Origin of the sequence: Rhodopseudomonas boonkerdii (genome assembly GCF_021184025.1) — a bacterium.
Classification (GTDB): Bacteria; Pseudomonadota; Alphaproteobacteria; order Rhizobiales; family Xanthobacteraceae; genus Tardiphaga; species Tardiphaga boonkerdii.
Window position 1 is genome coordinate 5,175,001 of record NZ_CP036537.1, and the last position, 57,671, is coordinate 5,232,671.

At 61.4% G+C, this 57,671-nt stretch carries 51 protein-coding genes, 1 rRNA gene and 1 riboswitch (1 of these 53 running past the window's edge); of the genes, 28 read left to right on the forward strand and 24 right to left on the reverse strand.

What is annotated here, in order from left to right; genetic code table 11:
• Positions 1–100: 100 nt before the first annotated feature.
• Positions 101–1,587, reverse strand: a 16S ribosomal RNA gene (locus E0H22_RS23805).
• Between the two features lie 908 nt (positions 1,588–2,495).
• Between E0H22_RS23805 and E0H22_RS23810 the strand changes: the two genes are divergently transcribed.
• Complete coding sequence (locus E0H22_RS23810; protein ID WP_233026523.1) at positions 2,496–4,526, forward strand: M23 family metallopeptidase; 2,031 nt, start codon at positions 2,496–2,498, stop codon at positions 4,524–4,526.
• A 76-nt stretch (positions 4,527–4,602) separates the two neighbouring features.
• Here E0H22_RS23810 and clpB read toward each other — a convergent pair whose 3' ends face one another.
• The 4 genes from clpB to metX all read right to left on the reverse strand — a co-directional run bounded on the left by clpB (position 4,603) and on the right by metX (position 10,735).
• A complete protein-coding gene (gene clpB / locus E0H22_RS23815; protein ID WP_233023405.1) occupies positions 4,603–7,239 on the reverse strand; it encodes an ATP-dependent chaperone ClpB in 2,637 nt (878 codons plus the stop codon).
• Positions 7,240–7,612: 373 nt separating this feature from the next.
• Positions 7,613–8,260, reverse strand: a complete 648-nt coding sequence (locus E0H22_RS23820) for a TIGR02594 family protein (protein ID WP_233023406.1) — start codon at positions 8,258–8,260, stop codon at positions 7,613–7,615.
• A gap of 601 nt (positions 8,261–8,861) precedes the next feature.
• Entirely contained in the window at positions 8,862–9,530 is a 669-nt protein-coding gene (gene metW, locus E0H22_RS23825; protein WP_233023407.1) for a methionine biosynthesis protein MetW, read from the reverse strand.
• A complete protein-coding gene (metX, locus tag E0H22_RS23830) occupies positions 9,527–10,735 on the reverse strand; it encodes a homoserine O-acetyltransferase MetX (RefSeq protein ID WP_233026524.1) in 1,209 nt (402 codons plus the stop codon). Before metX ends, metW begins: the two co-directional genes overlap by 4 nt.
• An 81-nt stretch (positions 10,736–10,816) precedes the next feature.
• Positions 10,817–10,896: riboswitch (SAM riboswitch) on the reverse strand.
• A gap of 201 nt (positions 10,897–11,097) precedes the next feature.
• Here metX and E0H22_RS23835 point away from each other — a divergent pair.
• The 3 genes from E0H22_RS23835 to E0H22_RS23845 are packed head-to-tail and all read left to right on the forward strand — an operon-like array spanning position 11,098 to position 14,004.
• On the forward strand, positions 11,098–11,949 hold the full coding sequence (locus E0H22_RS23835; protein ID WP_233023408.1) for a chorismate mutase: 852 nt from the start codon (positions 11,098–11,100) through the stop codon (positions 11,947–11,949).
• A gap of 26 nt (positions 11,950–11,975) precedes the next feature.
• Positions 11,976–13,076, forward strand: a complete 1,101-nt coding sequence (gene hisC / locus E0H22_RS23840; RefSeq protein ID WP_233023409.1) for a histidinol-phosphate transaminase — start codon at positions 11,976–11,978, stop codon at positions 13,074–13,076.
• The gene (locus tag E0H22_RS23845; protein WP_233023410.1) at positions 13,069–14,004 is read left to right on the forward strand and encodes a prephenate/arogenate dehydrogenase family protein; all 936 of its coding nucleotides are present in this window, start codon (positions 13,069–13,071) and stop codon (positions 14,002–14,004) included. The genes hisC and E0H22_RS23845 overlap by 8 nt, the downstream gene beginning before the upstream one ends.
• Before the next feature lie 86 nt (positions 14,005–14,090).
• Here E0H22_RS23845 and E0H22_RS23850 read toward each other — a convergent pair whose 3' ends face one another.
• Positions 14,091–15,281 carry a DUF2125 domain-containing protein gene (locus E0H22_RS23850; protein ID WP_233023411.1) on the reverse strand — a complete coding sequence of 397 codons (1,191 nt, stop codon included), beginning with the start codon at positions 15,279–15,281 and terminating at the stop codon, positions 14,091–14,093.
• Between the two features lie 227 nt (positions 15,282–15,508).
• Here E0H22_RS23850 and E0H22_RS23855 point away from each other — a divergent pair, with 227 nt between their 5' ends.
• On the forward strand, positions 15,509–16,066 hold the full coding sequence (locus E0H22_RS23855; RefSeq protein ID WP_233023412.1) for a gamma-glutamylcyclotransferase: 558 nt from the start codon (positions 15,509–15,511) through the stop codon (positions 16,064–16,066).
• Positions 16,067–16,115: 49 nt separating this feature from the next.
• Here E0H22_RS23855 and E0H22_RS23860 read toward each other — a convergent pair whose 3' ends face one another.
• The 4 genes from E0H22_RS23860 to ftsE all read right to left on the reverse strand — a co-directional run bounded on the left by E0H22_RS23860 (position 16,116) and on the right by ftsE (position 19,477).
• Positions 16,116–16,889, reverse strand: a complete 774-nt coding sequence (locus E0H22_RS23860; RefSeq protein ID WP_233026525.1) for a lysophospholipid acyltransferase family protein — start codon at positions 16,887–16,889, stop codon at positions 16,116–16,118.
• A gap of 30 nt (positions 16,890–16,919) precedes the next feature.
• Positions 16,920–17,648, reverse strand: a complete 729-nt coding sequence (locus tag E0H22_RS23865; RefSeq protein WP_233023413.1) for a YdcF family protein — start codon at positions 17,646–17,648, stop codon at positions 16,920–16,922.
• A 188-nt stretch (positions 17,649–17,836) separates the two neighbouring features.
• A complete protein-coding gene (locus E0H22_RS23870) occupies positions 17,837–18,808 on the reverse strand; it encodes a cell division protein FtsX (protein WP_233023414.1) in 972 nt (323 codons plus the stop codon).
• 9 nt (positions 18,809–18,817) lie between these two features.
• Positions 18,818–19,477: a cell division ATP-binding protein FtsE gene (gene ftsE, locus E0H22_RS23875; RefSeq protein ID WP_233023415.1), complete on the reverse strand. Its 660-nt coding sequence runs from the start codon at positions 19,475–19,477 to the stop codon at positions 18,818–18,820.
• A gap of 108 nt (positions 19,478–19,585) precedes the next feature.
• Here ftsE and E0H22_RS23880 point away from each other — a divergent pair, with 108 nt between their 5' ends.
• From E0H22_RS23880 to E0H22_RS23895, 4 genes are all read left to right on the forward strand, one after another.
• Positions 19,586–20,455 carry an MJ0042-type zinc finger domain-containing protein gene (locus E0H22_RS23880; protein WP_233023416.1) on the forward strand — a complete coding sequence of 290 codons (870 nt, stop codon included), beginning with the start codon at positions 19,586–19,588 and terminating at the stop codon, positions 20,453–20,455.
• 17 nt (positions 20,456–20,472) lie between these two features.
• Positions 20,473–20,850: a response regulator gene (locus E0H22_RS23885; RefSeq protein ID WP_233023417.1), complete on the forward strand. Its 378-nt coding sequence runs from the start codon at positions 20,473–20,475 to the stop codon at positions 20,848–20,850.
• A gap of 131 nt (positions 20,851–20,981) precedes the next feature.
• Positions 20,982–21,422, forward strand: a complete 441-nt coding sequence (locus E0H22_RS23890; RefSeq protein WP_233023418.1) for a PaaI family thioesterase — start codon at positions 20,982–20,984, stop codon at positions 21,420–21,422.
• Between the two features lie 270 nt (positions 21,423–21,692).
• A complete protein-coding gene (locus E0H22_RS23895) occupies positions 21,693–22,016 on the forward strand; it encodes a response regulator (protein WP_233026526.1) in 324 nt (107 codons plus the stop codon).
• 157 nt (positions 22,017–22,173) lie between these two features.
• Here E0H22_RS23895 and E0H22_RS23900 read toward each other — a convergent pair whose 3' ends face one another.
• From E0H22_RS23900 to E0H22_RS23920, 5 genes are all read right to left on the reverse strand, one after another.
• Positions 22,174–22,959, reverse strand: a complete 786-nt coding sequence (locus E0H22_RS23900; RefSeq protein WP_233023419.1) for an ABC transporter ATP-binding protein — start codon at positions 22,957–22,959, stop codon at positions 22,174–22,176.
• Entirely contained in the window at positions 22,956–23,729 is a 774-nt protein-coding gene (locus E0H22_RS23905; protein ID WP_233023420.1) for an ABC transporter permease, read from the reverse strand. The genes E0H22_RS23900 and E0H22_RS23905 overlap by 4 nt, the downstream gene beginning before the upstream one ends.
• Before the next feature lie 127 nt (positions 23,730–23,856).
• Positions 23,857–24,801, reverse strand: a complete 945-nt coding sequence (locus tag E0H22_RS23910) for an ABC transporter substrate-binding protein (RefSeq protein WP_233023421.1) — start codon at positions 24,799–24,801, stop codon at positions 23,857–23,859.
• Positions 24,802–24,905: 104 nt separating this feature from the next.
• Positions 24,906–25,658 carry a histidine utilization transcriptional repressor HutC gene (gene hutC / locus E0H22_RS23915; RefSeq protein WP_233023422.1) on the reverse strand — a complete coding sequence of 251 codons (753 nt, stop codon included), beginning with the start codon at positions 25,656–25,658 and terminating at the stop codon, positions 24,906–24,908.
• Positions 25,658–27,037: a formimidoylglutamate deiminase gene (locus E0H22_RS23920; protein ID WP_233023423.1), complete on the reverse strand. Its 1,380-nt coding sequence runs from the start codon at positions 27,035–27,037 to the stop codon at positions 25,658–25,660. Before E0H22_RS23920 ends, hutC begins: the two co-directional genes overlap by 1 nt.
• 95 nt (positions 27,038–27,132) lie before the next feature.
• On the opposite strand from E0H22_RS23920, the gene hutI reads away from it, so the two are divergent.
• The 6 genes from hutI (at position 27,133) to feoB (ending at position 34,514) form a co-directional block, all read left to right on the forward strand.
• Complete coding sequence (hutI, locus tag E0H22_RS23925) at positions 27,133–28,356, forward strand: imidazolonepropionase (RefSeq protein ID WP_233023424.1); 1,224 nt, start codon at positions 27,133–27,135, stop codon at positions 28,354–28,356.
• Positions 28,357–28,367: 11 nt separating this feature from the next.
• Positions 28,368–30,041 carry a urocanate hydratase gene (gene hutU, locus E0H22_RS23930; RefSeq protein WP_233023425.1) on the forward strand — a complete coding sequence of 558 codons (1,674 nt, stop codon included), beginning with the start codon at positions 28,368–28,370 and terminating at the stop codon, positions 30,039–30,041.
• 9 nt (positions 30,042–30,050) lie between these two features.
• Positions 30,051–30,617: a HutD/Ves family protein gene (locus E0H22_RS23935; RefSeq protein ID WP_233023426.1), complete on the forward strand. Its 567-nt coding sequence runs from the start codon at positions 30,051–30,053 to the stop codon at positions 30,615–30,617.
• A gap of 156 nt (positions 30,618–30,773) precedes the next feature.
• Entirely contained in the window at positions 30,774–31,652 is an 879-nt protein-coding gene (locus E0H22_RS23940; protein WP_233023427.1) for a LysR family transcriptional regulator, read from the forward strand.
• A 694-nt stretch (positions 31,653–32,346) separates the two neighbouring features.
• Positions 32,347–32,631: a FeoA family protein gene (locus E0H22_RS23945; protein ID WP_233023428.1), complete on the forward strand. Its 285-nt coding sequence runs from the start codon at positions 32,347–32,349 to the stop codon at positions 32,629–32,631.
• Positions 32,628–34,514, forward strand: coding sequence for a ferrous iron transport protein B (feoB, locus tag E0H22_RS23950; RefSeq protein WP_233023429.1), 1,887 nt, complete (start codon positions 32,628–32,630; stop codon positions 34,512–34,514). Before E0H22_RS23945 ends, feoB begins: the two co-directional genes overlap by 4 nt.
• Before the next feature lie 98 nt (positions 34,515–34,612).
• On the opposite strand, the gene E0H22_RS23955 is transcribed toward feoB, so the two are convergent.
• The 3 genes from E0H22_RS23955 to E0H22_RS23965 form a co-directional block, all read right to left on the reverse strand.
• Positions 34,613–36,205 carry a gamma-glutamyltransferase family protein gene (locus tag E0H22_RS23955; RefSeq protein WP_233026527.1) on the reverse strand — a complete coding sequence of 531 codons (1,593 nt, stop codon included), beginning with the start codon at positions 36,203–36,205 and terminating at the stop codon, positions 34,613–34,615.
• A gap of 127 nt (positions 36,206–36,332) precedes the next feature.
• A complete protein-coding gene (locus E0H22_RS23960) occupies positions 36,333–37,586 on the reverse strand; it encodes an acetyl-CoA C-acetyltransferase (RefSeq protein WP_233023430.1) in 1,254 nt (417 codons plus the stop codon).
• Positions 37,587–37,724: 138 nt separating this feature from the next.
• Positions 37,725–38,534 (reverse strand): NAD-dependent protein deacetylase, encoded by an 810-nt coding sequence (locus E0H22_RS23965; RefSeq protein WP_233023431.1) that lies wholly within the window; start codon positions 38,532–38,534, stop codon positions 37,725–37,727.
• A gap of 160 nt (positions 38,535–38,694) precedes the next feature.
• Here E0H22_RS23965 and E0H22_RS23970 point away from each other — a divergent pair, with 160 nt between their 5' ends.
• Together E0H22_RS23970 and E0H22_RS23975 are read left to right on the forward strand one after the other, a co-directional pair.
• Complete coding sequence (locus E0H22_RS23970; RefSeq protein WP_233023432.1) at positions 38,695–38,856, forward strand: hypothetical protein; 162 nt, start codon at positions 38,695–38,697, stop codon at positions 38,854–38,856.
• Positions 38,857–39,054: 198 nt separating this feature from the next.
• Positions 39,055–39,438 (forward strand): NUDIX hydrolase, encoded by a 384-nt coding sequence (locus E0H22_RS23975; RefSeq protein WP_233023433.1) that lies wholly within the window; start codon positions 39,055–39,057, stop codon positions 39,436–39,438.
• 126 nt (positions 39,439–39,564) lie between these two features.
• Here the strand turns inward: E0H22_RS23975 and E0H22_RS23980 are convergent, their stop codons facing one another.
• From E0H22_RS23980 to E0H22_RS23990, 3 genes are all read right to left on the reverse strand, one after another.
• On the reverse strand, positions 39,565–40,155 hold the full coding sequence (locus tag E0H22_RS23980; RefSeq protein WP_233023434.1) for an SCO family protein: 591 nt from the start codon (positions 40,153–40,155) through the stop codon (positions 39,565–39,567).
• Positions 40,156–40,211: 56 nt separating this feature from the next.
• A complete protein-coding gene (locus E0H22_RS23985) occupies positions 40,212–41,327 on the reverse strand; it encodes an MBL fold metallo-hydrolase (RefSeq protein WP_233023435.1) in 1,116 nt (371 codons plus the stop codon).
• Positions 41,328–41,490: 163 nt separating this feature from the next.
• Positions 41,491–41,718, reverse strand: coding sequence for an amidase family protein (locus E0H22_RS23990; RefSeq protein ID WP_233023436.1), 228 nt, complete (start codon positions 41,716–41,718; stop codon positions 41,491–41,493).
• A 480-nt stretch (positions 41,719–42,198) separates the two neighbouring features.
• Between E0H22_RS23990 and E0H22_RS23995 the strand changes: the two genes are divergently transcribed.
• The 5 genes from E0H22_RS23995 (at position 42,199) to E0H22_RS24015 (ending at position 48,610) form a co-directional block, all read left to right on the forward strand.
• Positions 42,199–43,167 carry a sulfonate ABC transporter substrate-binding protein gene (locus E0H22_RS23995; protein WP_430715183.1) on the forward strand — a complete coding sequence of 323 codons (969 nt, stop codon included), beginning with the start codon at positions 42,199–42,201 and terminating at the stop codon, positions 43,165–43,167.
• Positions 43,164–44,321, forward strand: a complete 1,158-nt coding sequence (gene ssuD, locus E0H22_RS24000) for an FMNH2-dependent alkanesulfonate monooxygenase (protein ID WP_233023437.1) — start codon at positions 43,164–43,166, stop codon at positions 44,319–44,321. Before E0H22_RS23995 ends, ssuD begins: the two co-directional genes overlap by 4 nt.
• A gap of 26 nt (positions 44,322–44,347) precedes the next feature.
• Entirely contained in the window at positions 44,348–45,739 is a 1,392-nt protein-coding gene (locus E0H22_RS24005; protein WP_233023438.1) for an LLM class flavin-dependent oxidoreductase, read from the forward strand.
• Positions 45,740–45,774: 35 nt separating this feature from the next.
• Entirely contained in the window at positions 45,775–47,112 is a 1,338-nt protein-coding gene (locus E0H22_RS24010) for an LLM class flavin-dependent oxidoreductase (protein ID WP_233023439.1), read from the forward strand.
• Between the two features lie 277 nt (positions 47,113–47,389).
• The gene (locus E0H22_RS24015; protein WP_233023440.1) at positions 47,390–48,610 is read left to right on the forward strand and encodes an acyl-CoA dehydrogenase family protein; all 1,221 of its coding nucleotides are present in this window, start codon (positions 47,390–47,392) and stop codon (positions 48,608–48,610) included.
• A gap of 71 nt (positions 48,611–48,681) precedes the next feature.
• Here E0H22_RS24015 and E0H22_RS24020 read toward each other — a convergent pair whose 3' ends face one another.
• Entirely contained in the window at positions 48,682–49,428 is a 747-nt protein-coding gene (locus tag E0H22_RS24020) for a MetQ/NlpA family ABC transporter substrate-binding protein (RefSeq protein ID WP_233026530.1), read from the reverse strand.
• 390 nt (positions 49,429–49,818) lie between these two features.
• Here E0H22_RS24020 and E0H22_RS24025 point away from each other — a divergent pair, with 390 nt between their 5' ends.
• The 3 genes from E0H22_RS24025 to E0H22_RS24035 are packed head-to-tail and all read left to right on the forward strand — an operon-like array spanning position 49,819 to position 52,472.
• Positions 49,819–50,847, forward strand: coding sequence for an ABC transporter substrate-binding protein (locus E0H22_RS24025; protein ID WP_233023441.1), 1,029 nt, complete (start codon positions 49,819–49,821; stop codon positions 50,845–50,847).
• A 1-nt stretch (position 50,848) separates the two neighbouring features.
• Entirely contained in the window at positions 50,849–51,667 is an 819-nt protein-coding gene (locus E0H22_RS24030) for an ABC transporter ATP-binding protein (protein ID WP_233023442.1), read from the forward strand.
• Positions 51,660–52,472, forward strand: coding sequence for an ABC transporter permease (locus tag E0H22_RS24035; protein WP_233023443.1), 813 nt, complete (start codon positions 51,660–51,662; stop codon positions 52,470–52,472). The genes E0H22_RS24030 and E0H22_RS24035 overlap by 8 nt, the downstream gene beginning before the upstream one ends.
• A 19-nt stretch (positions 52,473–52,491) precedes the next feature.
• Here the strand turns inward: E0H22_RS24035 and E0H22_RS24040 are convergent, their stop codons facing one another.
• Entirely contained in the window at positions 52,492–53,751 is a 1,260-nt protein-coding gene (locus E0H22_RS24040; RefSeq protein ID WP_233023444.1) for a YeeE/YedE family protein, read from the reverse strand.
• The gene (locus E0H22_RS24045) at positions 53,748–54,665 is read right to left on the reverse strand and encodes a sulfurtransferase (RefSeq protein ID WP_233026531.1); all 918 of its coding nucleotides are present in this window, start codon (positions 54,663–54,665) and stop codon (positions 53,748–53,750) included. The genes E0H22_RS24040 and E0H22_RS24045 overlap by 4 nt, the downstream gene beginning before the upstream one ends.
• 643 nt (positions 54,666–55,308) lie before the next feature.
• Here E0H22_RS24045 and E0H22_RS24050 point away from each other — a divergent pair.
• The 3 genes from E0H22_RS24050 to E0H22_RS24060 all read left to right on the forward strand — a co-directional run.
• The gene (locus E0H22_RS24050; RefSeq protein ID WP_233023445.1) at positions 55,309–55,515 is read left to right on the forward strand and encodes a hypothetical protein; all 207 of its coding nucleotides are present in this window, start codon (positions 55,309–55,311) and stop codon (positions 55,513–55,515) included.
• 85 nt (positions 55,516–55,600) lie between these two features.
• Positions 55,601–56,683, forward strand: coding sequence for an LLM class flavin-dependent oxidoreductase (locus E0H22_RS24055; protein WP_233023446.1), 1,083 nt, complete (start codon positions 55,601–55,603; stop codon positions 56,681–56,683).
• 133 nt (positions 56,684–56,816) lie between these two features.
• Positions 56,817–57,671, forward strand: the 5' portion of a protein-coding gene (locus E0H22_RS24060; RefSeq protein ID WP_233023447.1) for an LLM class flavin-dependent oxidoreductase. 519 nt of this gene lie beyond the right edge of the window; only the first 855 of its 1,374 coding nucleotides appear in the window; the start codon lies at positions 56,817–56,819; its stop codon lies beyond the right edge, outside the window.

Consider the following 57,671-nt stretch of genomic DNA (forward strand, 5'->3'; position numbering starts at 1 on the left):
CGGTGTCCCGCCAATGCAGCTCAATGATCGATCCAATCATTGGCCACTGATGTTTCTAAAACAGGTCGATAGCAACAAGTTGCTGAAGACCCATCCTTAGAAAGGAGGTGATCCAGCCGCAGGTTCCCCTACGGCTACCTTGTTACGACTTCACCCCAGTCGCTGACCCTACCGTGGTCAGCTGCCCCCTTGCGGTTAGCGCACTGCCTTCAGGTAGAACCAACTCCCATGGTGCGACGGGCGGTGTGTACAAGGCCCGGGAACGTATTCACCGTGGCATGCTGATCCACGATTACTAGCGATTCCAACTTCATGGGCTCGAGTTGCAGAGCCCAATCCGAACTGAGACGGCTTTTTGAGATTTGCGAGGGGTCGCCCCTTAGCATCCCATTGTCACCGCCATTGTAGCACGTGTGTAGCCCAGCCCGTAAGGGCCATGAGGACTTGACGTCATCCCCACCTTCCTCGCGGCTTATCACCGGCAGTCTCTTTAGAGTGCTCAACTAAATGGTAGCAACTAAAGACGGGGGTTGCGCTCGTTGCGGGACTTAACCCAACATCTCACGACACGAGCTGACGACAGCCATGCAGCACCTGTGCTCCAGGCTCCGAAGAGAAGGCTCCATCTCTGGTGCCGGTCCTGGACATGTCAAGGGCTGGTAAGGTTCTGCGCGTTGCGTCGAATTAAACCACATGCTCCACCGCTTGTGCGGGCCCCCGTCAATTCCTTTGAGTTTTAATCTTGCGACCGTACTCCCCAGGCGGAATGCTTAAAGCGTTAGCTGCGCCACTTGTGAGTAAACCCACGAACGGCTGGCATTCATCGTTTACGGCGTGGACTACCAGGGTATCTAATCCTGTTTGCTCCCCACGCTTTCGTGCCTCAGCGTCAGTTATGGGCCAGTGAGCCGCCTTCGCCACTGGTGTTCTTGCGAATATCTACGAATTTCACCTCTACACTCGCAGTTCCACTCACCTCTCCCATACTCAAGATCTTCAGTATCAAAGGCAGTTCTGGAGTTGAGCTCCAGGATTTCACCCCTGACTTAAAGACCCGCCTACGCACCCTTTACGCCCAGTGATTCCGAGCAACGCTAGCCCCCTTCGTATTACCGCGGCTGCTGGCACGAAGTTAGCCGGGGCTTATTCTTGCGGTACCGTCATTATCTTCCCGCACAAAAGAGCTTTACAACCCTAGGGCCTTCATCACTCACGCGGCATGGCTGGATCAGGGTTGCCCCCATTGTCCAATATTCCCCACTGCTGCCTCCCGTAGGAGTTTGGGCCGTGTCTCAGTCCCAATGTGGCTGATCATCCTCTCAGACCAGCTACTGATCGTCGCCTTGGTGGGCCATTACCCCACCAACTAGCTAATCAGACGCGGGCCGATCTTTCGGCGATAAATCTTTCCCCGTTAGGGCTTATCCGGTATTAGCTGAAGTTTCCCTCAGTTGTTCCGAACCAAAAGGTACGTTCCCACGTGTTACTCACCCGTCTGCCACTGACGTATTGCTACGCCCGTTCGACTTGCATGTGTTAAGCCTGCCGCCAGCGTTCGCTCTGAGCCAGGATCAAACTCTCAAGTTGGACTTGAAACTTTAAACCGGCTGATCACAACGTTTGACGAGGATCCCACCATTCTACGTCAGCAGATCCAGACCAAAGTCCGAAACCCGCCAACATGCCGTCCGCGCTTCACAGCGCAAAAACAGCGATGGTGTTTCCTTGTATCAAAACGTGTGCCGCCGAAGTCTTTCGTCCGGTCCCACAACAATAAAAACCAAAGTTCCTATCGCGCGAGACCCGCAAGGACTCCGCCGCCCACGTTTCTCTTTCTTCTTCTCAACTTGTCAAACAGCCCGGCACTTACGCGCCAAATCTCGCAACGTCCACCATTCGACAAGAATTCAGCGGCCGACACCTATCGGCCACCTCATCACCATCGCGATGTTGATTGCTGAAGCGCAGAACGTCCGCCGGACCCGTGGGTCGGCGCCGCCGCGCTCAGTGGCTGTCTTATAGGCGGGGGAACGCGGACCTGTCAACGCGTTTCGTCAGAAAATCGTCACGCATCGCCGGAGAATCTTTTCAGGCGAAAAAGCGTAGGTTTTTCAGGCATGACGCCGCATCAAAGCCACATTGCTCCGGCGTTCTGACGCGGCTTTGGGTGAAGATTCTTTGTCGGAACTGCGAAATTTCCCGGTTTCGGGCATCGAAAATCCATCCGTGGCGACTGCGACGATGACGACATGGCGACCGGTGGATGGATCGTCATACAGAGATCGCCGGACGCGCAGCCTGGACGATACGAGCAAGACGGTAACGGCCTCTCTCTGCAGCATTGACGATTGGACCTTGGGCCAGCATTTTGGCCCGCGCTGTTCGACCATCCATGTGCTTGAGCTGGGGAAGCTCTGCCGCCGGATGCCGGCACTTTGGGGGACTACGGTTTGAACCACGGACCACGCAGTGGCACCTATCATCGTGAAACCGGGATGATCGATCTCGGCCACGAGCCGCCACTTTCCGTCGATGGCTCCGAAGCTGCGGTGATCGATCGTCGTCGCGTGTCGGTGCAGTGGTTTTCAGGAACGATTCTCACGGGTCTGTGCGGCGCAGCCTTGATCGGCGGCGCCGTTTTCGCTTCGCTCGATGGCGAGATGACTTTCGCCAAGCTGCCCGAGCGCGTGGAAAGCGCGCTGCGCGGCGCCGTCAGCCCGAACGACAAGCAAGTCAGCCTGCATAAAGCCGATCGCCTGCCGCCGCCGAGCGAAGCGTCCGCCGCGCGCCAGGTGTTTCGTGTCTCCACCGTGACCCGCGTCGGCAATCGCGACGTGATGCGTGTGCGGCCTTATGTGAAGATCTCCGGCAATCTGGTGATGGCGACCAGCGATCTCTCCGCCAAGGTACCGCCATTCAATGCGCAGCGCCTGCTCACCGATGTCGGCGGCGCGCAGCCGACGGCGGAAGACGCGGCCAGCACCACCGAGACCGCCGAACCGGATGCCGAAGTCTCCTTCGTCACCCGCGATCTCGCGCAGGTGCTGCCGAAAGCGAAGCTCGCGACGGGCGCGTCGGTCTCCATCGACGAGGTCCTGCTGCGCGTGCGCGACGCCTCGAACTGGCGCGGTCAAAGCGGCGTGCGTTACGCCGCCATGGGCGGCACGCAGGATTACAGCGGCGCCGGCAGCGAAATGAAGATGGCCTATGCGGCCGAAGGCCAGGTGGCCGATCCCTATGCGGGCTTCGAAACCCGCATCGTGCCGGAAAACGTCACGCTGCTCGCCAAGACCAAGGAGCAGGTCACCGGCGGCAATCCCACCGGGGAGCGCATCCATATCGTCAAGAAAGGCGAGACCGCCGCCAGCATCATGCGCGAACAGGGCGCCTCCTATGAGGAAGCCCGCCAGATCGCCTTGACGCTCGGCGCTAAGGGCCGGGACGGCGGTCTGCGTGAAGGCCAGAAGCTGCGCATCCTGATGGCGCCTGCAGGCCCGGGCCAGCGGCTGATGCCCTATCGCGTCATCGTCGCCAGCGATTCCAGCATCGAGGCTGTGGCCGCACTGTCGGATCTCGGCAAATATGTCGCCGTCGACGTCTCCACCATGAATACGGCGACGCAGGTCGCTTCTCAGAACGACGATGACGAGGAAGAGGACGACGGCACCGGCGTCCGGCTCTATCAGAGCATCTACGAGACAGCGCTGCGCAACAAGGTGCCCGCCACTGTCATCGAGGACATGATCAAGATCTATTCCTACGATGTCGACTTCCAGCGCCGCGTGCAGCCGGGCGACTCCTTCGACGTGTTCTTCGCCAGCGAGGACGAAGGCTCGGCCAATCCCGACCGCAACGAGGTGCTTTATGCCTCGCTCACCGTCGGCGGCGAGACCAAGAAATACTATCGTTACAAGACCGACGACGACTCTGTGGTCGACTTCTATGACGAGACCGGCAAGAGCGCGAAGAAGTTCCTGGTCCGCAAGCCCGTCAACAACGCCATCATGCGTTCCGGCTTCGGCGGCCGCCGCCATCCGATCCTCGGTTACACCAAGATGCATACCGGCGTGGACTGGTCAGCGCCCTACGGCACGCCGATCTTTGCCTCGGGCAACGGCATGATCGAGAAAGTCGGTTGGGAAGGCGGCTACGGCAAGTATATCCGCTTGAAGCACAATAACGGCTACGAGACCGCCTACGGCCATATGTCGGCCTATGCCAAAGGTATGGAGCCAGGGAAGCGCGTCCGTCAGGGCCAGGTGATCGGCTTCGTCGGCTCCACCGGCCTCTCGACCGGTGCCCACGTCCACTATGAAATCCTGGTCAATGGCCGCTTCGTCGACCCGATGCGTGTACGCCTGCCGCGCGGGCGCTCGCTCGAAGGCCCGATGCTTGCCAGTTTCGAGAAGGCGCGCGATCAGATCGATACGCAAATGAGCCAGCGCGGCGCTGCACGCGTGTCGGACGCAACCGGCAGCACCGGCGTAGCTGCGCCGATACAGACGCGATCGATCACCACGCGGTGAAGCCCGCCGGAATGCAACGGAAAAACGGCCTGAATCTCGCGATTCAGGCCGTTTGTTTTTGCTGAAAGAAGAGCGATCAGTTCAACATTCGTTTCGCCGGCACTTCGAGCTCCGCGACGTCTGCGTTGCTTGCCGGCTTGCCGTTGAACGTCAGCACATTCCCCGCGGTGCCAATCTCGACGTGATCGCCGTCCTTGACGTCGCCGGCCAGGATCATCTCCGCGAGCGGATCCTGCACGCTGCGCTGGATCACACGCTTCAGGGGACGGGCACCGTAAGCCGGGTCCCAACCCTTCTCGGCGAGCCAGTCGCGGGCAGCGCCATCGAGTTCCAGCACGATCTTGCGATCTTCCAGCAGCTTGGTGAGCCGTGCGAACTGGATCTCGACGATGCGGCCCATCTCGCTCTTCTGCAGCCGATGGAACAGGATGATCTCGTCCACGCGGTTGAGGAATTCGGGGCGGAAGTGTCCGCGCACCGTCCCCATCACCAGCTCACGTACGGCCGAGGTATCCTCGCCTTCCGGTTGGTTGACCAGGAATTCCGAGCCGAGATTCGACGTCATGATGATCAGCGTGTTGCGGAAATCGACAGTACGGCCCTGACCGTCGGTCAGGCGGCCATCGTCGAGCACCTGCAGCAGCACGTTGAACACATCGGGATGCGCCTTCTCGATCTCGTCGAACAGCACGACCTGATAGGGCCGCCGCCGCACGGCTTCGGTGAGCGCGCCGCCCTCGTCATAGCCGACATAGCCCGGAGGGGCGCCGATCAGCCGCGAGACCGAGTGCTTCTCCATATATTCGGACATGTCGAGCCGGACCATCGCGGTCTCGTCGTCGAACAGATAGGACGCCAGCGCCTTGGTGAGCTCGGTCTTGCCGACGCCGGTGGGGCCGAGGAACATGAACGAGCCGATCGGCCGGTTCGGATCCTGCAAGCCGGCGCGTGAGCGGCGCACCGCGGTCGAGACTGCGCGCACGGCCTCGCTCTGGCCGACGACGCGTTGGCCAAGGCTCTGCTCCATGCGTAGCAGCTTGTCCTTCTCACCCTCCAGCATCTTGTCCACGGGCACGCCGGTCCAGCGCGAGACCACCTGCGCGACATGGTTGGCGGTGACCGCCTCCTCCATCATCTCGCCTGAGTTCTCGCTGGCTTCGATATCCGCGAGCTGCTTTTCCAGCCCTGGAATCTTGCCATAGGCCAATTCACCCGCACGCTGATATTCGCCGCGACGCTGCGCCTCGGCGAGTTCCAGACGCAGACCGTCGAGCTCGCTCTTGAGCTTCTGCGCATTCGAAAGCTTGTTCTTCTCCGCGGACCACTTCTGGGTGAGCACCGCGGATTTCTCCTCGAGTTCAGCCAGCTCCTTCTCGAGGTTTTCGAGCCGGCTCTTCGAGCCCGCATCGTTTTCCTTTTTCAGGGCTTCCTGCTCGATCTTCAGCCGCACGATCTCGCGGTCCATCGAATCCAGCTCTTCCGGCTTGGAATCGACCTGCATCTTCAATCGCGCCGCCGCCTCGTCGACGAGGTCGATGGCCTTGTCGGGCAGGAAACGATCGGTGATGTAACGGTTCGACAGTGTGGTCGCCGCCACCAGCGCGCTATCCTGGATGCGAACGCCGTGATGCTGCTCGTATTTGTCCTTCAGGCCACGCAGGATCGAGATGGTGTCTTCGACCGTCGGCTCGGAGACGAAGATCGGCTGGAAGCGCCGCGCCAGCGCCGCGTCCTTCTCCACATGCTTGCGATATTCATCCAGCGTGGTGGCGCCGATACAGTGCAGCTCGCCGCGCGCCAGAGCAGGCTTGAGCAGGTTCGACGCATCCATGGCCCCGTCACCCTTGCCGGCGCCGATCAGCGTATGCATTTCGTCGATAAACAGGATGATGCCGCCTTCGGCCGCAGTGACCTCGCCGAGCACGGCCTTCAGCCGCTCCTCGAACTCGCCGCGATACTTTGCGCCGGCAATCAAGGCGCCAAGATCGAGCGACAGCAGCTTCTTGTCCTTCAGACTCTCCGGCACGTCGCCATTGAGAATGCGTAGCGCCAGTCCTTCGACGATGGCGGTCTTGCCGACGCCGGGCTCGCCGATCAGAACGGGATTGTTCTTGGTCCGCCGCGAGAGGACCTGAATCGTGCGGCGGATTTCCTCGTCGCGGCCGATGACCGGATCGAGCTTGCCGTCGCGCGCCGCCTGGGTCAGGTCGCGGGCATATTTCTTCAGCGCGTCATAGGCGTTTTCGGCCGTGGCGGAATCCGCCGTGCGGCCCTTGCGCAGCGCATTGATCGCGGCATTGAGATTCTGCGGGGTGACGCCGCCCTTGTTGAGCAGCTGCCCGGCCTCGCTGTCCTTGTCGAGGGTCAGCGCCAGCAGCAAGCGCTCGACGGTGACAAAACTGTCGCCGGCCTTGTCCGCGGCCTGTTCGGCTGCATCCAGCGCCCGTGCCGTGGCGGGGGCGAGGTAGACCCGCCCTGCGCCGGAGCCCGAAACCTTCGGCAGCTTGTTCAGCTGGTCCTCGGTCGCCTTCAGGATGGCGCGCGAATTGCCGCCGGCACGGTCGATCAGACCGCCCGCAAGACCCTCGCTGTCGTCGAGCAGAACTTTCAGGATATGGAGCGGCGTGAATTGCTGATGGCCTTCGCGCACGGCCAGTGATTGCGCAGACTGAATGAAGCCGCGCACCCGCTCGGTGTATTTTTCAATATTCATCGTGTGTTGTCCCTCGGCCTGCCGTCATCGCCTCGAAAGCACGATACCGGCATCTTCATTGGGGGTCCGCGGGACGCATTGATGGTCGTCAACCGGCCGCGGTCGTCGCTGGCGCGAAAGCCAGCTTGACCGAAATGTGGGCACACGGTTCCGAAAAAGGAAGAGGCGGGACGGGAGATTTTGGCGGATTCGGGCTGCCTGAGCAGACCGGTGCCGGGCCGGCGAGGGCCTCGGGCGCTTGAGGCGCAGCCGTAATCCGCCAGGGAGTCTCCATCGCGAATTCGGCCGGCGGATTACGCTTCCGCCCATCCGCCCTACGGCGGTTTCGTAGGGTGGGCAAAGCACAAGCGTACCCACCCTACAGTATCGAGTCTTAGCTCGACGGCATCACGTATGCGTAGATGCGGCCCTTCGAATAGGTGGCCTCCGCGACGCGGTTGCCATGGTTGCCGGACACGATGATCGGATTACCCTTGGCATCGACGCCCGAGACCACGCCGACATGGCCGCCACGACGGCCGCGCGACATTACGGCGATGGCGCCAACCTGCGGGCCGGAGATGCGCTGACCGTAGCTCGAGAACGAACGCGCCATATCCGAACCGGTACCCTGATGGCCGGTGCGCTTGAGCACGAGGTTCATGAAAGCCGCGCACCACAGGCTGCGCCGGCCGGTGGGATTGCCGCGACCGATGAAGCTGCGCGCAGCCTCGACAAGACCAGAGCCGCCGAAACCACCCGAAGGCTGATTCATGCTGGCATTGGCATTTGCGAAATTCGCAGCGTCGCCGAACGAAGGCGCCTGCTGCTCCGCACGCGCGGCGTGCCGGCGCGCAATCCGCGCGCGATGCCGGACGTGATGACGAGAGCTGTAAGTGTGTTTGCTGTAGTGCGCGTGGTGACGCGCGGCGCCATGCTGGGGCCGGGCCGAAGCCGGCGAGACTGACGCGAAGACGGCTGCCGAACACAACGCCAGAGCGGAGAGGCGAAGTGCACGACGATATGCAACGAACTCAAACATAGAAAGTTAACCCTCATAGATACCCCCGATCCCCACGACCGGACATGCGATCCAACTTTTTGAGGGCTGCGTGAAAACAGGCCGGATGTGACGGAAACAAGACGGCGAGCGGGTCGAAACGCGCTCATTTCAGGCCGCGGAGCGCCGCGGTGGCGCTAAACCCAACAGAAACCATACGTATAGACATAGGGGATGACCGCTCGACGCAGAGCCGGCCCGAGATACCTATTTTAATTAGCTATTAAGAATTGCTTCTCGCGAGTTTTCCGGCCGCTGCAACCGTCCGCAATGACGGTGTGTCCGTAGGGCGGATGAGGGCGAAGCCGTAATCCGCCGGCCGATTTTATATCTGGCGAAGAAGGGTGGACTACGCTGCGCTAATCCGCTCTGCGATTATAGAGAATTGCGATTTCGCGAGGCTTTTGGCCTCGCTCCGCCCTCATCCTGAGAATCTGACTCATAAAGCGGTATCTCGCTTCTCCGTCCCTCATCCTGAGGAGCCGCACAGCGGCGTCTCGAAGGATGGCCGAAGAGCGCCGGGCCAAGCCATCTCATGGTTCGAGACGCGGCCTGTGGCCGCTCCTCACCATGAGGGGCAGAGTTACTTCTCCGCCCGCTGCAGTAGAAATACGCCCTGCTCGCCGAACAGATTCCAGAACCACCACGGCGCATTGAGGCGCAAGGGACGGCCATAGAGATCGAGCGCCACCGCACGCTCCATCTTCACATTGATCTCGTCGCAGAGATGCACGAAGTCCTTGATGGTGCAGAAGTGAATGTTCGGCGTGTCGTACCATGTCGCCGGCAGGTTCTCGGTGCGCGGCATACGCCCGCCGACGAGCAATTGCAGCCGCATCCGCCAGAAGCCGAAATTCGGAAACGACACGATAGCGCGACGGCCGATGCGCAGGAGATTCTCCAGCACCACACGCGGCTGCCGCGTCGCCTGCAGCGTCTGCGACAGGATCACATAGTCGAAGGCATCGTCGGGATAGTTCACGAGGTCGGTGTCGGCATCGCCCTGCACCACCGCGAGCCCCTTGCCGACGCAGCGGTTGACGCCCTCGCGCGACAGCTCGATGCCACGTCCGTCGATACCCCGGCCTTCCAGCAGTTGCAGCAGATCGCCGTCGCCGCAGCCGACGTCGAGCACCTTCGCACCGGCCGGAATCATTTCGGCGACGAGCAGGTGATCGCCGCGATAGCTGTCGAGCGCGGGCGAAGCTGGACTAGCGAGCTTGATGTCGAGGCCTTGCTGATGGACGTTCATTTGTCGCGAGCCTCCACCGGCAGACCGCGGACGGCTGCAGCCGAATTCAGAAATGCATCGGCGATGTCGAGAAATTCCGGCACGTCGAGCAGAAAGGCGTCGTGGCCCTTGTCGGTCTCGATTTCGGCAAAGGACACGCGCACGCCGCCCGCATTGAGCGCATGCACGATGTCGCGCGACTCGGCGGTCGGGAAAAGCCAATCCGACGTAAACGACATCAGGCAGAAGCGCGTCTGCGTATCGCGGAAGGCTTCGGCGAGGTGCCCGTTATGGTCGGCGGCGATGTCGAAATAGTCCATCGCGCGCGTGAGATAGAGATACGAATTCGCATCGAAGCGCTCGACGAAGGACGAGCCCTGATAGCGCAGATAGCTCTCGACCTGGAAATCCGCGTCGAAAGAGAATGTCGGCAATTCGCGGTCCTGCATGCGGCGGCCGAATTTGCGATGCAGGGCGGCATCCGACAGATAAGTGATGTGCGCCGCCATGCGCGCGACGCCGAGGCCGCGATGCGGATGCGTGCCCTCCTCGAAATAGCGCCCGCCGCGCCAGTCGGGATCGGCCATCACGGCCTGACGGCCAAGCTCATGGAAGGCGATGTTTTGCGCCGAGTGCTTGGTCGCGCAGGCCACCGCCAGCGCCGAGAACACGCGCTCGGGATAAGCCGCGGTCCATTGCAGCGTCTGCATGCCGCCCATGGAGCCGCCGACCACGCAGAACAGTTGCGTGATGCCGAGGCGATCGATCAGCATGGTCTGCGCGCGCACCATGTCGGGAATGGTGATGACCGGAAAATCGAGGCCCCAGATCTTGCCGGTGGCCGGATTTATCGAGGCGGGTCCGGTCGAGCCCATACAGCCGCCGAGCACGTTGGAGCAGATGATGAAGTAGCGATCGGTGTCGAGCGCCTTGCCCGGCCCGACCATGGTGCCCCACCAGCCCGGCTTACCGGTGACGGGGTGGGTGTTGAAGACGTGCTGGTCGCCGGTCAGCGCGTGGCAGACCAGGATGGCGTTGGACTTGTCGGCATTCAGCGTGCCGTAGGTCTGGTAGGCGATCTGAAACGGGGCGAGGTCGATGCCGCAATCGAGCCGCAACGGCTCGTCGGGGCCGAATTTGGCGACCAGCGAGGTCGGATGATTGGCTTCCTGGGCGCGGTCCTCGGCATCCACCGAGACGCTCTTCAAGGGCTGGACACTGACCATCTCGATACCCGGCTCCCCTTCGGGAGTCCTCCCATCGAGACCGGGCATGAAAAACCCGGCCTGAACATACGGTTCGGCCGGGAGCGATCGTCCCCGGCCTGTTTAGCGAGTTGTTTAACGTGGCTGCAAGCCGGCCGGCTCAAATGACCACGGAGTAGGCAGGGATCGTAGTCCCAGCCTGGCCGATCGTCAATATAGGGATGGCATGGACGCTTTGCCCAAGGGCAGGCACTTGGAATAGCTGTCATGTTTTCTTTGCTTTCAGGCAGCGTCTTACCTAATCAGGGCCGTGCCCCAACGCCGCCATGCGCGTCAGGCATCTCCGGCGGGGCGCTCCCGCCTCATCGCCAAGGTCCGTTTTCATGTCGAAACTGCCCCCCGCCCCGCCGTCGCTGAACGAATTGCGCCAGGAGATCGACAGCATCGACGAGCAGGTGCATCGCCTCTTGATGTCGCGCGGCGACATCATCGACCGGCTGATCTCGGTGAAGCAGACCCAGGAGGTCGGCTCCGCGTTCCGACCGGCCCGCGAAGCCGACATGATGCGCCGCCTGGTGCAGCGCCATCGCGGAATCCTCCCCATCGACACCGTCGAGGGCATCTGGCGCGTCATCATCTCGACTTTCACTTACGTCCAGGCGCCGTTCTCGCTGCATGCGGATCTGTCACTCGGCGAGAGCGCGATGCGCGATTCCGCCCGCTTCCATTTCGGCTTCACGGTGCCCTATGTCTCGCATTTCAGCGCCGTCGCCGCCGTGGAAGCCGTGGCGAAATCCAAGGGCGATCTCGCGCTGGTCTCAGCCACCTCCGGCCAGACGCCGTGGTGGCACGAGCTGGAGCCCCAAGGCGCGCCAAAGATCATCGCCCGCCTGCCCTTCATCGAGCGTGCCGACCATCCGGCCGCGCTGCCGGTCTTCGTGGTGTCCCGCGTCGCCGACAGCGCCATGGTGACCGAGGTGGAATGCTGGAGCGTCCGCGTCTCCGGCTGGAACGCCGAGATCGCCCGCGCGCTGGCGCCGCTGGCCGACGTGGTGGTGGTGCCCGATACCGCCTTCGACGGCGCCTCGCTGCTGGTCTCCATCAGCGCGCCCTCGACCTTCGAGGGCATCAGGGCCGCCCTGATCGCAGCGGGGGCCTCGGTGCGGTCCTCCGCCCTCGTCGGCAGCCATGCAAGGCGCTATACGGTGCCCGCAGACGGCGCACCGAACGCCTGACCTTTCCAGAATACCGGAGCTACAAGATGTCCCGCCCCGTGCCGAAAGCCGGCATTCTCGATATCGCGCCCTACACGCCGGGCAAGACCCCTGTGCCGGAAGCCGGCCGCAAGGTGTTCAAGCTGTCGGCCAACGAAACGCCGTTCGGCCCCTCGCCGCACGCCACGGCGGCCTATACCGGCGCTGCGACGCATCTCGAGGATTATCCGGAAGGCACCTCGAAGGTGCTGCGCGAGGCCGTCGGCAAGCGCTACGGCCTCGATCCCAGCAGAATCATCTGCGGCGCAGGTTCGGACGAAATCCTGAACCTGATCGCGCACACCTATCTCGGCCCCGGCGACGAAGCGATCCACACCGAGCACGGCTTCCTGGTCTATCCCATCGCCACCAAGGGCAATGGCGCGACCAATGTCGTCGCCAAGGAAATCGAGTTCACCTGCAGCGTGGACGAGATCCTGAAATGCGTGACCGACAGGACCAAGCTGGTCTGGCTCGCCAACCCGAACAATCCGACCGGCACCTACCTGCCCTATACGGAAGTGAAACGCCTGCGCGCCTCGCTGCCGGATCACGTGCTGCTGGTGCTCGACGCCGCCTATGCCGACTATGTCGGTAAGCCCGACTATGACAGCGGCCTCGACCTTGCCAGGACCACCGAGAACACGGTGGTCTGCTTCACCTTCTCCAAGGTGCACGGCCTCGCCGCGCTGCGCATCGGCTGGATGTTCGGCCCCGAACACATCGTGGATGCGATGAACCGCGTGCGCGGCCCGTTCAACGTCTCGGCGCCGGCCATGCTCGCTGCCGTCGCCGCGATCGAGGACACCGGCCATGTCGAGATGTCGCGCGCCTTCACCGAGAAGTGGCGCGATCTGCTGACCGCGGAAATCACCAAGCTCGGGCTGAAGGTGACGCCGAGCGTCGCCAATTTCATCCTGATCCACTTCCCGACCACCGCCGGCACGACCGCGGCGGATGCGGACGCATTCCTGACCAAGCGCGGCCTCGTGCTGCGCGCGGTCAATAATTACGGCCTGCATCAGTCGCTGCGCATGACCATCGGCACCGCGGAGGCCAACGAGCTGGTCCTCGCCGCCTTGCGCGAATTCATGCTGCGCAATGACTGACGCCCCGCTCTTCCCCCGCATCACGCTGATCGGCCTCGGCCTGATCGGCTCGTCGCTGGCGCGCGGCATCCAGCAGCTCGGCCTTGCCGGCGAACTCGTCGCCACCGACGCCTCGCCGGAGGTGCGTGCGCGCGCCGTCGAGATCAAGCTCGCCGATCGCATCGCCGACGATAATGCGTCGGCGGTGATGGACAGCGACCTGATCATCTCTTGCGTCCCTGTCGGCCGCGCCGGCGATGTCGCGCAAAGCATTGCGCCGCATCTCAAGCCGGGCGCCATCATCTCCGATGTCGGCTCGGTGAAGGCCTCGGTGCTATCGGCGATGTCCGAACATCTGCCGGACAACGTGCATTTCATTCCTGCACATCCGGTCGCCGGCACCGAGAATTCCGGGCCGGATTCCGGCTTCGCCGAACTGTTCATGAACCGCTGGTGCATCCTCACGCCGCCGGACGGCGCCGATGCTGCAGCGGTCGAGAAGTTGAGCACGCTATGGTCCGCCCTCGGCGCCAATGTCGAGATCATGGGCGCCGCGCATCATGACCTCGTGCTGGCGGTGACGAGCCATCTGCCGCATCTCATCGCCTACACAATCGTAGGCACGGCCGACGAGCTGGAAGATGTAACTCGTTCGGAAGTGCTGAAATTCTCTGCGGGCGGTTTTCGCGACTTCACCCGTATCGCCGCATCCGATCCCACCATGTGGCGCGATGTGTTCCTGACCAACAAGGACGCGGTGCTGGAAATGCTCGGCGCGTTTCAGGAGGACCTGTCGAAGCTGACGCGGGCGATCCGTCGCGGCGATGGCGACACGCTGTTCGATCATTTTACACGCACGCGGGCGATCCGCAGGGGTATCGTCAGCATCGGTCAGGATGAAGCCGCCGCAGACTTCGGCCGCAAGCATGCGGCGTTGAAGAAGAAATAGTCTGTAGGATGGGTTGAGCGTAGCGATACCCATCACCCCTAGCGCCCAGCGGTGATGGGTATCGCTACGCTCAACCCATCCTACGATCAGAACAACGGCGGAATCTGCGCCACGCGGAGCGGGCCGAAGAACACCGCGCCATCGACGAACTTCAGCGGGAACGCCCGCGCCGGCCTGCCCTCCAACGTCGCCGCGGTGCCGATGGAGTTCACTCCCGCGGCCAATCCCGCTCCGGCATTCTTGCGCGCGAAATTGCCCAGTCCCGGGATCGCGCGATCCAGCGCCCCCAGAATATTGTTCACGTCCTGCGACTTCAGGCCCGGCGCCAGACGATCCAGCGTTTCCTGCGGTACGCCGATCTCCAGCAGCTTGTCGATCCCGAGCGCGTTCACGGCCTTGTCGAGCCCCGTCACCGTCATCTGCAACTCACCGTCGAGATTGCCCGCCGCGGTAATCCCGAGCGAGCCCGTCGCCAGCGAGATGATGTCGCCCTGCTGCACCCGCGACTGCGTGATCTCCAATCGTCCGCCCGCCGCCTGGATCTCGCGAAAGCGCTGCGGCCAGGGCTTTGGCGTCAGATCCGTCAACCCCGAAATCTGCGCGCGGATATCCGTATCGAACGGCGCCGCAAGCAGCGGATGCACGTCCGCAATCGTGCCGCTGGTAATGCGCAGCGCCGTTTCGATCACCGGCTTATCTGGTGTCGATGCCGGCGCGGTTCTGCCGTTGAGCACGACGCGCTTGGCACGCACCGCAGGCGCCGAGGCCGAGCCGGAGAAGCGATCGAGCGACAGATCGTCGAACACGAGATCGCCGCTGTCCGGCGTGCCCGGCAGGCCGGTGATGCTGCTGCGCGCATCGCTCCAGGCCATCGCCATCCAGGGCTGGCCCTGCTGCGAAATCACCGCAGGCGCCTTGAATTCGGCGATCAGGAGGCGCGGCGTGTAGATCTGTGCAACGACGAGAATCTCACCGAGTTGTGCGGTGACCGGTGTCTGCGTGATGCTCTGCGTCGCAGTCTGCGCCTGCAACGACACGCTGACGCCGTCGCAGCGGACTTCCAGACGGAACGGGAAGCCCGCAACCGAGCGATTGGCGCATTCATATTTGCGGCCTGCGGCAGCTTCGCGCGCCTGCCAGAGTTCGACATTCTCATCGACCTTGGACGCCGCGAAGAACCAGAAGCCGGTCCAGGCGAGGCAGATGACGACCAGCACCACGGGCATGAAGAACAGGAGCCCGAGACGGCGGCGGCGAGGCTGAAGAATATCTGACATGGCGGACCTAGATCGCAGGAGTTTGTCGAAACGGCGGTTGGTGGGGAGCCCTTCGCATGATCGGCCAGTTTCTGCTAGTGCGCGTTTTTGCTCCGTCATTGCGAGGAGCCGAAGGCGACGAAGCAATCCAGCCTTCGCTTTTGGTCCCCTGGATTGCTTCGTCGCTAGGCTCCTCGCAATGACGGAGCTTGGTTCCGAGTAACGCGATCATATGCTAGTGCGACCGCATGACCCCGCTGAACTCGCCTGCGCCTGTTTCCGACCATGACCTCTGGGTATTCGGCTATGGCTCGCTGATGTGGCGGCCTGGCTTCGATTTCATCGAGCAGAGGCAGGCCCGGCTGATCGGCGAACATCGCGCTCTCTGCGTCTATTCCTTCGATCATCGCGGCACCCCGGAAAAACCCGGCCTCGTACTCGGCCTCGACCGCGGCGGCGCCTGCCGCGGTATCGCCTTCCGCGTCGAGGCCGGCAAGCGCGACGCGACCATTGCCTATCTCCGTGAGCGCGAGCAGACCACCGGCGTCTATCGCGAGGTGATGCGCTCGGTCTGGCTCGATGACGACGCACGCTCCCGCGTCAGCGCGCTGACCTATGTGGCCGATCGCAGCCACGTTCAATATGCGGGTCGATTGTCGCTGTCCGAACAGCTCCGCTGCGTGCGACAGGGCCATGGCCGGTCAGGCCACAACCGCGATTACGTGCTGTCGACGGTGAAGTCGATCGGGGCGCAGGGATTTCGGGATGCGCAGCTGCACAAGCTGGCGGAGATGCTGCATGAGTGACTTCTTCTCCCTCCCCGCTGCGCCGCTTGGGGGAGGGAAAAGACGCGCCCTACTTCTCCTTCACCGCCACATCCGGCACACGTCCAAAAATCTCCGCCTGTTCTGCGCGCGCCTCGGCCACGATCCGGTCCGTCGCGGTCTCGATCTTCTCCCTGATCGTCGCCAGAAACTCCTCCCGCTGCAGGCCCGATGGTAGCGGCGGCATGAACTCCACCACCAGCGTGCCGGGATAGCGGAGAAATGTGCGCCGCGGCCAGAACAGGCCGGAATTCAGCGCCACCGGCAGACACGGCACATGGCACAACGCGTAGATCTGCGCGACGCCGCTCTTGTAGTCGGGCGGTGCGCCGACAGGACGGCGCGTGCCTTCGGGGAAGATGATGAGCTGGCGACCCTTCTGCACCTCGTTCCTGGCGCGCTTGGCCATATCCATCAGCGCGCGCACGCCACCCGCGCGGTTGACGTCGATCATATCGGCCAGCCGCAGATACCAGCCGAAGAACGGGATGCGGCCGAGTTCGCGCTTATAGATGAACAACGGCGAGTCAAAGAACGGCAGCAGTGCAAAGGTCTCCCACATGGACTGGTGCTTGGCCGCGACCACCAGGGAACCTGCGGGAATGTTTTCGGTGCCGCGTACCTCGAATTTCACGCCGCAGATCCAGCGCAGCAGCACCACGCTCTGGCGCGACCAGGTCTTGGCAATGAACAGGATGGCGCGCGGCGGCATCAGGAAGGTCGGGATCGCGACCAGGAGCCAAAACACCAGCAGCGCATAGAACAGCACCTGATAGACTAGCGAACGCAAGAATACCGACGTCAGGGATATCGATGTCATGAAATGGCGCTTTGATCAGTTGGATGCGGCGGGCGCCGGCTTGCGCACCGCCTCGGAGGACAGCTCGCCGCTGTCCGGCATCAGATCGATGCCGATACCGGCGAGACGTGCCCGCAGCTCGGCGGCGAGATATTTGACATATTCCGATAACAGCAAACGCAGCGTGGTGCCACTGGTCCACCATGCCTCGTCGCGCCAGCGCTCGCCGATCACCGAGAACGGGATCAGTTGCACATCCGGCAATTCATGCGACAGTTCCACCAGCGCCCGTGGCATGTGATAGTTCGATGTCACCACGATCAGCGAATGGAAACCCTGCTTGCGCGCCCAGCGCCGTGTCTCCACCGCATTGCTGCGCGTATCGGTGGCGCTGCGGTCGAGATCGACGCAGCAGGCCAGCAGGCGCTGGTCGTTATCCGGCAGCGAGCGCTGGATGTTACCGATGCCGTTGGTGGGATGCACACCGGAAATCAGCAGCCGCTTGCCGAAGCCGCTTGCAAGCAGATCCAGCGCATCGGCCACGCGCGACGAGCCGCCGGTGAGCACCACGATGCCATCGGCCCTGGTGGAGGGTGTGACATCGCCGCTGCGCAACTGCGAGAGGAAGGCGATGAAGCCGACGATGCCAGCCATGAAGGAGATCGCCACGGCAGCGACGATCGCGCCGCGGATCAGGCGCCGCCTCGGAGGCAGCGGCCGCGCGGACGCGTCATCGGTCTGGTTCTGGTCGTCCAACAATGTCATGGCTGCGGTGCGGCGTTTGATCGCCGCAATTTTAGAGCAATTTCGTCCTCGATTGAAACATGTCCCGGACGCGGTGCAGCGCTTTACGCTGCTCCGCAGAGCCGGGACCGTTCCAAGCTTTAGCGGTTGTGGCGGTCCCGGCTCTGCGAAGCGGCACTTCGCGCCGCATCGCGTCCGGGATACGATATTCAATCGATGTCATTGAGCGTCGCGAACAGCGTCCGGCGCGAGGCTGCGGCGGTGATGGCCGCGATCACCAGCGCTTGCGCGGCCAGGATGAGATAGCCGGAGGGCCGCAGCGAGAACGTGCCGAGCAGCGCCGCGAACTGATCGCCCACCGGCGTGCCCGAAAACCAGCTCGCGATGGATTCCGAGAAGCCGAACATCAGCATCGCGATGCCGCCGCCGATCACGCCGCCCTGCAGGCCGAGCCGCAGGAAGTGGCGGAAGAAGCGATTGGCGATGTAGCGATCGCCGGCGCCGACGAAATGCAGCACCTCGACGATCGGCCGGTTCGCCGCCATGGCGCCGCGGGTCGCGAAAGATACGGAAATGATGGTGGCGACGATTACAAGAGCAAGAATGCCGAGACCGGCCAGCACGACCGCCGAAGTCATGGAGCGCATCCGCTCTACCCAGGCGCGGTGATCGTCCACGCTCGCGCCGGGCGCGAACTGCGCCACGCGCGCGCGCAGGCCGACAATGTCGAGTGCCGTGCCAGGCGTCACACGCGCGACGATGACGCGCGGTACCGGCAGTTCATCCAGCGACAGTCCCGTGCCGAGCCACGGCTCCAGCAACTGCGCCGATTGTTCCTTGCTGTAGGGCTGCACTTCCACGATGCCGGGCTGGCCGCGTACCGCGTCGGCTGCCGCCTGTGCATCGCGGTCGAGATTGCGGCCCGCAACCGGCTTCACCTGGATGGTGATTTCGCTGGCGACCTCGGACTGCCATTCGGACGCCGACGCGCTGATCAGCAGCACGGCCCCCGAGGTGATCGAGGCGAGAAAGGTCATGATCGCCACCACGGCGACCAGCGCGCGGCCGGCGATCTGACCGCCCGGCACGATGGGCGACGCTATGCGCGCCTTCGCGGGGACCTGCGGGCGTTCCTGCCCGAGATCCATCAGCGGTCCATGCTCGTCGCCGATCCTGCTCACGCGTCTTGCCTATTCATACATATGCAGCCGGCCCTGATGCAGCACCATGCGACGCGCGTCGTACTGGTCCATCAGGGAGATGTCATGGGTCGCGATGATCACGGCGGTTCCGGATTTGTTGAGCTCGATGAACAAGCGCAGCAGGCGGCGGCCGAGCGTCGGATCGACGTTCCCCGTGGGCTCGTCCGCAAGCAGCAGCTGCGGCCGCGCGATCACCGCACGCGCGATGGCGGCGCGCTGCTTCTCACCGCCCGAAAGAATCGGCGGCAGCGCATCCATGCGCTCGCCGAGGCCGACCCATTTCAGCAGATCAATGACTTCACGGCGATAGCTGGATTCCTCGCGGCCCATCACGCGAAACGGCAGCGCGACATTCTCATAGGTCGTCATGTGATCGAGCAGGCGAAAATCCTGCAGCACGATGCCGATGCGCTTGCGCAGGTCGGCGATCTCGTCCTTCGCCAGCAGCGAGATGTCCTGGCCGAACAGATTGACGAGCCCGCGCGTCGGCCGCAGCGACAGGAACAGCAGGCGCAGCAGCGATGTCTTGCCGGCGCCGGAAGGGCCGGTCAGGAATTGAAAGGAATGCGCGGGAATCTGGAAGTTCAGATCGCGCAGGATTTCCGGACCAAGCCCGTATCGCAGGCCTACATTTTCGAACCGGACCACGTGCAGCTCCGTTCGACGGGTTCACTTAAGGCTCAAGATATCGGTCATTTGCTTGTGCGGCCGTTATGGTTTCCGATTCGTTAACGGTCGTCTTGTAGCTTGCGCCGCATGTCATCGGCACTCGGCACCATGCATATCGTCTGTCCCCATTGCACGACGTCCTACGCCGTCAATCCGGCAGGCTTCGGAGATGCCGGCCGCACCGTCCGCTGCGCGCGCTGCAAGGAAACCTGGCTGGCCAGGCCAGAAGATCTGTCCCGGCCCAAGCCGGTCATGACCGATCCAGGCGAAGACCTGAGCACCTGGGGCGTCAGCGAGGAAGAGGCCCGGGAGCCGGACGTGCCGGAGGTTGAGAGCCCCTCGATTTCGGCGGACTGGCCGGTGGAACCCAGGCCGGAATCGAAGTTCCAGCCGCGCACCGAGGACACCGATTGGACGATCGCCGCCCGCGAGGATGCCGGATCGCTGCGCGACATCAAACCGGCACGCCTGGGTAAGCTTCGCAATTTGGCCCCAAGGATGCCGCACCGCGGCCTCAACAGATCGCACATCCTGCCCGTGATAACCGCCGCCATGGCGGCATTTGCGATGGCTATTTTGATCTGGCGGGTCGATATCGTGAAGCTGATGCCGCAAACTGCCGCCTTTTACGAGGCTTTCGGCATCGACGTGAACATCCGCGGCCTCGCCTTCAAGGACGTGAAAGTCACCACGGAAACCGTCGATGGCAAGCCGGTGATGCTGATCGAAGGCTATATCGTCTCCGAAACCCGCGTGCCGACTGCGATGCCGCGCCTGCGGTTCGTGGTTCGCGACGACAAAGGCACCGAGATCTACGCCTGGAGCGCAGTGCTGGAACAGCCGGGCCTCAATCCCGGCGATAAAACCTGGTTCAAATCCCGCTTGGCCTCGCCGCCGGTGGAAGGCCGCAGCATCGACGTGCGCTTTTTCAACAAGCGCGACGTTGCCGGCGCGTAAGTATCTGAGGATTAACGATGTCGCGTATCCTGATCGCCGATGACGAGGAGCCGCTACGCCTTTTGGTCGGCCGCGCCATTGCGATGGATGGCCACGAGATCGTCACCGCCGAGGATGGTGCCGAAGCCCTTGAAATCCTGACGGAGCAGGAAGGCCGTTTCGATCTGCTCCTGACCGACATCAAGATGCCGATTATGGACGGAATCGCACTGGCGCTCGCCGCCGCGCGCGATTTTCCCGACCTGACCATCCTGCTGATGACCGGCTATGCCGACCAGCGCGAGCGGGCAACCGGTCTCAATGCAATCGTGCATGACGTGGTGACGAAACCATTCTCCGTCGCAGACATCCGCACCGCCGTGGCAGATGCACTTGCGTCCCGCAGCAAGGCTTGAACCTTCCAGCTGTCACCCGATGACGCAGGGCTGTGTCGCCATGCGGCCTCTGGTATGCGCATCGCCGCCTTTGTAGAAGTCCCGGCAAACAACCCGTAGCAGCAACTTTGATATCGCCACAAGGAATACGTATGACTGACGCCGACCTCGAAGCCGCCGGCTGGACCATCATGCATGACGACGGTTTCATCCAGCTCGTCGGACCGATGTGGCATCGGGAAGTCAACGGCGCGCACGAATTCGCGATCCTCGGCCAGGAAAAGCATCGTAATCGTCGCGGCGTCGTGCAGGGTGGCGCGATCATGACCTTGGCCGACCGTAGTTGCGGGATGGGTGCCCGTGCCGCGGCGGGCGTCGAGGCGCTCGCCACGGTGCAGATGGATACATATTTCGTGGACGCGGCCCGGATCGGTGACCTGATCGTCTCGCGCCCGCGCGCTGTACGCACGACAAAGAGCCTGATTTTCATGACCACCGAAGTGACTGTCGGCGACAGTCATGTCGTCGCTACCGCCCATGGCGTGTTCAAGGTCATGCGCGACAGCGCCGACAAAGGACGTTCGCCACGCTGACTGACCAGCGACAGATCGCGAATACTTCTCTCGCGCGTGGAACGAAAATGCAGTCTGGCTCTTAGAAGAGCGATAGCGCTCATATGCGGCATATCGGCACCGCTGCCGATCCGTTCAGCACGACGTTTTCCGATTATGGCCTTTTCCTCACGCCACCATCCCGAGGCCCTGTTGGCAACCGGCACCGATGCAGAGACGCCGGCTTCCGCCGCTGCACTGCCCCGCGACACGGCCGTGGTATTGGTGGTCGAAGATGATCCCCTGCTGCGCATGAACGCAGCCGATATGATCAAGGAAGCCGGTTTCGAGGCAGTCGAGGCGTCGGACGCCGATGCTGCGATCCAAATCCTCGAAAGCCGCGATGACATTCGCCTGATCTTTACCGATATCGACATGCCGGGCTCGATGGACGGACTAGCTCTCGCCCATGCAGTCGCCAATCGCTGGCCGCCGGTGCTTATCATCGCCACCTCGGGTCGTTTCAGGGTTAGCGAAACCGATCTGCCGAACGGCGGTCGCTTCATCCCCAAGCCCTATCGGCAATATCAGCTCGTCGAGATGCTGGCCGGACTTTCAATCGCCGACCGACTCTGAGGCCCATTTCGGCACGTCGAAGCCGGGCGCTTCGTTGCGACCGACCACGCTTGTTTCAATACCTGCTTCTGCAGGAGCAATCGCTGCGGGCATTGCGATGGCCCCGCTCATTCGGCGGGACAATACCTCATGGGAGCCCGGCGGACAGCCATTTGCGCTAGTGTACTTCGGCTGCGAGCACCGCTTCGACACGGATTTCCTCGGTGAGGCGTGCCTTCAGATCGGAAAAGGCCGGGCTTGTCTTGATCGTGTAGTGGCGAGGATGCGGCAGATCGACCGGGATATCGGCCTTGATGCGTCCTGGCCGCGCCGACATCACCACCACACGAGAGGCGAGGAAAATCGCTTCCTCGATATCATGGGTGACAAAGATCACCGTCTTCCGCTCGCGTTCCCAAATGCCGAGCAGAAGCTCCTGCATCAGAGCGCGGGTCTGGTTGTCGAGCGCCCCGAACGGCTCGTCGAGCAACAGCATCTTGGGATCGTTGGCCAGCGCACGCGCGATGGCCGTGCGCTGCTGCATACCGCCTGAAAGCTGCTTGGGGAAGTGACTGGCGAAGCTGGTCAGGCCAACTTTCTCCAGCCACGCACGTGCGATGTTGTTTCGCTCCTTCTGTGTGATGCCGCGTTCGCGCAAACCAAAGGCGACATTCTCGGCAACGGTCAGCCAGGGGAACAAAGTGTAGGACTGGAAAACCATCCCACGGTCGGCGCCGGGGCCTGTGATCGCTTTGCCATCGAGCAGGATGCGGCCAGTGGTCGGCGTATCCAGGCCAGCGATCATACGCAGCAGCGTGGACTTGCCGCAGCCGCTGGGCCCAAGAATGGTGACGAAGTCGTTGTCGGCGACGGTGAGATTGGTCGGCTCCAGCGCACGCGTGGGCGTGCCGCCGCGAACGGCCGGAAAAACGCGCGAGACGTTCTCGATGACGAGCTTGCTCAAATGACGCTCCACGGGAACAGGCGCTTGTTCGCAGCCTTGAAGACGTAGTCCGAGATCAAGCCAATGATGCCGATCACGATGATGCCGAAGATGATCTGGCCGGTGGCAAGCAAGGCCTGACTGTCGATGATCATATGGCCGATGCCTGACGACGAGCCGATCAGTTCGGCGACGATCACATAGGTCCAGGCCCAGCCGAGCACGAGCCTCAGGATTTCGGCGATTTCCGGCGCAGCTGACGGGATCAACACACGACGAAGCACACCGTCGTCTTTTGCACCCAGCGTCAGCGATGCCTCGACAAGATCGCGACGAACGCTGCCGACGGCGACGGCGACCATCAGGATGAGCTGGAAGACAGAACCGATAAAAATGACGAGCAGCTTCTGCAACTCACCGATGCCCGCCCACAGGATCAAAAGTGGGATGAAGGCCGAGGCCGGCAGATAGCGTGCAAAAGATATGAATGGCTCGAGGAAAGCTTCGATCGGCTTATAGGCGCCCATCAGGATACCGAGGGGAACCGCCACAAGTGCCGCCAGTACGAAACCACCGACCACGCGCCAGATCGTCATGCCGATGTCGAACAGGAAACCTTGCTTGGTGAGCAGGAACCAGCCGTCCTCGACCATCGTAAGCGGATTGGCGAGGAACGTCTTCGAGACGAAACCGCCGAAGGTCGCGAAGGACCAACCGGCAACGAACAGCACGAAGAAGGATATCCCGAGCACGACCCGCGCGGGCGAGGAGATGGGAGCGAGTGGTTTCATGATGGGTCTTCGATTTTCTATGATCATCATGGCGAGGATCCCTTGCGGCGAAGCAATCCAGCCTTTCCCGAGAGAGGGACTGGATTGCTTCACTGCGCTCGCAATGACGGCCGATAGTTGACGCGGACTACTGAATGAAGCGCGGATCGGCGAGTTTCGAAAGATCAGGGATCTGCTTGATCACGCCAATTTCGAGCAGCAGCTCCGCGGCTTCCTTGGAGAACGCCGCATGCTCGCCTGCGAAGAATTTCTTGTTCGCCTCCTGATCCTGCCAGCGCAAATACTGCGCCGACTTGCCGAACGCCTCGCCCGACTGCTTCACATCCGCCCCCATGATTTCGTAAGATTTGGCCTGATCCGCCTTGATCATCGCGACGGCCTCGAAATAGCTCTTGGCCAGCGCCTTCACCGCCCCCTCGTTCTCGGCGATGAACTTCGGCGAGCAGCCAAAGGTGTCCATGATCATCGGATAATCGAGGGTGGTAGCGATGATCTTGCCAGCTTCCGGCTTCTCGCGCACGGCGGACAAATAAGGCTCATAGGTCATGGCGGCATCGTTCTGGCCAGCGATGAAAGCCTGAGCAGCCGGCCCCGGCTCCATATTGACGACAGAGACGTCCTTCACGGAAAGACCGTTCTTCTTCAGGAACCAGGCGAGCGTGAAATAGGGCGCAGTGCCCGGCGCCGAGGCGGCAACCGTCTTCCCCTTCAGATCCTTGATCGATGCGGTGCCGGCGCGCACGGCCATGCCGTCGGCGCCATAGGACTTGTCGAGCTGGAACAGCTGCGTGGTGGCGACGCCATTGGCGTTCCACACGACCCAGGTCTCGACCGTGGTGGCGGCGCATTGCACGTCGCCCGAAGCGATGGCGAGATGGCGGCTCGCCTGCGGCACCTTCTTGATGGTGACGTCGAGTCCATTTTTGGCGAAGATGCCGGCTTCCTTCGCCAGCGTCAGTGGCGCAAAGCCGGTCCAGCCGGAAATTGCGATGGTCACCTTCGTCTGCGCCGCGGCAGGCGTTGCGACCAGAGCCGCGAGCGCGGCGGCGACGGATACTCCAATCAACTTCATAACCCACTCTCCTCAGCTAGTTTAAAATAATACTGCACGGCAACATGCTGGATTGCCAGGAGCAATTTCTGCGCCGACGCTGCGACAGATATTTCCTATCGTCATCACGTGCGTCCAGCGGGGGTGAAGCGCGCGGTGAGACGATACAGATCGTTCGGATAAGTGACGCGCACCGATGTGATAACCTTGCTCTTGCGCCAGGTACGACGCTCGACCACGAGACATGCCGCCGGCTTCTTCAAAGCGAGTGCCTGGCGCGCATCCTCATCGGCGAGGGTGGCGGTGATCTGGTGCTCCGCCTCGCTCCATGGCACGTGGCCCAGCAACCAGGTGCCCGGGGGCACACTGGCAAAATCGATCTCCACCGCCGGCGGAACCATCTCGAGATTGATCAAACGTTCCTCGTAAGCGAAGGGCCGCCCTTTGGCGATATGACGGCAACTCAGCACCAATACGTCGCAGCTGCGCTCCATACCGAGGCGATCGAGATCCTCCTTAGTCGCCTTACGGCGCTTGCGTGTGAGCAGTTCGTAGCCGTAGGCTTCGCCACGCTTGGCAATCTCGGCCTGAATATCGGGGATATGCAGCACCGCCGATTGCACGACCGGCTTGGCTACGAAACTGCCAACGCGACGTTTGCGCTCAATCACACCAGCTGCGGCAAGGCCGGACAGCACCTTGTTCACCGTCATCCGCGAACATTGATAGGTTTCGACCAGCTCGTGCTCGAACGGGATACGATGCCCCGGCGGCCAGCGGCCGGACAGGATCTTCTCCTCGAGATCGGCGCGAATGCGTTGATAAAGCGCCTGCGGCGCGGCCTTGCCGTTCATGGATTTCGTCGCGCGTGCCACCATTACAGGCTCGCCAACCGCTGCACGACGCGGCGATAACGCCCGGTGATCTCAGCGCGTTTGAGATGGCGCCCATCAGCAACGACTTGCTTGCCGCCGACATATACATTCGAAATGGCCGATTTGCCGGCAACGAACGTCATCGCATCGAGCCAGCGATCGCCGCTGACCCCGCAGAGATCGGAGTGGGTGTCATCAAGCACCACGACATCGGCACGCTTGCCGACCGCGAGCGCGCCGATGCTGCGGCCGGACGCCTGGGCGCCCCCGGCAAGTGCATGTTCGTAAAGCGCGCGACCGGTGGATTCTGCGCTGTGACGCGTCATGGCGTTACGCACCCGGTGGCGTAGACGCTGGCTATACTCGAGCTGTTTCAGCTCGCCCGGCGCAGTAACTTCGATATTGGAGTCGGAGCCGACACCGAACACACCGCCTGCCTCGACGAAGCGCGGGCCTTCAAAAATGCCGTCTCCGAGATTGGCTTCCGTCAGCGGACAGAGACCGACAACCGCGCCGGCTCTGGCAACACCGGCCGTTTCCTCCGGCGTCAAGTGTGTGGCGTGAATCAGAACCCAACGCCGATCGACCGCGACATGATCCAGCAACCATTCGACAGGGCGCTGGCTGGACCAGGCGATACAGTCCTCAACCTCCTTCACCTGTTCGGCAATATGCACATGGATCGGACCGGTCGGAACGGCCTTCAACACCTCCATGAGGGTCTCTGGCGTGACTGCGCGGAGCGAATGTGGCGCGATGCCGATCGCCGCGTCCTGAACCGGCTTGACGACCTCCCGCGAGCGCTGCAACAAAGCAAGAAAACGCGCGGGATCATTGATGAAGCGCCGCTGACCATGGACAGGCGCCGCACCGCCGAAACCACTGAAATTATAGAACACGGGCAGCAGCGTCAGGCCGATTCCGGTCTCGACACAGGCACTCGCGATCCGCGTCGCCAGCTCAGCGAGATCACCATAGGGCGCGCCGCTCTCATCGTGATGGAGGTAGTGGAATTCGGCCACCGAGGTAAAACCGCCTTCCAGCATCTCGGCATAGGCATAGGCAGCAATCGCCTCGACATCATCCGGCGTCAGCGTATCGATGAAGCGATACATCAATTGCCGCCACGTCCAGAAACTGTCCTGCATCTCGCCGCGCAGCTCGGTGAGCCCGGCCATGCCACGCTGGAACGCATGGCTATGCAGATTGGGCATTCCGGGAAGCGCCACGCCGCTGACGATTTCCGCGCCAGCGCTGCTCGAATTGTCAGCAACGGCTCCGATCACGCCATTCTCGATCGTCAGAACGACGTCGCGCGCCCAACCGCCGGGAAGCAGCGCATGGGAGAAGAACAGCTTTTTTGCGGCACTTGTCGCGTGCATGGCTTTGGCTCGTTGCCCTCAAAAGACGCTCGACAGTAAGCGAGGGCGCTGATTATGTATAGACATAGAACGTCCCAAATGAGCGGCAGCGCGTCATGACTTTCGATATTCTCTGGACCAATGCCCGCCTCGCCACCATGACCGAAGGTCAGCCTGGCCTTGGCATCGTGGAGAATGGTTGCATCGCAGCGAAAGACGGCCGCATCGCTTTTGTCGGCGCGACCTTCGATCTGCCGGCTGCTGCCGACACGGCCAAGCGCATCGATTGTGGCGGGCGCTGGATCACGCCGGGCCTGGTCGACTGCCACACGCATCTGGTCTATGGCGGCCATCGCGCCAATGAATTCGCGATGCAGCTGGAAGGCGCGACCTATGAGGAGATTTCGCGCTCTGGCGGCGGCATCGCCTCCAGCATGAGGTCTACGCGCGCGGCGAGCGAAGCGCAGCTCGTCGCCAGCGGGTTGAAGCGGCTCGATCACCTGATCGCCGAAGGCGTCACCACCGTCGAGATCAAGTCCGGTTACGGGCTCGATAAGGAGACCGAGATTCGCTGCCTGACGGCCACGCGCCAGCTTGGGCGCGAGCGCGATGTCACGGTCGTCATAACTTTTCTCGGCGCGCATGCGATGCCGCCGGAAGCCAAGGGCGACAAGGACGCCTATATCGACGCCGTTATCCGCGACACCCTACCGGCTGTTGTCGAATTGAATCTCGCCGATGCGGTGGATGCATTCTGCGAAGGGATCGCTTTTTCGCCGGACCAGACGGCACGGCTTTTCGATGCGGCGCAGGCCTATGGCCTGCCGGTGAAGCTGCATGCCGACCAGCTTTCCAATCTTCACGGCGCAAAACTCGCCGCCGATTACGGCGCGCTGTCTGCGGATCATCTCGAACACACCGACGAGGACGGTGTCATCGCGCTGACCAAAGCCGGCACCGTCGCTGTTGTGCTGCCCGGCGCCTATTATACGCTGCGCGAGACGCAAGCACCGCCGATCGCACTGTTCCGAAAGCACGGCACCCATCTAGCGCTCGCCACCGACAGCAATCCCGGCACGTCGCCGCTGACCTCGCTGCTGCTCACCATGAATATGGGCGCGACACTGTTCCGCATGACTGTCGATGAATGCCTTCTCGGCGTGACGCGCGAAGGCGCGCGGGCGCTCGGCAAGCTGGGCGAGATCGGCACGCTCGAAGCCGGCAAATTCTGCGATCTCGCCATCTGGGACATCGAGACACCGGCCGAACTCGTCTACCGAGTCGGCTTCAATCCGATTCACGCGCGCATCCGGCATGGCCGGACGACATTTTCGCATTAAGGACCTTCACTATGGATCGCAGCAAGAATTCGCGCCTCGTGCGCAGCCCGCGCGGCACCGAGCTCTCGGCCAAGGACTGGCTGACCGAGGCGCCACTGCGCATGCTGATGAACAACCTGGATCCGGAAGTGGCTGAAAATCCCAACGAGCTCGTGGTCTATGGCGGCATCGGCCGCGCCGCACGCAGCTGGGAAGCCTTCGACCAGATCGTGACGTCGCTGCGCAATCTCGACAATGACGAGACGCTGCTGGTGCAGTCCGGCAAGCCGGTCGGCGTATTTCGCACCCATGCCGACGCGCCGCGCGTGCTGATCGCCAACTCCAATCTCGTGCCGCGCTGGGCCAACTGGGATCACTTCAACGAGCTCGATCGCAAGGGCCTGATGATGTACGGCCAGATGACCGCGGGCTCGTGGATCTATATCGGCTCGCAAGGCATTGTGCAGGGCACCTACGAGACCTTCGTGGAAGCCGGCCGTCAGCACTACAACGGCGATCTCTCCGGCCGCTGGATCCTCACCGCCGGCCTTGGTGGCATGGGCGGTGCACAGCCGCTGGCGGCGACTATGGCAGGCGCTTCGTGTCTCGCCGTCGAGTGCCAGCCGAGCCGTATCGAGATGCGGCTGAAGAGCCACTATCTCGACGTACAAGCAAAGGACCTCGACGACGCGCTGGCGATCATCGAGCAGGCCAAGCAGGACAAGAAACCGATTTCCGTGGGCGTGCTTGGCAATGCCGCCGACATCTTCCCCGAGCTGGTTCGCCGCGGCATCAAGCCGGATATCGTCACCGACCAGACTTCAGCGCACGATCCGGTGAACGGCTATCTGCCGAAAGGATGGACGCTGGCGGAATGGGAGACCAAGCGCAATGACGATCCGGCGGCGGTCGAAAGGGCCTCGCGCAAATCCATGAGCGAGCATGTCCGCGCGATGCTCGACTTCCACAAGATGGGGGTCCCGACGGTCGATTACGGCAACAATATCCGCCAGATGGCGAAGGAAGAGGGTGTCGCCGACGCGTTCGACTTCCCCGGCTTCGTGCCGGCCTATATCCGCCCTCTGTTCTGCCGCGGCATCGGCCCGTTTCGTTGGGCCGCGCTCTCCGGCGACCCCGAAGACATCTACAAGACCGACGGCAAGGTGAAGGAGATCCTCGGGCACAACAAGGCGCTGGTGAACTGGCTCGACATGGCGCGCGAGCGCATCCAGTTCCAGGGTCTGCCGGCGCGCATCTGCTGGGTCGGCCTCGGCGATCGCCATCGCCTCGGCCTCGCCTTCAACGAGATGGTCGCATCGGGCGAGCTCAAAGCGCCGATCGTGATCGGCCGCGATCATCTCGATTCCGGCTCGGTTGCAAGTCCGAACCGCGAGACCGAAGCGATGAAGGACGGCTCCGATGCGGTCTCCGACTGGCCACTGCTCAATGCGCTGCTGAACTGCGCTTCCGGCGCAACCTGGGTGTCACTGCACCACGGCGGCGGCGTCGGCATGGGTTTCTCACAGCATTCCGGCATGGTCATCGTCTGCGACGGCACGCAGGAGGCCGCCAGGCGCCTGGAACGCGTGTTATGGAACGATCCTGCCACCGGCGTGATGCGTCATGCCGATGCCGGCTATGACATCGCTCTCGCCTGTGCCGAAGAACACGGCCTTAACCTGCCATCGTTGAACGCCAAGGGCTGAGCGAGACGAATGCAGATTCTCCGCGCCTCGGACTACAAGACCATGCCATGGAAAAACGGCATGGGCTCGACGACGGAGATCGCGATCCATCCGGCCAATGCAAAACTCGATGACTTCGTGTGGCGCGTCAGTATGGCGCAGATCGCCAGCGACGGCCCGTTCTCATTGTTCGCCGATATCGATCGCACCTTGCTGGTCCTTGAGGGCAATGGCATCGACCTCCGTGTCACCGGGTGCCCGCCGGTACGGATCGATCGTGAGACGATCCACTCTTTCCCTGGCGATCAGCCGACGTCAGCCACATTGGTTGATGGAGAGATCCTCGATCTCAATGTCATGAGCCGGCGCAACAGCGCCTCTCACGATGTGAAACGCATAAAACTCGCACAGCATCGGCATTTTACCGTTTCCACGCAAACGATCCTGATGGTCGAAACAGGCGAGCTCGAAATCGTCGGCCCAACGGCAGCGCCCCTGCTCGGCGAGCGTGACGCCATCCTCGTGGATGAAACCACGCCTAGTCTCACACTCAACGGGCCCGCAACAGCTGGGGTTATCGCCATTCAGCTGTGGTAGACATGTCCGAACTTCGTCACCGATTTTGATGACTCCATAGATCGAGTAAATATCATAAAAATCAAACATATAACGTATACTAATTACGGATATTTGATTAGCAGGGAATCACTGGCACACTCAGTCTGACGAGAGGCAACGAAGGGCGAGGATTCGATGCACCGCAGACATCACAACATTCCTATCGAAATCGTGCGTACGGTTGTTGCTATCTCTGAAGCGGGCAGCCTGACCAAGGCAGCCGATCAAATGGGCCTGAGCCAGCCCGCGGTAAGCTCGCAGATCAAACGTCTCGAACAACTTGTCGGTGGCTCGTTATTCAGTAAAACACCAAACGGCAGCTGCCCTACGGATCTCGGCAAGCTGGTACTCGCACAGGCGCGCAAGATCATTGAAGCCAATGATCAGGTGCTCGCACTTGGCGGTGCCGACAGCAATGCCGGTCGCTTGCGGCTTGGATTGAGTTCGCTGCTCAGCCGTCAGTTCGTTGAGCATCATATCGACAGGCTTGGCGACATCCAAATTCTGGCAGCCGCTTCGCACGAAATCTCCAGCGCGCTGGTCGAAGGCCACATCGATATCGCATGCTTCTATCAGCGCGGCGATATCGAACCCGACCTCGCAACATTGATCGTCGATGAATACGAAGATCACTTGGTTTGGGTCCGCTCGAAAAATTTTGTTCTCAGCCCCGGTGCACCGATCCCCATCGTCACATCGACCAATGACGACTGGATGATCAGCACGCTGACGCGCCATGGCTTGTCCTACCGGATCGCTTTCAGCAGCCAGGACTACGATGCCAAGAAATCGGCCGTCGAAGCTGGCATCGGTCTCATTGCGATGCCGAGCCGTATGATCCCGAGCGGCCTCGTCTGGGCCAAGGAATATTATCTACCGGAGCTCTCGGCCATCAAGAATCTGCTTTGCATTCGGCAGGGTCTGAGTTCAAATCGCGTGCTGGAGCTGAAGAACCAGCTCTCGCAACTCTTCATGTATCACTCAGCATCGAGGGAAACCCATAAAGTTGCCTGACGAGGCCACCTATTTCCGCGAACAGGCCGAGCGGTGCGAGAAGCTCGCACGTGAAGCCGATGACCCAACCGTCCGGGAGCGGCTATTAAATCTTGCGGCGGAATACGGCCGCCGCGCGCAAGTGCGCCCGCCACCGCCGCCACGACGGCGCCGGCCGCCGACCTATCCGGACCGTCGTTGAAGAGAGCCGGCTATGGCCGGCTTTCCTGTTTTTCGATTGGCTCTCACCACTTTGTTCTACCGCCAGGCTTTCTGCTCCCTCCGATAGGATGAGGGAAGCGCGGCTGCACTTCGTGTCGCGATCTAAAGAAATCTCGATCGGCGCCGGCATCCTGATCTCGCGCTCTTGCCCACAGACCAACGTAAACGCCACGCTGCCACAAAACGCGAACGGACGCCGCCCCCCATACAGGGACGCTGTGTCATCATGGTCGTGCATCCTGCAATCGCTCTTTCGATACTGTCACCGTGCGACCTGAACGGCGTCGCTGCCACGCTCTAACGACGCGTTGATCGCGCGTGGCGATCTGGAGCTATTCCAATAGAAATAAAAAGACACAAGCGACCGGCGCCCCATCGTCTCATGACGTCATTGTGAGCCGGTCGATCGCCGGACGAGCTCATTTATAACGGTTCTAATCGTAAACGCCGGTATGTCTTGACCTGACTTGATAGCTGCTCGACAAGGTGCGGCATGACGCTTTCAGAGACCCCTTCATCTGCAACGGCAGAATACCATATGCGCCTCGGCGAAGCTCCGCGCGGCTTCGTCGGGACCATCGTCGCTCTACATCCAGAGCACACAGAATCGACCTCGCATGAACTTGAGCAATATCTGCTCGAGATGGGCTTCACCGAAGGAGCGCGCGTCGAAATTCTGCATCAGGGGGCGATTCAACGCGATCCGATCGCAGTGCGCGTCGACAACATCACGATCGCCGTGCGCCGGCGCGAAGCAATGGCAGTTCTCGTAAAATGACAATTTCAGACGTGACCAGCGAGCGTTTCAACCTCGCGCTGGTCGGTGTTCCCAACAGCGGCAAGACGTCGTTGTTCAACGCGCTCACCGGTAGCCGCCAGAAGGTTGCGAATTACGCCGGCGTCACCATCGAACGGAAGAGTGGCGCCTTCGTCACACCCGCCGGCCGCCAGATAACCCTGCTCGACTTGCCCGGTACCTATTCGCTGCGTGGCCGGAGTCCCGACGAGATTATCACCCGCGACGTCGTGCTCGGTAAACGCGCTGGTGAGGCGCCGCCGGATCTCGTGCTGTGCATTGCCGATGCCACCAATCTGCGATTGACCCTGCGCCTTATCCTCGAACTGAAGCGCACCGGTCGGCCACTGCTGATGGTGCTCAACATGTTTGATATCGCGAAGCGCCGTGGCATCACCATCGACGTCGACGCCATGTCTGCCGCGCTGGATATTCCCATCATCACCTCGGTCGCAGTGAAGAAGGGCGGCGCCGATGCGCTTCGCCAACGCACCGACGAACTTGCCGCCAATATGCCGACTTCGACTGCGCCCACCGAATGGACGCAGACCAGCCTTTCGGATCTCAAAGCCTATCAGCGCGAGGCCGACCGCATCATTCGCGAGACAGTGACCATGCCGGCAAAGCCGGATACGCTGACCACCCGCGTCGATGCTGTGGTGTTGCATCCGATCTGGGGGTTGGTCGTGCTGGCGGCCATCCTGTTCGTGATGTTCCAGGCGGTGTTCTCTTGGGCGCAGCCACTGATGGAATTGCTGTCGGATTCCTTTGGCACACTCGGCACACTCGTGGCTCAGATCGTACCGGAGGGCATCTTTCAGAGTTTCCTGCAAAACGGCCTGATCGCGGGCGTCGGCAGCGTGCTCGTCTTTCTGCCGCAGATTATCATCATCTTCCTGTTCATCCTGCTGCTGGAAGACTTCGGCTACATGGCTCGCGCGGCCTTCCTGATGGACCGCATCATGGGCGGTGCCGGACTTCATGGCCGCGCTTTCATTCCACTCTTGTCCAGTTTCGCATGTGCCATTCCCGGGATCATGGCGACGCGTGTGATTGATAACCGCCGCGATCGCCTCACGACCATCCTGATCGCACCGCTGATGACCTGCTCGGCACGTATCCCCGTCTACACGCTGATCATCGCAGCCTTCGTTCCAGCAACGGATGTCTTCGGTTGGATCAATCTGCAAGGCCTCGTGATGTTCGGGCTCTATGTCATCGGCATCGCCAGCGCACTGCTGGTGTCCTTCGTTATCAAATTCCTGATGCTGCGCGATTACCAGCCGGCACCTTTCATGCTGGAGCTGCCGGATTACAAGCTGCCACGCCCGAAGAGCATCGGCATCGGCGTCTATACGCGGGCAAAGATGTTCCTGCAGCGTGCGGGCACCACCATCCTCGCGATGATGATCCTGATCTGGTTCCTCGCCTCGTTCCCGCAGCCGCCGGCTGGCGCTGAAGGCCCGGCGATCGACTACAGCCTGGCGGCCGCGATCGGGAAAGCGCTCGAGCCGTTATTTTCTGCGATCGGCTTCAACTGGCAGATTGTGGTGGCGCTGATCCCCGGCATGGCCGCGCGGGAGGTGGCCGTGGGTGCATTGGGTACCGTCTACGCCATCGAAGGCGGCAAGGAAGCCGCGGAAGCGATCGGCCAGGCGCTCGCCAGCAAATGGAGCCTCGCCACTGCGCTGTCGTTCCTTGCCTGGTTCATCTTCGCCCCACAATGTGCTTCGACCCTTGCAGTGATCCGCCGCGAAACCGGCGGTACGAAATGGATGCTGATCACCTTCTTCTACATGTTCACGCTGGCCTATCTGGCGAGCCTGATCACGTACAAGGTCGCAGTCGCAGCGGGGTTGGGTTGAGCCGTAGGGCGATTAGCGAAGCATCATCCTCCGGCCAGCGCATGGATGAAACTTTACGGCGGATTGCGGCTTCGCCTCATTCGTCGTGCGGCAACGCTTTAAAACCCAGCAGCCAATCCATCCTTGCGCGGATCTGAGCCAGCGACATAGCCGCCCTCGATCCGGCGCACGAGCTGTGCGCCGCCAAAACCGAAAGCCGAATCCGGCGGTTCGCGGACAATGACGTGACCGCGGCTCGTGAGATCGGCCGCGACCTCATCCGATACGCCATTCTCGATCGCCACCTTGAAGCCATCGACGTAGCGCCAACGCGGCGCATCCGCCGCTGTTTGCGGATCCTGTCCCCACAACTGCACGCGCAACATCATCTGCAGATGACCCTGCGCCTGCATCGGCCCGCCCATCAGGCCGAATGCCATTAATGGCTGATTGCCCTGCATGACGAAGCCGGGAATGATGGTCTGGAATGGCCGCTTGCGCGGGCCGACCTGATTGGGATGACCTTCGTCGAGCACGAAACCAAAGCCGCGATTCTGTAGACTGATGCCGGTGCCCGGCACGACCACGCCGGAGCCGAAGCCGGAATAGTTCGACTGGATGTAGGACACCATCATGCCGGAGGCGTCACCGGTGGACAGGCACACCGTGCCACCGGTCTTCGGCGCACCGGCACCAAAATCCTGGGCGCGGCTGCGGTCGATTAGCTTCGCGCGCGACGCGAGATAAGACGGGTTCTGCAGATGCGCGACGGTGACATCGCGCATATGGTCGCGATCGGCAGCGTAAGCATAGACATCAGCGAAAGCGAGTTTTGTTGCCTCGATCTGCAGATGCAGCGCGTCGGCACTATCAACTTTGAGACCATCGGTTCCGGCCGCCTTGATGATGCCAAGCGCCATTAGCGCCGCGATGCCCTGCCCGTTCGGCGGGATCTCGTGAAGCGCGGCGTCGCCGAAGTCCTGGTGAATCGTGCCGGACCAATCATTGCGATGCGCGGCCAGATCCGCTTCGTCGAGCACCGCACCGTGCTCGCGCGCGAAATCTGCGATTCGTTTGGCGAGCTCGCCGCGATAGAACGCTTCGCCTTTCGTTTTTGCGATCAGCTTCAACGAATAGGCATGCCCTGGCATGTGAACCAGCTCGCCTGCGACCGGTGCGCGACCGTTCGGCATGAAGCACTCGGCAAAGCCCGGCTGGGCTTTCAATTCCTCCGCCCCACGACGCCATAGTTCGGCGATCACCGGCGAGACCAGAAATCCGTCTTCAGCATAGGAAATCGCTGGCTCTAACAGTTGTTCGAACGGCAACTTGCCGAACCGCTTCGACAAATCGACCCAAGCCGATACCGCGCCCGGAACGGTGACGCTCTCCCATCCCCGATGCGGGAACGTCTTGCGGCCGGCAAAACGCTCCGGCGTCCATGCTGCCGGCGAGCGGCCGGAGGCGTTAAGACCATGCAGCTCCTTGCCATCCCACAGAATGCAATAGGCATCCGAACCTATGCCATTACCCGTTGGCTCCACCACCGTGAGGGTGATCGCCGCTGCCAGCGCGGCATCGAGCGCATTGCCGCCGCGTTCCAGCATCCGCAAACCGGCCTGCGTCGCGAGCGGCTGCGAGGCCGCGATGACGTTGCGCGCCATCACGGGCGAGCGCCGGGAGGCATAAAGGCCATCATGTCGGAATAGCATGGTCGTCATATCCACCTTCTTCGATCGAGGCGCCAGAATACGGCTGTCAGGCCCGTGCCACCAGACGCAAAAGGGCACGGATGCGAACACCCATGCCCTTTGCCAGACGAAAGATGCAGACGATCTCTTAAACGCGCTCGATGATGATCGCGGGAGCCATACCACCGGCGGCACACATTGTGACGAGACCGCGCTTCAGGTTGCGGCGTTCCAGCTCATCGAGAATGGTGCCAACCAGGATTGCGCCGGTGGCGCCGATGGGATGGCCAAGGGCTATGGAGCCGCCATTGACATTGACCTTACTGGTGTCAAGCTTGAGGTCGCGGATGAATTTTGCAGCCACCACCGCGAATGCCTCGTTGATCTCCCACAGGTCGATATCGTCCTTGGTGAGGCCAGCTTTTTCCAGCACCTTCTTGGCTGCCGGCACCGGAGCGTTCAGCATCAGGGTCGGATCGTCGCCAATATTCGCCATCGCCACGATTTTCGCACGCGGCTTAAGGCCGTGCTTTTCGGCATATGCCTTCGACGTCAGCAGCAGTGCCGCGGCGCCGTCGACCACGCCCGACGAATTGCCGGCATGGTGGAAATGCTTGATCTCCAGATCCGGATATTTCTGGTTGATCTGCTTGCGATAGGTGGTGCCTTTATCGTCGAGCGGATAATCGGCCATGGCGACAAAAGCCGGCTTCAGGCCGGCGAGACCTTCCGCCGTGGTGTCCGGACGCGGATACTCGTCTTTCGCCAGTACGACATTTCCGTTGTCATCCTTCACCGGAACGAGGCTCTTGTCGAAGCGGCCTTCCTTGATGGCGATGGCGGCGCGACGCTGACTTTCGAGGCCGAGCGCGTCGAGTTCTTCACGAGTAAAGCCTTCCATCGATGCGATGGCGTCCCCGCAGATGCCTTGATGCGACTGAGGATGCACTTTGGCGAGGCGTTCATTGCCTGAGCCCATACCGAGCGGTCGCTTGCCGGCAGCCATATCCTCCGCCGCCATAGCACCGGTAAGCGACATCATTTCGGTGCCACCGGCAATCACCACATCTTCCATGCCCGACATGATCTGCGCTGCCGCGAAATTCACCGCGGTGATGCCGCCGCCACAGAAGCGATCAAGGGTCGTGCCAGAGGCCTTGATGTCATAGCCGGCGTCCAGCGCCGCCATGCGGCCGAGATCGCCGCCCTGCTTGCCGCGCTGGGTCGAGGTCGACCAGATGATGTCGTCGACATCGGCGGTATTGAGCTTGTTGCGTTCGGCGATCGCCTTGAGCACGGTAGCGGCGAGGTGCTGCGGATGATGCTCCGCGAGCGCGCCTTTGCCGACTTTGCCAATTCCGCGCGGGGTGCGGACTGCGTCGATGATATAAGCGTCGGCCATTGATCTTCCTCCAGATTTTACAGTATTTTTCTTGAATCGAGATTGGCCAAGCGAGGGACGAAGTCAAGACGCAGCGATGGCATGCGTGCCTGCCAAATTTGGCGAGCCTGGCCCCGCATCACCGGCGACGCGGGGCCATCAAAGCAGAAATGACAGAGCGTCTTCGCAGCGCTCCTCGACTTTGAGCGTCAGGAGATCGTCGGCCCGGGTACGGCCGAGATTTATGGCGGCGATCGGAATGCGTCTTTTCACCGCCATTTGCACGAAACGGAAGCCCGAATAGACCATCAGGGACGAGCCGACCACCAGCATTGCGTCCGCTACCTCCAGCCTATTCCGTGCTTCATCAACCACCTCGCGCGGGACGGCCTCACCGAAGAACACGACGTCCGGCTTCAATACTCCGCCGCAAGCGACACAGGCCGGTACATCGAAAGCTGCAAAGTCTTCATGTTCCAGATCGGCATCACCGTCGGGCGCATCCGGCGCATCGAGTGCGAGCCAGGCACCGTTACGACGGTTGAGTTCGTGCTGAAAATCGCCGCGCGGCATCTTCAAGTCGCAGCCCATGCAGCGAACCTGATCGAGCCGTCCGTGCAAATCGATGACGCGCTCGCTGCCCGCCCCCTGATGCAGGCGATCGACGTTCTGCGTCAGCAAGATCTCGCTGCGGCCAGCCTGCTCCAGCCGCGCCAGCGCATGATGCGCATTGTTTGGCTGTGCTTGACCGAAACTCTGCCAGCCAACCATGCTGCGCGCCCAGTAGCGCTTGCGCGTAATCTCGTTTGTCATAAAATTGTCATAAGAAACAGGAGGTAGGCGCTTCCACCTTCCGTCGATGTCACGATAGTCCGGAATCCCGGAACTGGTGCTGCAACCAGCGCCTGTCAGCACGAACAAGCGTTGATGGCGAGTGACGAAGTCTTCGAGAATCCCCTTGCCAATCATGGCGTTGATCTATGTCTCCCAGGTCAAATGTCCAGCTGTCACGTGTATAATGAGCCTGCCACGGGTAACATAATCTATTCAAAAATCGGTCATACCGTTGCGGGTTAGACGTCGCGTCTGCTAGAACGGCTTTGCGCAAGACCAACCCGTAGAGTGAGTCATGAGCTTACAGACAAAAGTTGTTTCCACCTCGCGCGAGCGGTTCATGCAGATGGTCCAGGAAGAACTCAACAAGTTCGAAAGCACAGAGCGCGAACTTAGAAAGAGTGCCAAACAGGATCGTGTGAAAGAGCTCAAGCTGCCGGAGGAATTGGCTCATTAACTTAGGCGGAAACGGTAAAATGAAGTTCTCGAACAAACTTCATACGACGCACCCAGGTCACCTTTCCGGTGACCTTTTCTTTTTCGACAACCAGCCGCTTCGAAGTGCACGAAGGTCGTCACCCGGTTATATTTCATACTCCTTTCATCAGGCGCCTTTAGCGAAACCCTTCTATTTCAAGAAGAATGCACTGAGCAAATGGCGAAGTCATCGAAACTTGTCGCAACCAAGCATGGAAAAGTTCTGCTCGTACGGCGCGTGAAGGACGGCCTGTGGATGTTCCCCGGTGGCCGCAGGCTGCCGCGCGAAAACGACAAAGTTTGCCTCCGCCGCGAGATCAAGGAAGAATTGCCGAAACTGAAACTCGGCCGTCTGACACTCTGGAAGGAAGTGAAATCAACCAATCGGCATTCCGGTCGCAAGATGAGCGACTCGATTTTCATCGCCAAGAAAGCGACAGGTCAGCTTGAGATCGGCGACAAGAAAGAGATCGATCGCGCCGTCTGGCGTAAGCCGCGTAGCGGCATGCGTCTGACCCCGACCTCGCGCTACATCCGGGACAAGCTGTTTCCACGAGCATAATACGCAGGCGTTCTTGCTATCAGAGGATAAGACCTTCGATCATGTTGGCACGCTGTGTCAGATCCTGTTTCTGGGCCATCCGCTACGCTGCCCTGACGAATATGGTAGCCGCAGTGGCACAAGCATTTATTTGAGATACGGCTTGATCATCTCGACCATGCGCTCGGCCGGCGTTCCCGGCGGAAAGAAGCCGAGATATTTCCCGTCGGGATCAACGAGATAGACGAAGGCGGAATGGTCGACCGTGTAATCGGCTGCATTCTTCTCGAACGGGACACGCTTGTAGTAGACCCGATATGCATTCGCGGCAGCAGCGATCGCAGTTTCGCTCCCTGTGAGGCCGATGAGCTTCGGATGGAATAGCGGGACATATTGCGCGAGTTGCTCCACCGTATCGCGTGCGGGATCCAGCGTCACGAAAAGCGGCTGCACGGCTGCGGCCAGGGTGCCGAGCTGATCCATCGCCAGGCCAATAGCTTGCAGGTCGGTCGGGCAGACATCCGGACAATATGTGAAGCCGAAATAGACCAGCAGATACTTTCCGCGAAAGTCACGATCGGTGCGCGCTTGGCCCGCCTGGTCGGTCAGCGCGAACGGGCCGCCAATCGGCTCACGATTCCACATCACGGCGTCCATCAGCTCTGCCGCTGGCCGCGTTGACTCGGTCTGGGCTGTTGTGTGGCCGCTATCTGCCGTTAGCACCAAAGCTGCCAGCATGGCCACTACCAGCCTCCGGAGCCGCCCAAACCCCACGCCTTGGCCAGTGCCCTTGATCATGCGCCAAAGATCAGCTTGCTCCCCGTCGAGGTATTGATGACCCGATCGGGCATTTGCGCGCGCGCTTCGAGTAGGAAGTTCAGGCCGCTGCAATGCATGGGAATGACCACATCGGGATCGAGGCCCTTCACCTCGCTCACGATCTGCTTGAGATAATCCGCCGGCGCGGGGCCGAGATGGAAGCCGCCAACGATCGCGTGCACCTTCTGCACACCGGAAACCTCCTGCGCCTGGCGTACCGAATTGACGATGCCGACATGCCCGCAGGAGCTGATGACGACAAGTCCCTTACCTCGGACATTGAAGCATGTGGCATGCTCATGCACGTGCTCGTCGGGCACCATTTTTCCTTGCAATTCAGCCGCGGTGTAGTGACCGTAGGCACAGCTCTCGCCGTCCTTCTGGGTATAATCCACGAACGTATTCGGCAGGATCTTTTCGACACTGTTGCGCTTGATCTTGCCCGTGGTGAATGCATGCCCCTGGATGACGGTCGGTGTCTCGCAAAGCACTGTCGTGACGTTGTGCGCGGTGATCTGCTTGCGCTCCAGCGTGCCGCCTTCACCATAGGCTCCGGTTGATGTCCGGCTGGTGCGGTGACAGAAGTTGTCCTCACCGCCGGCATAAAGCTTGAGGTCCGGCGGCAGCACGGCTCGGTAACGGTCGAGGAAACCGATCAAGCCGCCATAATGATCGATATGGCCGTGGCTGACGATCAGCGCCTTGATCTTCGCCGGATCAACCTTCAACAGATCCATATTATTGATAATCGCTGGCGAGGTGTAGCCGAAATCGAGCAGAATGGTCTGCTGGTCCGCCGCGCGCTGCGATTCCAGCAGCAGCGACAACCCCCATTCGTTATGCAGCACATTGCGCGCATCGGCGCTGCGCGCGGGGCCCGGCCCCTCGTGCACGACGCCATTCACAGTACTGCCGCGGAGGAACTGGTCGTGCTGCTGATCGACCAGCACGCGAATGGCGAGCTTGTCGACTGTCGGTACCTCGATAGGCCCAGCGCTGGCAACTTCGACGCATGAAAAACCTGCCGCTGCCATACCAGCGAAAACGGCTGAACTCTTGAGAAAATCACGACGGCGAAGGTCGACGGACATGTGCGGTCTCTCTGAGTGATAAATTCGGACGAAACTAGCAGCCGGCGGGAACTTTCTACACCGCTAGATCGTCCAATAATCGACGGTCATTTGTCATTTTATTCTTTCCTCACGCGCCTCTCGGGAAACTTCGTCTCCCGGGCACGCGTGGCCCTCGTCTTGCCTAGAACTCCAGCTTCGGAGCGATGAATGGATGAAGTTGCTCGATTTCCCTTGCAACAGCCAGCGTCAAGCGATCATGCAGATACGGTCCGATGATCTGTACACCGACCGGCAGACCATTCACAAAGCTGACCGGCACGGCCGTAGCCGGCAACAATGGCAGCGTGGCGAGGCCAGCCCAGAACAATTGGTCATTGTAGTCGACATCACGGTCATAGATACGCAGCACACGCTCCTCGCGCGGCTTAGCCTCATCGATCGGAAACGCCGCGCTGGCAGATCAACGGTCGGGATCACAAAGCGCGGCTCCGCGTTCGCCTGGCTCTCGATTCATTCGCGGCCGGGCGTGTCTAATACTGCCAGCATCACGCGCTTCACATCGAGATCGCATACCGAAGGCCGTTCGACACATCGTCCGTTCGCTGGGAATTTCCGACGACAGTCGGACGCGCTCCGTGAGTGAAGCGGCGTCGACCTACCTCGCGATCGCCGGCAATCTGTGAACGTGGTTTGGCCATTCGAAATAGGGAACCTCGTCTCCGCCCACATTTCAACCACATACCAGGCCGGAGGGTACAACCTTCTCCAAAATGCCTGATCCGACAGTCTGATCACATCCCGATCGATACCACTTTTGGAATTCCCAGAAGTATCCGCCGAGGCTGTAATGCGTGCCGTTGCACGGCTGGCGCCGACAGGAGGATACTCGATGCTGGACAGACGATATTTGACACGGATGCTTGCCAGTGCAGGTCTGGCTCTTGTGATAGGCATCGTATCATCCATGTTGCAGAGCGCAGCTCACGCGCAGGATAAAGTCGTTCGCATTGGTTTCCAAAAATATGGGAAACTGGTTCTGCTGAAGAGCAAAGGCAGCCTTGAGCCGAAGCTCAATGCGCTCGGCTACACCGTCAAATGGAGTGAATTCAACGCCGGACCGGCCCTCCTCGAGGCGATCAATGTCGGCGCGCTCGATTTCGGAAATACCGGGGAGGCTCCACCGATCTTTGCGCAGGCAGCCGGTGCTCCGATCCGTTACATCGCCTTCGAGCCTCCAGCCCCGAAAGGTGAAGCGATCCTGGTTCCAAAGGACAGCCCGCTGAAATCCGTCGCGGACCTGAAAGGCAAGAAAGTCGCGCTCAACAAGGGGTCGAACGTTCATTACCTCCTGGTCAAGGCGCTCGAGAAGGCGAATGTCAAATATGCTGACATCACCCCGGTATTTCTCGCTCCTGCTGATGCACGCGCGGCCTTCGAGCGTGGCGCTGTCGATGCATGGGTGATCTGGGATCCGTTCCAGGCATCCGCTGAAGCGGCGACCGGCGCCCGCGTGCTGGCCGACGGCACGGATACGGTATCGAACTATCAATTCTACCTTGCATCCCAAAAGTTCCTGGAAAGCGAGCCGAAGCTGATCGATGCGATCCTCGACAGCCTACGCGAAGTGGATGACTGGGCCAGGACCGACATCAAGGCCGTAGCCGAACAGTTGAGCCCGTCGGTCGGTTTGCCCGTGCCGGTCCTGGAGGTGGCATTGAAACGCCAATCCTACGGCATCAAGCCCATTACGAGACAGGTCATCGTGGAGCAGCAACAGGTGGCTGACACATTCCACGCGCTGGGCCTGATTCCGAAGGCCATTTCCATCGTCGACGCTGCGGGACCGCTTGCACCATGACCTCGGCTAACGACGATCTGAAGATTCTCTGGTTTCTGCCGACGAGCGGCGACGGCCATCATCTTGGCACGACGCTTGGTGGACGCGATGTTGATTTCGATTATCTACGCGAGATCGCGCAGGCCACCGATCGCCTCGGCTATTACGGCGTCTTGTTGCCGACGGGACGCAATTGCGAGGACTCATGGGTGATCGCCTCGGCTGTCGCGCCGTGGACCAGGCAGCTCCGATACCTCGTGGCAGTCAGGCCAGGCTTGCAGTCACCCACGGTCGCCGCGCGGATGACGGCGACGCTGGATCGTCTCACTGGCGGCCGACTGCTGATCAATATCGTCACAGGTGGAGATGCGATCGAAAATCGCGGCGACGGCGTGTTCCTCGATCACGACGAACGCTACGAGGTGACGCGCGAATTTCTCAACGTTTATGGCGACCTGCTCAAGGGCGAAGCCGTTAATGTGGAAGGCAAGCATATCACCATCGAGGATGGCCGCATCCTCTACCCTCCGGCACAGGATCCGCGCCCGGCTTTCTATTTTGGCGGTTCTTCCGAGGCGGGCATCGACGTCGCCGTCGATACGGTCGACAAATATCTCACTTGGGGAGAGCCCCCCGATCAGGTTGCCGAGAAGATTGGCCGCGTCCGCAAGCTGGCGGAGCAGCGGGGACGCACTGTCAGTTTCGGCATCAGGCTTCATATCATCGTACGCCAGACCAACGACGCGGCCTGGCAAGCCGCAGACGCGCTGATCGAACATCTCACCGACGAGACGATCGCCTCAGCCCAGAGCATTCTCGGTCGGATGGACTCCGTCGGGCAGCAGCGCATGTCGCAATTGCATGGCGGCCGGCGCGACAGGCTCGAAGTCAGCCCCAATCTATGGGCCGGAGTCGGACTCGTTCGTGGCGGCGCCGGTACGGCACTCGTCGGCGATCCCCAAACAGTCGCCGCGCGCATTCGCGAATATCAGGCCCTCGGCATCGATACGTTCATCCTGTCCGGCTACCCGCATCTCGAGGAGGCCTATCGCTTTGCCGAACTCGTCTTTCCGCTACTGAACCTGACACCGCACGCCGGGATACAGCGGTCGCGCGCCAATACGGGCCCGTTCGGAGAACCCCTCGGCAGCGGTCATCAGCCGCCCCGCGCCTAGCGCAACACGGCGACTACGGAGAACGCATGACCAAGCAGATCCGCCTCAATGCTTTCGCGATGAATTGTGTCGCGCATCAATCTCCGGGTCTGTGGACGCACCCCGACGATCGCTCCAGCGACTATCATCGCTTGAGCTATTGGCTCGACTTGGCAAAGACACTGGAGCGGGGACGATTCGACGGACTATTCCTCGCCGACGTGCTTGGCGTCTACGATGTCTATGGCGGCAACGTTGATGCGGCCTTGCGCAATGCCGCGCAGGTTCCGGTCAACGATCCGCTGATGCTGGTGTCGGCGATGGCATCCGTGACGAGCAATCTCGGCTTCGGCGTCACCTGCACCCTGTCCTATGAGCCGCCCTATACATTCGCGCGGCGAATGTCGACGCTCGATCATCTCACCGACGGGCGGATCGGCTGGAACATCGTCACCGGCTATCTCGACAGCGCCGCCCGCGGCATGGGCAAGGCGAAGCAGACCGCCCATGACGATCGCTACGATGTCGCCGAAGAGTATATGGAGGTTGTCTACAAGCTGTGGGAAGGCAGCTGGGAAGACGACGCGGTATTGCGGGACCGGAAAGCCGGTGTCTTCACCGATCCGTCGCGCGTGCATCGCATCCAACATTACGGCAGGCATTACACGGTGGATGCGATCCATCTTGCCGAGCCCTCGCCGCAACGAACGCCCGTTCTCTATCAGGCCGGTTCGTCACTGCGTGGAAAACTGTTCGCAGCCCAACATGCCGAATGTGTCTTCATTTCCGGCCCTTCGGCCAAGGTGATCGCGCCGCGTGTCGCATCGATCCGCGCGCTGACGGCCGAAACGGGGCGCGACCCGTCCGAAATCCTGATCTTCAGCATGATGACGGTCATCCTCGGTCGCACGGAAGACGAAGCCCGGGCGAAACACGCCGACTATCGCCGCTATATCAATCACGAAGGAGCGCTGACGCTGATGTCCGGCTGGACCGGCGTTGATTTTTCCGTCTACGACCTCGACCAGAAGGTCGAGCATGTGCTGAACGAGGCCGGACGCACGGCGATGGACAACATCACCCGCGCCGATCCGGACCGGACCTGGACCGTGCGCGAGGTCGCCGAACATGTGGGCATCGGCGGGATCGGACCGATCATCATCGGCACGCCAACGCAGGCCGCCGATGCGATAGAAGCCTGGATACGCGATACCGACGTCGATGGACTCAACCTGGCTTTCGCCGTCGCACCCGGCACATTCGAGGACATCGTCGATCTCCTCATCCCCGAACTGACCCGTCGCGGCATCTACAAGGCCAATTATCGGGCCGGCACGCTACGTGAAAAACTGTTTGGCCCGGGACGTGCCCGCCTTGCAACACCGCATCCCGCTGCGGGGTTTCGACAGGTGCGTTCACCTGCGCTCGCCGCCGAGTAAGCGCGCCATCCCCCACAACACCGTTACGAGAACCCATGAGTCAGCGCCAACTGCATCTGAATGTGAACCTGCTTCATTCCGGCGTCTATGCATCGGCCTGGCGCCTGCCGGATAGCGATCCCGGCGCGTTCTTCGATGTCGGCCATTACGTCAATGTCGCGAAGATCGCCGAGCGCGGCAAGTTCGACGCAATTTTTCTTGCCGATACGCCCGCAGTGACCGATCGGATCGACCTCCGGCCCTTTCTCTCCATGGAGCCGACCATCGTCCTCGCCTCGGTCGCCGCCGCCACGACCCATATTGGCCTGATCGCCACGGCGTCTACGACCTATAACGAGCCCTACAATATCGCCCGCCGCTTCGCGACACTCGATCATGTCAGCCGCGGGCGCGTCGGCTGGAACGCAGTGACCACCGCGGATGCCGCGGCGGGCCGCAATTTCGGTCTGCCTCAGGTGCCGGAACACAAGGCGCGTTACCACCGCGCCAAAGAGTTTGTCGAAGTCGTGCATGCGCTCTGGGACAGCTGGGAGGATGGCGCCTTTATCGGCGACAAAGCCTCGGCACGCTTCGTCGACATATCCAAAGTGCACCCGATCAAACATCGCGGCACGTATTACGACGTCGAGGGGCCACTCAATGTGCCGCGTTCGCCGCAAGGACGGCCGGTGACGGTCCAGGCCGGCGGTTCGAGCGATGGCCGCGATCTCGCCGCAGCGCAAGCGGAAGCCGTATTCACACTATCGCAATCGATTGAAGACGGCGTTGCCTATGCGCGCGACCTGCGCGCGCGTGCCGTTGCCTATGGGCGCCCCTCGGATTCCATAGTCATCCTGCCCGGCCTCGCCACCGTCATCGGCGGCACGGAAGCCGAGGCCAAGCGGCGCCAGGATGAATTATGGGATCTCGTGCCAATCCAATACAGCCTGGCACGTCTCGCCGGCACGCTGCAGGTGTCGCCGGACCTGCTCGAGCTCGACAAGCCGCTGCCGGACCTGCCTGTGCCGGTCAATGCAAACCAGACCATGTTTCATGGGACGGTGAACCTTGCGCGCAAGGGCAATCTCACCGTTCGCGAATTGCTGAAGGCGCTGGGCGGCGGCGTCGGTCACCGCATCATCGTCGGCACGCCCGAGCAGATCGCCGACGACATCGCCGCATGGTTTGCCGCCGGAGCCGCGGATGGCTTCAACTTGATGCCAGACGTGCTGCCGGAAGGTCTCGCAACCTTTGTCGATGAAGTGGTCCCGCTACTGCAGAAGCGCGGTATTTTTCGGCACGATTATGAGGGCACGACGTTGCGCGAACATCTCGGGCTCGCGCGACCGCCGAGCCGGTATGCCAATCAAGGTGCCGCAGCCGTGCCAGCCTGAAACCAACGCCTCGCGACGGATCGTCTTGCAGAACGATTCCTTCGTGGTCTTTCGAATTTTGGAATTCAAAAGGCGACGCGACCGCGTTCTTAATGACTGCATTGGAGCAAGTCATGCCACATTCTCCTGCATTCGCCGTTGCCGTGCAGGCATCTCCCGCCGCCGCGATTGCATACTCAGTCAATCAAACCGCCGATCGCACCAGTTCCACAGCCCGATCCATCACCCCATTCAACCCATCATATCCTGAACATCGTTCAGCCCCCGCGAGAAACGCATGAATACAGCAACAGCACCGCAATTCCCCAGCGACCCGCATCCGCTCCGCATCGGCTCGCCATCTCTCGTCGCGCTGTTCGATTACATCGCGCAAGACGAGTCCAGGCGCGAACGCGAACGCATTCTGCCTTACGATATCGTGGACCTGATCCGTCAGTCGCGAATCGGTGCGCTGCGTATCCCCAAGGCAGATGGCGGCGGCAGCGCATCGCTGCGCGAACTTTTCTCTGTCGTCATCAGGCTGGGCGCTTCCGATGCCAATGTTGCGCATATCCTGCGAAACCACTTCAGCGTGGTCGAGCGTTTGATCCGGACGCCGCTTACCCCCCAAAGCCGTCAATGGCGTGACGATGTGGTGGGCGGCGCGCTGATCGGCCTCGCCACCACCGAGCTCGGAAGCTCCCAGGTCGGCGACATCGCGCCCGCGACCACCGTCTCGCCCGATGGTGACGGCTTTCGCTTGAATGGCGTGAAATACTACAGCACTGGAACGCTGTATGCCGATTACGTCCTGGTGCGGGTCGCCACCTCGGACAAGCGACTCGCAACCACGATCGTTCCGGTGAAGCGCGATGGCGTCGAGCTCATCGATGACTGGGATGGCAGCGGCCAGCGCCTGACCGGCAGTGGCACGACACATTTCCGCAATGTCCGCGTCGAGGCATCGGAGCTGATCGTCGACGAGCCCAGTGTCGGCTACGGCGCCGCGTATTCGAATACATTCGCGCAGTTGTTTCTTACCGCGATCAATGCCGGCATCGTCGCCGCAACCCGCCGCGACGCAGCCGCCCTTGTGCGCCGGCGCGCACGGAACTTCTACTATTCGCCATCGCTGAATCCGCGAGAAGATCCGGTTCTGCAACAGACCGTTGGCGAGATATCGAGCAGCGCCTTTGCCGCAGAATCCGTCGTCCTGGCTGCTGCCGACGCACTGGATGCCGCAAGCCAAGCAGGCGACAGCGCCGATACCCGCCTCGCCCATGAAGCGGCTCTTCGCGCGGCGCAAGCCAAAGTCATCGTCGATGAACTTGCCATTCGCAGCGGCAGCCAGCTTTTCGACGCAGGCGGTGCATCGGCAACGAAGGCATCGGACAATCTCGATCGGCACTGGCGCAATGCGCGCACGCTGTCGTCGCACAATCCGGTGACCGTCAAGGCGCAGGCCATCGGCGCATTCGAGATCAATGCGACGCCGCTACCAGCCAAGGGCTTCTTCTAGCTCCCGGCAGCCGCGAAAAGAAAAGCAGGCCTGCGGGCCTGCTTTTGCGTTTATGCATGCGACTTCGGCCACTACCAGCTCGGGACATAGGCTCCCTTGAACCGGGTCAAGATGAACTGCTTGACCGGCTCGGAGCGATAGGATTCCGTCAGGGTCTTCACCCATGGCTTGTCCTTGTCCTCTTCGCGGACAGCGATGATGTTCACCCACGGGGTTTCCGCGGGCTCCTTGATTAGGCTGTCCTTGACCGGATCAAGCCCGGCCTGCACGGCATAATTGTTGTTGACCGCCGCTGCGTCGACATCCGAGAGCGAGCGCGCCAGCTGGGCCGCATCGAGCTCGACGAATTTCAGCTTCTTCGTATTCTGGGCGATGTCGGCGATCCCCGCCGTGGTGTTGGACGGGTCCTTCAGGGCGATGATGCCATTCACCGCCAGGATCTGCAGCGAGCGGGCGCCGTTGCTGGGATCGTTAGGGATGGCGATGGTCGCGCCATTCGGCACGTCGGCGAAACTTTTGTATTTGTTCGAATAGATCCCCATCGGCGATGCGGTGGTGGTGGCGACCTTGACGATCTTCCAGCCGGTCTTGGCGATCTGGTTCTTCAGATAGGGTTCGTGCTGAAACGAGTTGGCTTCGAGATCCTTGTTCGCCAATGCCTGATTGGGAAAGACATAGTCGGTGAATTCCACCGCCTTGATCTCGAGCCCGCGCTCAGCAGCGACCTTGCGAACCGCATCGATGACCTCGGCATGCGGTCCTGCGGTGACGCCGACCCTGATCGTTTCCGCCCGCGCCAGGCCGGCACCGGCCATCATCGATAAAATCAAGACCAGTTTTGCGAGACGCAGCGACGTCGCATGAATTCCAGGCATCGTTCTCAATCCCCTTGCAATTACGATTGACGCCGAGACTCTGGCACAAACGCCGGCCTCCGCAACGCTCGGCGGAAAATAGCAAAAGACGCTCTGTATTCTTCGGCTTATCAACCCGAACATTCTCCACGGCACGGCAGGCCAATGATCTCCTTCTCCCGCGCGTCGCTTTTTCTGTCGTTCCACGGTTTTCGACAATTCCCGTCTCTTTGACTGATGTCGGAGAGGCTGGCCTTTCCAATTTTCTCGTCACTCCACTCTTCGCTGGAACCGGTACCGGATTCCAATACAGTCGCCGCAACATCGAACGAACGCGATTTTCTGGAGTCCATCATGAGCAAACCGTCCGGCCGCTGGGCGCAGTTTCGTGCGCCTGCAATTGCTGCTCTTTCGCTTGCGATCTCATTCTGCGGCATGCAAAGCGCTCGATCGGAAACCGACAAGCTGCGTATCGCCCAGCAATTCGGCGTCGGCTATTTGCCGCTGATCGTCGCCAATGAGAAAGGGTTCGTCGAAGAGGAAGCACGCAAGCTTGGCATCAAGCCGCCCACCATCGAGTGGTTGCGTCTATCGGGCGCCGCCGCGATGAATGAGGCGCTGATTTCCGGCGGGCTTGATTTTGCCACCGCCGGCATCACACCGATGATCCTCACCTGGGACAAGACACGCAGCACCGCCAAGATCATCGGCATTGCCGCGCTGGGCTCGATGGCGAACGTGCTGACCACGAGCAATCCGAACGTCAAAACGATCGCTGATTTCACCGCCAGCGATCGCATCGCGCTTCCCTCCGTCAAGGTCGGCTTCCAGCCGATCCTGTTGCAGATGGCGGCGGACAAGGCGTTCGGTAAATTCGACAAGCTGGACGACTTGACGGTTAGTATGCCGCATCCCGATGCGACCGCAGCGATCCTGTCGGGGAGATCTGAAATTACGGCACATTTCACCTCGCCGCCTTTCGTGCAGCAGCAACTGGCAACCGGCAAGGTGCGCGCAGTGCTCAACAGCTACGACATCCTCGGCGGCCCGCATACCTTCAACGTGGTCTATTCCACGACGAGATTCGTCAACGATAATCCGAAGACCATCGAGGCCTTTGTCAGTGCGCTCGATCGCGCCAATACCTGGATCGCCGCCAATCCGAAGGACGCCGCGGCCCTTTACATCAAGGCTGAATCTTCCAAACTGGCGCCCGATTTTGTCGAGGCGATCATCCGCGATCCCAACGTCCGCTTCACCACGGCGCCGGAGGGCGCGCAGAAATTTGCCGATTTCGAAGCCAAGGTCGGCCTGATCAAGCAAGCGCCGGCGCGCTGGCAGGACATGTTCTGGTCTGGTCTCAAGGACAAGCCTGGAAGCTGACGTGACCGTCGCCACACTGACGCGTCCGACACATCATCACAGCGACGCGATCTCCGCGCCGCTGCTGGAGATCAATCATGTCGGCATCGATTATCCGACCCGCGATGGCGGGCTGACCGCTGTCGATGATGTTTCCTTCGACCTTCACGCCGGCGAACGCCTGGTCTTGATCGGCCCCTCCGGCTCCGGGAAGTCGACCCTGCTCCGTGCCATCGGCGGTTTCCTCGCGCCGAACAGGGGCACGATCCGGATCGACGGCGCACCGATTACCCGCCCCGCCCCCGGTCGGATGACGGTGTTTCAGGAATTCGACCAGTTGCTGCCGTGGCGCACCGCGCTCGGCAATGTCCGCTATGCACTGGAGCGCGGCCGCAAGCTGCCGCGCCGGCAAGCCGAGCTTGAGGCGAGGGACTGGTTGATACGGGTCGGCCTCGGCCGCTTTCTCGATGCCTATCCGCACACATTGTCCGGAGGCATGAAGCAGCGCGTGGCGATCGCACGCGCCTTTGCATTGCAGCCTCAGCTCCTTCTGATGGACGAACCCTTCGCTGCACTCGATGCGCTGACGCGTCGACAGATGCAGGACGAACTGCTGACGCTCTGCGAGGAGACCGGCAGCACCGCGCTTTTCGTGACCCACGGCATCGATGAGGCCATCGTGGTGGGCACGCGCATCCTTGCATTGACCGCGCATCCCGGCCGCCTCGCCGCCAGCTTTACGGTATCGGCAGCAAGTCGTGTCCGTGGTTCCGCCGGCTTTGCCGAACTCGAGCGCCGTATCCAGCAGAGCGTGTTCGACGGGAACGCTGCTCATGCGTGACATCGTTTATCCGCGTCAGCGGCTGTCCCTGCGAGCCAACCCCAGCACTTTGCGCCGTATTGTCATCCTCGCGGCGCTAGCGGCAATATGGGAACTCTATGCGCGCTGGCTCGACAACTCACTGCTGTTACCGACTTTGAGCGCGACCTTTGGCGCGCTGGCCCGCGCCACGCTGTCCGGCGAACTCCCGGATCGGGCACTGACATCGCTGCGCGTGCTGACGACGGGTTATGCGCTCGCAGTGGTCATCGCCTTGGTGCTGACAGCCCTGGCTGTCATGTCGCGCTGGGGCAGCGATGCGCTCGGCCTGCTCACGTCAATGTTCAATCCGCTGCCTGCCATCGCTTTGCTTCCAGTGGCGCTGTTGTGGTTCGGCATCGGCGTCCCCAGCCTGCTCTTCGTCACCATCCATTCGGTGCTATGGCCCGTGGCGCTCGCGTGCCACAGCGGCTTCCTGTCGGTCTCGCCGACGTTGCGCATGGTCGGCCGCAATCTCGGCCTGTCGCATGGGCGCTTCATTACCGAAATCCTGATGCCTGCCGCGTTTCCGCATATCTTGTCGGGCCTCCGGATCGGGTGGGCCTTTGCGTGGCGGACGCTGATCGCCGCCGAACTCGTCTTCGGCGTCAGCGCCCGGTCCGGCGGCCTCGGCTGGTTCATCTATACGAACCGGGCGCAGCTCGAAACCGACAGCGTATTTGCCGGCCTTCTGACCGTCATCCTGATTGGCTTGGCGGTCGAGGAACTGATCTTCAAGACGATCAACCGCGTGACCGTCGAGCGCTGGGGACAGCACACATCGTGACATTTGCCCTTCTGCGGCTTCAGCGAGGCCGCAGAAGAAGCCCTGCGCGCCGGCCGCCCCAAAGCGTAATCGCCGTCCCGCCAAATATCGCAGCCGCAAACACCCAGCCGGACAACGCGCCCGCCGAAATGCCGGAAAACAACGTGCCCACGGTGCAACCGAGCCCGATCATCGAGCCCCACCCCAGCAAAGTGCCGCCAATCAGCCCTTGTGCGACCTGACGCGATGTCGGCCATGAGGGCGCGAACTGCCCCGCGACGAGCGCCGCCGCAAAGGACGCAGCGATCACGCCAAGCACGAACACGCCGTTGTCGGAAAGCGCGAGATCGCGGACGACGGCGATACAGCCCCTCAGGCTATCGAGACCCTCGAGTCTTGTCGGCGCGACGCCGGCCACACCAGCAATCTGCCGGGCACGGGCGCCCAGCTCGGCCGTAACGCCGAGCGGTGCCAGGCGCAGATAGGACAATGTCGCCAGGACGCCGATGATGGCGCCGCCGATCCAGGCCGGCCAGCGCGAGACGAAAATCGCAGTGAATGGATCGACCTCGGGCGTCACACCGCGCGGCGCGCGGTTACGATGAATCGCATAGGCCAGCAAAGACAGCACGGCCATCGCGCCCATCAGCGCCCCCGCATAGCCGAGATATCTCGGCAGCCAAATCACCTGCGCATCGGCGATCAGCGCCAGATAGATCGGATTCCAGCTGACGAAGCCCAGAATGAAGCCGAGCAATACACCGACGAGTGCGAACGGCGCCGTCGGCGAGCCCTCGCCAAGACGATAAAGATGCGCGCTGACACAGGAGCCGGAGATCGCCATCCCTGCACCGAACGACAAGCCCGCCAGAACGAGCGCCGGACCGACCGGCCCGATGAAAGCATCGGGCGGCAGCCGGCCGGTCGATGCGTCCGGCAGCCACGCGCCGAACACCAGGAACGTCCCGATCATACCGACCGCAAGCGCCACCAGCAGACCCGACAGGCCGCGTGGATCGCGCTCATCGAACCATTCACGGAACATGCAGAAGAAGCAGAAACGCGCCCGTTGCAGGACGATACCGAAGGCCGCGCCGAACATCAGCGACAGGGCTGTCCGCGCATGTCCGTTGCCATGCGAGATATAAGCAATGATCGTGATCGTCAGCAGAATGCCGACAGCGAGCGACACCGCGGGCCAACGACCAACGAGGAAGGCCCGCGCCGGCGACAAAGCCGACGCGGGCCGATGAGCCGGTGGAGCCGCGCTTGCGGACTCCACCATGGCAGTTTCGGTCACTTGCCGCCCCACACCGTGCCCGCGACATTGACGACCGGCAGGCCAACGGAGTTGCCATATTCGGTCCATGAGCCGTCATAGTTCTTCACGTCATAGCCCAGGATCTTCGAGAGCAGGAACCAGGTATGGCTCGAGCGCTCGCCGATGCGGCAATAGACGATAATCGGCTTGGAGCCGTCGATGCCGGCGTCGGCATAGAGCTTCTTGAGATCGGCAACAGGCTTGAAGGTGCCGTCCTCTGCCACGGCGCGGCCCCACGGCACGTTCAGCGCATTCGGGACGTGACCGGCGCGCACCGTCAGCTCCTGCGAACCGGGCGGTGCGAAGATCTTGCCGGAATATTCGTCGGCCGAGCGGATATCGACGAGCGTAACGTTCTTGCTGTCAGACGCAGCCCGCACATCTGCAAGACGGGCACGAAGCTTCTGATTGGCATCGGCAATCACAAGCGTACCGGAGGCGACACTGGCATTACGTGTATCGAGCGGACGCTTGTCGGCTTCCCACTTCTTGCGACCACCATCCAGCAGCTTGACATTCTTCACACCATAGACGTCGAACACCCAGGCACCCCAGGCAGCAAACCAGTTATTGTTGTCACCATACAGGACGACGGTGGTGTCCTGGTTGATGCCGAGCTTCTTTACCAGGTCCTGAAATTTCTCCTTCGATGCGATATCGCGTTTCACGGTATCGACGAGATCGGTGTGCCAAACCACGTTTTGCGCGCCGGGAATATGACCGCGCTCGAACAATCCGGGTTCGACGCTAACTTCCACGACCCGAACCTTCGGATCGTTCAAGTTCTTCTCCAGCCACTCGCCATTCACCAGCGGGCTGTTCGCATTGGCTTGCGCGTGCGACGACGCGGCAATGCCGACCACGGCCACACTCAGTGCGAGGGCCGCCGCCATGACCGACTTGATAATCACAATATGATCTCCATGATTGAAATGCTGTTTCGAGAGCAACAGCGTTTGTCTCGCTGTGGACTTGCTATCGTCATTCACATCACGTCAGCGAGCAGAATGGGCGTCAATTGCGCACCTGTCGCAGCCAAAAATGGGCTTCTCGGAAATGGAACAAAGAGCAAATATTTGCGACGTGCCTTACCTCCCACGCGGAACATCCTTCCGGTCGTGGCAACCTGTCGCAGGTGATGCAACAGGAGACCACTCAAGCGTGGGCTGGCGACACGCATCGAGCGGGAAACCCTTTCAAGTCATTCGGCCGGCGGCTGGCCGGACCTCGCAAAGTGACATTATGTGCAGTTCCCTGACCGCAGAACATTCACCCCGTTTCGCCACCAACTTTGGATAGCCATTTCATTGACCGCAACGACCATTGCGGCGAAATTCGAGCCGACAACCCGTGCTCAGAGGCACCAGCATGACCGCGATCGACAGAACAGGAGTGAGTGAGTTGCGCAAGAGCGTAACCCGCCGCTGCGTGTCTGCGACCACCAGTGCGTGTTGTTGATCCCAGTCAGACATCCACCTTCACTTCATGACCTCGCTATACCTGGATGGGATCGCTGCGACGCAGCGACATACGCACATGCCTCATGCCTACATTATCGAAATCGCCAACCGGACAGCGGGTATCGTCGTTGCCGAAGAACGTGGCTTTCGTTTCTTCTCGTCGGAGGCCACCTTCGATGCCCTCGAAGGCGCGCATTTCGGATCAGCCCGCGCAGCCGAACGCGCAGCCCACGCGCTTCTCGACAGCAAACGGACAGGCTCGCGCCGCTTGCAGGCGGCCTGACAAATGACACGCAAAGCGCGTATGAATCGTCACGGTGCGACGAGGCACTTCGGCGCGCTGCGCGACAACCATATTGGAGATTACCTTGAGCGTCCCGTCGGAATTCCTTTGGTACATCCCGAATGACGTCAAGGCCGGCCATCGCGGTGATACTGCCGATGCCAACCACAACAGTCTCGCAACGCTGTCGGAGCACGCTCAAGCACTCGAGCGCCACGGCTGGCGCGGCGCATTGATCGGCACCGGATGGGGCCGCCCGGACACTTTCACGGTCGCCGCAGCTTTGACAGCGCGTACCACGGAATTCGAACCGCTGATCGCCATCCGTCCCGGCTATTGGCGCCCGGCGCATTTCGCATCGGCTGCCGCCACACTCGACCAGCTCACCGGCGGCCGTGTTCGCGTCAACATCGTTTCCGGCAAGGATGACCTTGCCGCATACGGCGACGAGGAATCCGACTCCGCTCATCGCTATGATCGCACCAAGGAGTTCATGCGCCTGGTTCGCCGGCTGTGGACCGAGGAGAACGTCACTTATGACGGCAAACATTTTCGCGTCGCGAATTCCACCGCTGCGCCGCGCATCTCAGCGCGGGGCGAGCGCCGCCATCCAAAACTTTATTTCGGCGGCGCATCGGAGGCAGCAGAACGCGTTGCTGCCGCTGAAGCTGATGTCCAGCTGTTCTGGGGCGAGCCGCTCGCCGATGTGAGGGAACGCATCAGGCGGTTGACGGAGCTCAGTACCCGCCTCGATCGCGATCTTCCTCCACTTGAATTCGGTCTTCGCATTACCACTGTGGTGCGCGATACATCCAGCGATGCCTGGGCCGCCGCCGAGGCCAAGGTCGCCGATATGGCCAAAAAGGCCGGCGCCGGCTGGAACGATCACGGTCCGCCAATCGCCGTCGGCCAGCGCCGCCTGCTCGACCTGCAGACCCGCGGCGATGTGCTTGACGACAACCTCTATACCGCGCCCGGCAAGTTCGGCGCGGCCGGCGCGGGCACCACCTGGCTGGTCGGATCCCCCGTGGAAGTGGCACGGTCTCTTCAGAAATACCGCGATCTTGGCATCCGGACATTCATCTTGTCCGACACGCCCTATCTTTCCGAGATCGAACGGCAGGGCTGCACACTGCTCCCTCTCCTCCGCGACAGCATAGCGGGCTGATCGGTCCGAGCCGGACAGCCTCCCATATTTGCCCTATGTCGGCTAAAGCAGGAGGGCCTGTCGCGAGAGCGACTATCTTCGCCCCCGCGCATGACGCTTTGCGTCATCATCGACCGTCGAAACATCGGAACGCATGACCTCAAAACGAGAACTCCACTTCAACGCCTTCAACATGACCGCACCGAGCCACAACTGGGCGGGTTTGTGGTCACATCCGCGCGACTCTTCCATCGGCTATAACTCGCTCGAATACTGGACGGAGTTTGCGAAGATCGCCGAGCGTGGACTGCTCGATGGCATTTTCCTGGCCGACGTGTTCGGCGTCTATGACGTGTTCGGCGACAGCCCCGACACCGCCATTCGTCACGGAGTCCAGATCCCCAACGCCGATCCGACCTTGTTCGTTTCCGCGATGGCGCTGGTGACAAAGCATCTCGGCTTCGGCATCACCGCCAATCTGACACTGGATCATCCCTATCATTTCGCTCGCCGTTTCTCGACGCTCGATCATCTGACGCGAGGCCGCATCGGCTGGAATATCGTCACCGGCTATCTGGAAAGCGGCGCGCGCGGCATGGGCTTTGACGCCAACCGCGCCCATGACGACCGCTACGATGTCGCCGAGGATTTCCTCGCCGCGACCTACAAGCTGTGGGAAGGAAGCTGGGCGCAGGACGCCGTGAAGCGCGATCGCGCGGGCGGCATCTTCACCGATCCCGCCAAGGTACGCGCGATCCATCATGACGGACCGCACTACCGTGTCGATGGCATTCATCTGTCCGAGCCGTCGCTTCAGCGCACGCCGCTGCTCTATCAGGCCGGCGCGTCCAAGCGCGGACGCCACTTTGCCGCCAAACATGCCGAGGCGATCTTCCTCAACGGCCAGACGAAGCCGATGCTCGCCGAGACGGTGAAAGCGATCCGCAATGCCACGAAGGATTTTGGTCGCTCGCCCTATGACATCAAGCTGTTCGCCGGCCTCAACATC

Coding starts and splice junctions, on each gene's coding strand:
- E0H22_RS23820 (WP_233023406.1), bottom strand. CDS start 8,260: ATGTTTGAGTTCGTTGCATATCGTCGTGCACTTCGCCTCTCCGCTCTG.
- E0H22_RS23935 (WP_233023426.1), top strand. CDS start 30,051: ATGCAGATTCTCCGCGCCTCGGACTACAAGACCATGCCATGGAAAAAC.
- E0H22_RS23980 (WP_233023434.1), bottom strand. CDS start 40,155: ATGCTGGCAGCTTTGGTGCTAACGGCAGATAGCGGCCACACAACAGCC.
- E0H22_RS23975 (WP_233023433.1), top strand. CDS start 39,055: ATGGCGAAGTCATCGAAACTTGTCGCAACCAAGCATGGAAAAGTTCTG.
- E0H22_RS23965 (WP_233023431.1), bottom strand. CDS start 38,534: ATGATTGGCAAGGGGATTCTCGAAGACTTCGTCACTCGCCATCAACGC.
- E0H22_RS23960 (WP_233023430.1), bottom strand. CDS start 37,586: ATGGCCGACGCTTATATCATCGACGCAGTCCGCACCCCGCGCGGAATT.
- E0H22_RS23920 (WP_233023423.1), bottom strand. CDS start 27,037: ATGCACGCGACAAGTGCCGCAAAAAAGCTGTTCTTCTCCCATGCGCTG.
- E0H22_RS24005 (WP_233023438.1), top strand. CDS start 44,348: ATGACCAAGCAGATCCGCCTCAATGCTTTCGCGATGAATTGTGTCGCG.
- E0H22_RS23865 (WP_233023413.1), bottom strand. CDS start 17,648: ATGACATTGTTGGACGACCAGAACCAGACCGATGACGCGTCCGCGCGG.
- E0H22_RS24010 (WP_233023439.1), top strand. CDS start 45,775: ATGAGTCAGCGCCAACTGCATCTGAATGTGAACCTGCTTCATTCCGGC.
- ssuD (WP_233023437.1), top strand. CDS start 43,164: ATGACCTCGGCTAACGACGATCTGAAGATTCTCTGGTTTCTGCCGACG.
- E0H22_RS23910 (WP_233023421.1), bottom strand. CDS start 24,801: ATGAAGTTGATTGGAGTATCCGTCGCCGCCGCGCTCGCGGCTCTGGTC.
- E0H22_RS23810 (WP_233026523.1), top strand. CDS start 2,496: ATGATCGATCTCGGCCACGAGCCGCCACTTTCCGTCGATGGCTCCGAA.
- E0H22_RS24035 (WP_233023443.1), top strand. CDS start 51,660: ATGCGTGACATCGTTTATCCGCGTCAGCGGCTGTCCCTGCGAGCCAAC.
- E0H22_RS23880 (WP_233023416.1), top strand. CDS start 19,586: ATGTCATCGGCACTCGGCACCATGCATATCGTCTGTCCCCATTGCACG.
- hutU (WP_233023425.1), top strand. CDS start 28,368: ATGGATCGCAGCAAGAATTCGCGCCTCGTGCGCAGCCCGCGCGGCACC.
- metX (WP_233026524.1), bottom strand. CDS start 10,735: ATGGTCAGTGTCCAGCCCTTGAAGAGCGTCTCGGTGGATGCCGAGGAC.
- hisC (WP_233023409.1), top strand. CDS start 11,976: ATGTCCCGCCCCGTGCCGAAAGCCGGCATTCTCGATATCGCGCCCTAC.
- E0H22_RS23945 (WP_233023428.1), top strand. CDS start 32,347: ATGACGCTTTCAGAGACCCCTTCATCTGCAACGGCAGAATACCATATG.
- E0H22_RS23885 (WP_233023417.1), top strand. CDS start 20,473: ATGTCGCGTATCCTGATCGCCGATGACGAGGAGCCGCTACGCCTTTTG.
- metW (WP_233023407.1), bottom strand. CDS start 9,530: ATGAACGTCCATCAGCAAGGCCTCGACATCAAGCTCGCTAGTCCAGCT.
- E0H22_RS23985 (WP_233023435.1), bottom strand. CDS start 41,327: ATGTCCGTCGACCTTCGCCGTCGTGATTTTCTCAAGAGTTCAGCCGTT.
- E0H22_RS23995 (WP_430715183.1), top strand. CDS start 42,199: ATGCTGGACAGACGATATTTGACACGGATGCTTGCCAGTGCAGGTCTG.
- E0H22_RS24050 (WP_233023445.1), top strand. CDS start 55,309: ATGCCTCATGCCTACATTATCGAAATCGCCAACCGGACAGCGGGTATC.
- E0H22_RS23855 (WP_233023412.1), top strand. CDS start 15,509: ATGACCCCGCTGAACTCGCCTGCGCCTGTTTCCGACCATGACCTCTGG.
- feoB (WP_233023429.1), top strand. CDS start 32,628: ATGACAATTTCAGACGTGACCAGCGAGCGTTTCAACCTCGCGCTGGTC.
- E0H22_RS23895 (WP_233026526.1), top strand. CDS start 21,693: ATGAACGCAGCCGATATGATCAAGGAAGCCGGTTTCGAGGCAGTCGAG.
- hutC (WP_233023422.1), bottom strand. CDS start 25,658: ATGGTGGCACGCGCGACGAAATCCATGAACGGCAAGGCCGCGCCGCAG.
- E0H22_RS24015 (WP_233023440.1), top strand. CDS start 47,390: ATGAATACAGCAACAGCACCGCAATTCCCCAGCGACCCGCATCCGCTC.
- E0H22_RS24020 (WP_233026530.1), bottom strand. CDS start 49,428: ATGATGGCCGGTGCCGGCCTGGCGCGGGCGGAAACGATCAGGGTCGGC.
- E0H22_RS23905 (WP_233023420.1), bottom strand. CDS start 23,729: ATGAAACCACTCGCTCCCATCTCCTCGCCCGCGCGGGTCGTGCTCGGG.
- E0H22_RS24025 (WP_233023441.1), top strand. CDS start 49,819: ATGAGCAAACCGTCCGGCCGCTGGGCGCAGTTTCGTGCGCCTGCAATT.
- E0H22_RS24045 (WP_233026531.1), bottom strand. CDS start 54,665: ATGGCGGCGGCCCTCGCACTGAGTGTGGCCGTGGTCGGCATTGCCGCG.
- hutI (WP_233023424.1), top strand. CDS start 27,133: ATGACTTTCGATATTCTCTGGACCAATGCCCGCCTCGCCACCATGACC.
- E0H22_RS23850 (WP_233023411.1), bottom strand. CDS start 15,281: ATGTCAGATATTCTTCAGCCTCGCCGCCGCCGTCTCGGGCTCCTGTTC.
- E0H22_RS23890 (WP_233023418.1), top strand. CDS start 20,982: ATGACTGACGCCGACCTCGAAGCCGCCGGCTGGACCATCATGCATGAC.
- E0H22_RS23835 (WP_233023408.1), top strand. CDS start 11,098: ATGTCGAAACTGCCCCCCGCCCCGCCGTCGCTGAACGAATTGCGCCAG.
- E0H22_RS23845 (WP_233023410.1), top strand. CDS start 13,069: ATGACTGACGCCCCGCTCTTCCCCCGCATCACGCTGATCGGCCTCGGC.
- E0H22_RS23955 (WP_233026527.1), bottom strand. CDS start 36,205: ATGCTATTCCGACATGATGGCCTTTATGCCTCCCGGCGCTCGCCCGTG.
- E0H22_RS23970 (WP_233023432.1), top strand. CDS start 38,695: ATGAGCTTACAGACAAAAGTTGTTTCCACCTCGCGCGAGCGGTTCATG.
- E0H22_RS23940 (WP_233023427.1), top strand. CDS start 30,774: ATGCACCGCAGACATCACAACATTCCTATCGAAATCGTGCGTACGGTT.
- clpB (WP_233023405.1), bottom strand. CDS start 7,239: ATGAATATTGAAAAATACACCGAGCGGGTGCGCGGCTTCATTCAGTCT.